Origin of the sequence: Dermacoccus sp. PE3 (assembly GCF_001021715.1) — a bacterium.
In the GTDB taxonomy this organism is placed as follows: Bacteria; Actinomycetota; Actinomycetes; order Actinomycetales; family Dermatophilaceae; genus Dermacoccus; species Dermacoccus abyssi.
Genome location: NZ_LDCM01000004.1, coordinates 339023 through 395456 on the forward strand (window position 1 = coordinate 339023; position 56434 = coordinate 395456).

A 56434-nucleotide genomic window follows, 5' to 3' on the forward strand; every position below is an offset into this window, starting at 1 on the left:
CTCTCGTCGTAGCCGGTGCCGAAGATCTCCTTCATCTCGCCTTCGGTGATGGCGTAGTCACTCATCGGTTCCTCCCTCGTCAGTGCGGTGTCGATGGCCCGCACGAGCCCGTTCAGCTCGTCGAGCCTGGCGATGACCGCCTCCCTGCGTCGGCGAAGCTGCTCGGTGAGCGCATCGTCGTCCGCCAACACGGCGCCGATGTCCGCCAGTGGCATCTCGAGACGCCGCAGCAAAACGACGCGGGCGAGACGTTGCACGTCGCCCGGCGAGTAAAGCCGGTAGTCGGCCCAACTGCGCTCGCTCGGCGTGACGAGGCCGATCGCGTCGTAGTGGTGCAGGGTGCGCACCGTGATGCCGAAGCGTTCGGCCACTTGGCCCACCGTCAACAGGTCGTCGGTCATGTCACCACCCCACCGCCTCACGCAGCGTGAGGGTCAAACACGGGCGCGGAAAGTCACTGCGCGTAGCCGATCTCGGCGTCCTCGGCCTGCTCGTCGAGGCCGTAGACCGACCCCCGGTAGCTGGGAGGCGTCACGCCGGTCGCGGCATCGCGCCGCAGGAGTGGCTTGGCAATGGCGTGAAGAAAGATCGGTGCGAGCACGAAGAACCACAGCATGATGCTGCCGATCGTTCCGATGACACCGAACATGAGGGCCGCGGACCACGCGCCGTCCCGAAGGCCGAGGCGAACCACCGACACGAGCGTCCAGACGACGGGACTCAGCGCGCACCACAGCTGGCACGCCGTGACACGGTCGCCGAGCGACAACCCGGCCGAACGCCGAAGCGCCACCAGCGCCAGGCCCGTTGCGGCGAGGGCATGCACGCCGACGATCCAGGCCGCAGCGATGAAGACCGCGCCGGCGCTCCAGCCGTCACCCGACGGGCCGTCGCCGAACGCCCCCGCTTGCCCCGCCAGGAGGACGACGAGGAGCCACAGCACCCCGACGACGCTGCTCGCCGCCACGGTGCCGACACCGATGGCGGCCGCCTTCGTCAGGTCGGCACTCAGCGGCGCCGTGCGAGCAGTCTGCTGCTCGGTCTTCGTTTCCGTTCCCACGGCGACATTGTTCACCGGCGACGAAGGCCGAACGAGTGCGTTTTCACAACGGTTCGGTGACGAACAGCCGCCGCGGCTCGTTCAGACACGCACGTCGGAGGGGACGCCACCGTCCGCCCCGGGCGCAGCCGAGCCATCCGAACGCCTCGCCGGAAGACGATGCCAACCAGAGCCATTCGACCGGACGCTCAGGGGCCTGCTGTCGCCCCGGTTGTCTGGGGAGATGACGGGTCGGCACCGGGCTCCTCCTGCGTGACGGGGTGACGACGCAGCAATCCCCGGACCACCAACGCGACGACGAGCGGTGCGAGGGTGACGCACCACATCGCCACCCCAGCAGCACTCATTCCGATCCCGAGACCGATCGCCGTGAGGCCTCCTCCGTCTGACGATCCGGTCGCGAGCCACCCGGTGAACACGAGCGCGCAGATGACCGGGCTCGCCGCCGTCCAGAGCACCATCGACAGCACGCGTCCGCCCGCGCTCGCACCGCGGGTGGAGCGGAGCGACACGAATCCGAGAACCCACGCCACCAGTGCGCAAGGCACGGCGACCCACAGCGCCGAGCGGGCGAGTTCACCCCCGGAAAAGCGCCCGTCAGCCTGAGTGCCGAGGCCGAAGTCCGTGTCGAGGGTGAAGCCCACGACCGTCACGGCCACGACGCCCCACCCGACCGCAGCGACGGCAGCCGCTCCGGCGAGCAGAAGATCGGCCCTGCGCGTGGCACCCGCCGTCTCGGTTCGTTCCCCGGTGTCCATGCGCCTCGTTCTGTCACATCCGCCTGTGCGGTGCCCGAATGTGCCACGGTGAACGCATGGCACACGTCCTGCTCCTGCACTCCGCACTCGGCTTGCGCTCGGCCGTCCACGAGTTCGCTGCCGACCTGCGCGACCTCGGGCACACCGTCGAGACCCCCGATTACTACGACGGCCACGTCTTCGACTCCGAACGCGACGGCATTGCCTACCGCGACGAGGTCGGTGTTCCCACGCTGATGAAGCGGGCAAAGGGCTACCTCGACGGGCTGCCTGAGGACGCCGTTCTCGGCGGCTTCTCCCTCGGAGCGTTCTTCGCACAGGCTTTCGCTGCCAAACGGCCCGACGCCCGCGCCGCTCTCCTCCTGCACAGCGTGGCTCCGCCCCAGGGTGAGTGGAACGGTGTGCCCGTGCAGGTGCACCGCTACGCCGAGGACCACTGGATCGACGAACCCGACGTTGCGGCGCTGCGTGACGCGGTGGAGGCCTCGGGGGCGTCCTTCGAAGACATCGTTGTGCCCGGCCGCGGTCACTTGTTCACCGACGCCGGCACCCCGGACGGCGACGCTGACGCCACCCGTACCTCGCTCGAACGCATCGCCGCGCTGCTCAACGGCTGAACCTTCCGTCAGAGCGAACGAAGAGGTCGCCTCCCCGAGCGGGGAGGCGACCTCTTCGTCGTGACGTTCGGTTCAGGCCTTCTTGGCCGTCTTCGACGTGCTCTTGGCGGCCGTCTTCGCCGCGCTCTTGGCGGCCGTCTTCTTCGTGGCCGTCTTCGCCGTCGTCTTCTTGGCGGTCTTCTTGGTTGACTTCTTCGCTGCCTTCTTGCGCGTCGTCGGCCCCTTCGCCCGCTTCTCGGCGAGCAGTTCGAAGGCCCGCTCGGCCGTCAGGGTCTCGACGTCGTCGTCCTTGCGCAGCGTCGCGTTGGTCTCGCCGTCGGTGACGTACTCACCGAAGCGACCGTCCTTGACGACGACCGGCTTGCCCGACGCAGGGTCGGCGCCGAACTCCTTGAGCGGCGGCTTCGCAGCCGCGCGGCCACGCTGCTTCGGCTGGGCGTAGATCGCCTCGGCCTCCTCGAGCGTGATGGAGAACAGTTGCGACTCCGTCTCGAGCGAGCGGCTGTCGGTGCCCTTCTTGAGGTAGGGGCCGTACCGGCCGTTCTGCGCGGTGATCTCGACCTTCTCGGTCTTCTCCGTGCCGTCGTCAGCCGTCTTCTTCTCCTCGACGACGCCGACGACGCGCGGCAGCGAGAGCAGCTTGAGCGCGGTCTCGAGGTCGATCGTCGCGAGGTCCATGTCCTTGAACAGCGACGCCGTGCGCGGCTTCGGCTTGGCAGCCTTCTTCTTCGGCTTCTCGTCGGCGGCGGGGGCCTCGTCGGCCAGCACCTCCGTGACGTACGGGCCGTAACGACCGGCCTTCGCGACGATGTCGCGGCCCGTCTCCGGGTCCTGTCCGAGCACGCGACCGTCATCGTCGGCCGCTTCGAGCAGTTCGCGGATCTTCGCCGGCGTCATCTCGTCCGGCGCGATCTCGTCGGTGATCGACGCGCGGCGCGGCGTCGCCGACGTAGCGGCCTGCGCGTCCGCACCGTCCTTGACCTCGCCCGTGGCCGGGTCGACGCCCTCGGGCACGTCCTGCTCGACGTACGGCCCGTAACGGCCGACGCGCACGACGTAGCCCTCACCGATCGGAATGGTCGAGATGCCGCGGGCGTCGATCTCGCCGAGGTCATCGACGAGCTGACGCAGGCCCTCGGCCGATGCGCCTTCGTCACCGAAGTAGAAGCGCGACAGCCAGCGGGCGCGCTCCTCGTCACCGGCGGCGATGCGGTCGAGGCCCTCCTCCATCGAGGCGGTGAAGTCGTAGTCGACGAGGCTCGGGAAGTGCGTCTCGAGCAAGTTCGTGACGGCGAACGCGAGCCACGTCGGGATGAGCGCACTGCCGCGCGTTCGCACGTAACCGCGGTCCTGGATCGTGCCGACGGTGGCGGCGTACGTCGAGGGGCGGCCGATGCCGCGCTCCTCGAGCGCCTTGACGAGCGTGGCCTCGGTGAAACGAGCCGGCGGCGACGTCTCGTGGCCGAGCGCTTCGGCGCGCAGCACGTCGAGGGAAACGCCCTCGGAGAGCTTCGGCAGGCGACGCTCCGAGTCGTCGTTGGAGTAACGGTCGGCGTCGCGACCCTCCTCGTACGCGGCGAGGAAGCCGCGGAAGGTGATGACGGTGCCGCTGGCCGAGTACTCGGCCTGCTTGGCCACGCCGGAGCTCTCGACCGGCACGGTGAGCTTCACCGAAGCCGTCGAGCCCTTGGCGTCAGCCATCTGCGAGGCGACGGTGCGCTTCCAGATGAGTTCGTAGAGCGCGAACTCGGTGCCGCGCAGCTGGCCGGCCACCTGCGCCGGCGTGCGGAAGCGGTCACCCGCGGGACGGATCGCCTCGTGGGCTTCCTGCGCGTTCTTTGCCTTGCCCGCGTAGCGACGCGGCGCGTCCGGCACGTACTCGGCGCCGTACAGGTCGCGTGCCTGCTGGCGCGCAGCGCTGATGGCCGACTCCGACAGCGTCACCGAGTCGGTACGCATGTAGGTGATGTAGCCGTTCTCGTAGAGGCGCTGCGCGACACGCATCGTGTCCTTCGAGCCGAGGCGCAGCTTGCGGCTCGCCTCCTGCTGCAGCGTCGAGGTGATGAACGGCGCGCTCGGCTTGCGCGAGTACGGCTTCTCGCTGACGGCGGAGACGCTCGCGTGCGACGAACGCGTCGACTCCGCGATCTTCTCGGCGGCAGCGCCGTCGAGGTGGCGCACGCCCTTGCTCTTGAGCACACCGTCGTCACCGAAGTCGCGGCCGGAGGCCACGCGCTCGCCGTCGACGGAGCTGAGCTTGGCGACGAACGACTGGCCGGCCTTGGACTCGAACTCGCCCTCGACGTCCCAGTAGGACGCTGCGCGGAACGCCATGCGCTCGCGCTCACGCTCGACGACCATGCGCGTCGCGACCGACTGCACACGACCGGCCGACAGCCCGCGGCGCACCTTGCGCCACAGCACCGGCGAGACCTCGTAGCCGTAGAGGCGGTCGAGGATGCGGCGCGTCTCCTGCGCGTTGACCATCTGCATGTCGAGGTCGCGCGTGTTGTTCGCGGCGCGCTGGATGGCTTCCTTGGTGATCTCGTGGAACACCATGCGCTTGACGGGCACCTTCGGCTTCAGCGTCTCGTACAGGTGCCACGCGATGGCCTCGCCCTCGCGGTCCTCATCGGTGGCGAGGTAGAGCTCGTCGGCGTCCTTGAGGGCCCGCTTGAGCTCGGCCACCTTCTTCTTCTTGTCCGCGTCGACGACGTAGTACGCGTCGAAGCCGTTGTCGACGTCGACGGCGAACTTGCCGTACGGCCCCTTCTTCATGTCGGCCGGGAGTTCGCTCGGCGTGGGCAGATCGCGAATGTGACCGACGCTGGCGTCGACGACGTACTCGTCCCCCAAGTACGCGGCGATGTTCTTGACCTTGTTCGGCGACTCGACGATGACGAGTTTGCGGCCTGACGACACGTGTTGCTCCTTTGCTGTCGATCGCGCGGGCGCCGGATTCGTCGGCGCCGCCCCAGTGCGATCGCTATGACCGTACCCGACGCCTCCGAGTGCCCGAACAGGCCGACCGCCCGGACGACACGCCGTTCCCTGCCTGAGGGTGGAACAGTTGAACGCTCAACGGTGTTGCACCGTCATGACATCGCCCGTGGCCACGCCGCCCTCGTCCGACTCACGACCGCCCGTTCTCTACCTGAGCCACGGTGCTCCCCCGCTCGCCGACGACGCGACGTGGACTCGCGAACTGGCTTCGTGGTCAGGCGCGTTCACCAAGCCGAAGCAGATCCTCATGGTGTCGGCGCACTGGGAGAACGCCCCCGTCACCGTCTCCTCGACGACCGGTGCACCCCTCGTCTACGACTTCTGGGGCTTTCCGCAGAAGTACTACGAGGTCACCTACGACGCGCCTGCGGCGCCGGAGCTCGCCGAATCCGTGGCGCGCCTCCTCGGCACGCCCGACACCCCGATCTACCAGGACACCTCGCGCGGCCTTGACCACGGCGCCTACGTGCCGCTCGTCGAGATGTTCCCAGACGCCGACGTTCCCGTCCTGCAGATGTCGATGCCGACGCTCGACCCGCGTGAGCTCTTCGAGCTCGGGCGCAAGCTCGCGCCGCTGCGTGACGAGGGCACCCTGGTCGTCGGTTCGGGGTTCACGACGCACAACCTGTCGTGGTTCAACCCCGTGGCGGATTGGCCCGCCCCCTCGCCGTCCGTCGAGTTCGACCACTGGGCTGCGGAGACGATGGCGAGCGGCGACCTCGACGCGTTGTTCGACTTCATCCACAAGGCCCCGGCTGCTCACGAGGCGCACCCGCGCACCGAGCACTGGGCACCGCTCTACGTCGCCCTCGGCGCGGCGAACCCCGACGGAGCCGCGAGCGCCACATCACGCACGAGCATCGACGGCTTCTGGCACGGGCTGAGCAAGCGGAGCTGGCAGCTCGACTGAGGTGCGGCGGGTGGGCGACGAACCTCGAACTTCCGCAAGAACATTGGGTGGCAAACCACACCCGGGGCACCCGAGAGGACGTACTGTTCTTCTCAGATGTCCAGGGGATTCAGAACTTTTTCCGAGGTGCAGGGTGAACGCCTCGAAGAAACATGGAACCGAACGCCTCTGGGCTCCGTCACAAGAGCAGTTGACACCGCCCACAAGGAGGAATCCCATGTCACTCATTCGCAAGGCACTGCCGCTCACCTTCGCTGCTGCAGTCGGCCTTTCCGGCTGCACGATGAACGTCGGTTCCGAGGGCGAGTCGAGCTCCGGCTCGTCCACTCAGTCCCAGTCGTCGAGCGAGTCGCCCAGCTCGTCGGAGCAGTCGTCGGAAGAGTCGTCGGAGAGCCCCAGCTCCACCGAGAGCCCGAGCTCCGAGGAGTCGTCGGAAGAGTCGTCCGAGAGCCCCAGCTCCTCTGACAGCCCGAGCTCTGACGGCTCCTCGTCGTCGAAGCGTCTCTCGTCGAGCGAGCTCGGCAACTACGCCTCGACGAACGCCGTCCGCGCCTGCGCCATCAAGGACATCGCCTACAACGGCACGGCCCGCTTCTGCGGCTCCGACCACGAGGACATCACGGCCGATTACAAGGGTCAGCAGCTGTGGGTCACGTTGGCCACGAAGTACGAGAAGGGCGCCACGTACAGCTACACCGTCTCGAACGGTCAGCAGTCGCAGACGAAGTCGCTCCCGTCGAGCAACCTCAACGACGGAGACAGCGCCACGGTCGCCGTCTACGTCCCGATGCGCGTCTCGGGTGACTACAAGGTCACCTACAAGAAGAACGGCGCCCAGATCGCCGAGAAGTCGGTCAAGGTCTCGGTCGACTGATCACCTCAAGCACGGCCGACGGCCCCGCTCCTCACATCGAGGGGCGGGGCCGTCGCTCGTCCTGCGGGCTCTCGGCGCGGCCGGTCAGCCTTCCACGCGTTCGAGCATCCCGTTGGCGATGAGCCGGCGCAGCAACGGCAGCGTCCCGGCGATGACCTCGTCGTCCGGCACACCGACGAGTGAGGCGATGGCGACGAGCGCGGTGCGGGCGCTCATCGAGCCGTCACAGACCGACAGGAACGCCGCGAGCACGGTGTCGGCCTGGATCGAGAGGCCCAGCCCACCGCCCTGACGGATCATGATGACGCTCGGGTCGTCCGCGCCCGGTTTCGTGTGGCGCTCCTCGGTGACGTCGGGTGCGGCCTGCCACGTGCCGTCGAGGAGGTCGTCGTCGCTCGTCTGGGCGAGCCAGGAGCGGGCTCGCAGCCCGGCGTCGATCGTCGGGCCCATGGCCGATGCCACCGGGCCGCGCTCGTCCATGAGGTCGACGAAGGGATCGCGCTCGGACTCGGGCCGCTGCAGCGTCACGATGCCGAATCCGATGCTCTCGACTCCGCGTGCCGCGAAGTCGTCGAGCCATGCCGCGTACATGGCACCGTACTCGGGTGAGTTGACGCCGGCACCGCCGTCACGGGCCCACAGTTCGGCGTACTCGAACGGATCCTGAACCTCGCGCTGGACGACCCACGCGTCGAGTCCGGTGCCCTCGAGCCATTCGGTCCAGACCTGCTCGAACCCGTGGCCTTCGCGCATCTCCCAGTTACCGAGGAATTGTGCGATACCGCCGGGCTCGAGGTGATCACCCACGGAACGCACGAGGTCGCGGATGACGCCGTCACCCACAGCGCCGCCGTCGCGGTACTCGTAGCCGGGCATGCCCTCGGCGCGTGGCGTGATGACGAAGGGCGGGTTGCTCACGACGAGGTCGAAGCGGCGGCCCGCGACGGGCTCGAGCATCGAGCCGGCGAGCACTTCGAGCGGCAGGCGGTTGAGGGCGGCGTTGAAACGAACGAAGTCGAGGGCGCGCGTCGCGAGGTCGGTGGCGACGATGTGCTGCACGTGCCCCGCGAGGTGAACGGCCTGGACGCCGCAGCCAGTGCCGAGGTCGAGAGCAGCGGCCACCTCTCGGCGCGGGGTCCAACGCGCGAGCGTCGTGGACGCACCGCCGATGCCGAGCACGTGATCGGTGGCGAGGACGCTGCCCGTCGCGAGCTCCGACAGGTCGGAGGCGAGCCACCACGAGGAGTTCTCGTCGCCGTAGGGGCGCAGGTCGACGGCCGAGCGCAGCCCGGAGTCTGCCGGAACCGCGAGACCGAGACGTTCGAGTCCCTTGGCCCGTAGCGACGGGAAGGCCGCGTCGAGAGCGTCGAGGGTGTGAGTCTCGCCGAGGGTGAAGAAGCGGACCATCGTGGCCACCGGGTCGTCGCTGCCTGCGAGGGCACGACGCGCGGGAAGAGGCTGCTCCCGGTGCAACGCGGTGGACGCGCCCGGGCCGAGAAGCTCTGCGACGTGCTCGACGGTGTAATCGGCGACGACGAGGTCGTCTCTCAGCGCTTCGACGAGGTCGGTGGCTTCTGCGTCGGGGACGGGCATCCGGGAAGACATGCCCCCAGTATGGCGTTGCCGTCTCCGGTCGAACGCGGCGCGGCTCAGGCCGAGATGGCGGCGACCGACGAATCGACGTCCGTGTCGATGGCGAAGATGTTGTCGAGGCCGGTGATCTTGAAGTTGCGCAGCACGTGGGGGTTGGTGATGACGACGCGCATCTGTCCCTCGAGCAGGCGGACGGCCTTGAGGCGTCCCACGAGGACGCCGAGGCCGGTGGAGTCGAGGAAGCCCACGTCACGCAGGTCGGCCACGATGTTGTGGTGCCCGGCCGCGAGTACCTTCGAGATCGCGTCACGCACCGTGGGTGCCGTGTACACGTCGACCTCACCGTCGAAGGCAACGACGACCACGTCACCTTCGCGATGCATGTTCACCTTGAGGTCCACGTGCGCGACCCTCCTGTTCGGTCGTGGTCTGGCAGGGGTGCGTCGAGCGTTAGTTTGTCATCTGGCCACCGAAAGTCAACGCCCGGCACCGCTTCTGGGCCCTGGGGAGGGACGCTCGCGATGACGTACGACGCCCGGCGCTCCCCGGATCAGATGCTCGACATCCTCGCCGGGCAGGGCACCGGGGAGTTGCGTCACGTACGTCGACGGCCCGCTCGCGAGGCCGTGACGGCGCCGTGGCCGGACTCTGTTCCGGCTCTCGTGCGGTCGACTTTCGAGGGCACCGGAATCCACGAACTCTGGTCGCATCAGAGTGAGGCCATCGCTCGGGTGATGGCCGGCGAGCACGTCGTCGTCGCGACGGGCACTGCGTCGGGAAAGTCCCTCGCCTACCAGGTGCCGATGCTGTCCGCGGCGACCGGAGCGCTCGACCCGGCTACCCCCTCGATGTTCGCCTCCCTGCGCGGCGCGACGAGTCTCTACCTGTCGCCGACGAAGGCTCTCGCGGCCGATCAGCGCACCCGCCTCGAAGCCTTGGCCGTGCCGGGCGCGCGCCTGGCCACCCTCGACGGTGACACGCCTCCCGACGAACGACGTTGGATCCGCGACCACGCGAACGTCATCCTCACCAACCCCGACCTGCTCCATCACTCGATGCTGCCCGCGCACGAACGGTGGTCGATGTTCTGGCGCTCGTTGCGACTCGTCGTCATCGACGAGTGCCACATCTACCGAGGTGTCTTCGGGGCGCACACGGCCGGCGTGCTGCGACGGCTGCGGCGTATCGCGGCCCGCTACGGGGCGGAGCCGACGTTCGTGCTCGCCTCGGCGACAGCAGCCGACCCTGCCAGGCACGCTCGCGCGCTCACGGGGCTCGACGTCACCGCCGTCACGGACGACGGCTCGCCGCGCCCGGCGCTGACGTTCGGCCTGTGGGAGCCCGGGCCTCCGCCCAGCGCGGAGGCCGAGCACGAGGTCTCGGCAGCACTCGACGGAGCTCGTGGTTCGGATGACCCCGCCGATTCATCAGCCGAGGTCACGGACGATCTCGGGCGGCGAAGCTCCGTGGCAGAGACCGGTGATCTCTTCGGCGCACTCGTCGGTTCCGGTGTGCAAACGCTCGCCTTCGCGCGCTCGCGAGTCGGCGTCGAGGTGGTGGCCGACATGGCCCGTCAGCGGCTGTGGAACGAGGGACTCGACGAATCCCTCGTGGCCGCCTACCGCGGCGGTTACCTGCCCGAGGAGCGCCGCGCCCTCGAGCGCGGACTGCGCACGGGAACGTTGCGGGGCATCGCCGCGACGAGCGCGCTCGAACTCGGCATCGACGTCAGCGGGCTCGACGCCGTGCTCCTCGCCGGCTGGCCGGGCACCGTGGCGTCGTTGCACCAGCAGGCGGGCCGGGCCGGACGGTCGGGGCGCGACGCCCTGGCCCTGTTCGTGGCCGCCGACGACCCGCTCGACACCTACCTCGTCCACCACCCCGACGTGTTCTTCGGCCGACCGGTGGAGGCCACCGTGATGGACCCGACGAACCCGTACGTCCTCGCTCCGCAACTCGCGTGCGCGGCCGCCGAGTTGCCTCTCACCGAGGACGACGAGGCCCTCTTCGGGCCGGGTATGCGGCCGCTCGTCGACTCGCTCGTGGAGCGCGCCGTCCTGCGGCGGCGCCCGACCGGTTGGTACTGGGCCCGCGACGACCGCCCCGGCGACCACGTGTCGCTGCGCGGCGAGGGTGGCGACGACGTGCGCATCGTCGAATCGCGCACCGGCCGAGTGCTCGGAACGGTCGACGGCGAACGGGCGCACTCGAGCGTCTTCAAGGGCGCTGTCTACGTGCACCAGGGCGTCTCGTACGTCTCCACGGAGTTGGACCTTGAGGACGGCAGCGCGCACGTCGTGCGCGGCAACCCCGGTTGGTCGACGGCCGCTCGCTCCGTCAGCGCGTTCGACATCATCAGCTCGAGCGCCAGCCGTGCGTGGGGCGCTGCGACACTGCACTACGGCGACATCCGGGTGACGACGCGCGTCACGTCCTTCCTGCGGCGTCTGCCGTCGGGTGAGGTGATAGGCGAGCACCCGCTCGATCTGCCGGAGCGCACCCTCGTGACGAAGGGCGTGTGGTGGACCCTGCCCGAGGACGAGCTCGCCGATGCAGGCATCACCCCCGACGTGGCCCCGGGGGCCCTTCACGCCGCCGAGCACTGCTCGATCGGCCTCATCTCGCTCGTGGCGCAGGGTGATCGGTGGGATATCGGCGGCGTCTCGACGGCGCTGCATCCGGACACGGACATGCCGACGGTCGTCGTCTACGACGCCCTGCCCGGAGGGTCGGGCTTCGCCGAGCGCGCCTACGCGCGGGCCACGGAGTGGCTGACGGCGACGAAGGAAGCGATCGAGACGTGCGCGTGCGAGTCGGGCTGCCCGGCGTGCATCCAATCGCCGAAGTGCGGCAACGGCAACAGCCCCCTCGACAAGCACGGTGCGATCGCTCTGCTCGACCTGCTGTTGCGCGACGCCTACGACGACCCGGCCAACTGACGCGTGGCTGGCCCCGTGCTCGACGCAGGATGTGAGCTCTGGTCCGATCTGTGAGCGGCGCCGGTCACACACCGGGCCGAAACTCACACCTTGGCGTCGATTCGCTGCGCCCGTCATGGTCCACGCCCCTCGGGGGCGCCGGCGCGGGCGAGACCGCGTGCTTCGCGTCCGAGCGGCGCGGCGCGCGTGACCGCGACCTGCACCGACGTCGAGCGCACGACACACGACGTGACGCGCGCACCGTTGCGCTCGGCCGTCGTGGCGGCCAGGGCGCAGGGCGACGACCCCGGTTGCGCCGACGAGCCGAGCAGCACACTGGCCGCGGCGAGTGCTGCCTGATCGGCCGCGAGGCGGGTGCGCTCGGTGTCGATCGCGGTGCGCGCGTACGTGACGATCACACCGGCGAGCAGGCCGAGCACGACGATGACGCCGAGCATCGTCACCGTGACCGAGCCGCTGTCGTTCCGGGCCTTCGGAGATCCCTGACCTCCCCCGACGTGACCGTCTCGCACCCGGCCGAGTCGGCTCAACCAGCGTTCACGAGCCCGCAGTGGACGCGTGCGACCCCGCGCGGACCACCCGGTCACGGCGAGCCTCCCGAGCTGTTCGCAGCGTCACCCTCGTCCCCGCGTTCTGCGGCAGCCACCGCGCCGGCGGTGATGTCGCCGAGCGCCCACCCGAACCCGCGTGGAGCGGGAACGGAGACGGCCACGCGCACCCATTGCGAGCTCCGCGTGATCGACGTGGCTCCGGAGACACCGCTCTGGCGGACGGCCGCGCGCACGGCATCGTCGCTCTCGGCCCGGGCGGCAACCCTCGCGCCCACGGACGCGGCATGCCACGCCCGATGGTGCAGCAGCAACAACTGGGCAAGACCGACGACGAAGGCGAGCACGAGCGCAACCGCAGGCAAGGCCACGGCGAATTCGGCTGTTGCCATGCCCGATTCGCCGTCACGTTCGTGCGTTCCGTGCCTGCGGCGCGCTCGTGTCATCGTCACGTCAGCGGGTCGAGAGAGCCGACGAGATGATGCCCTCGAGGGCCGAGCGCACGGTCGCGGACTTCACGACGGCGATGAGCACGGCCGCGAAAGCAACCGCGGCGATGGTGCCCACCGCGTACTCGGCCGTGGACATGCCGGCCTCGGCGCGTTCGGCGGCCGCTTGCCAGCGGCGCAGCAGGGCGTTACGGGTACGACGGGTCACAGCGATCATGGCGATCTCCTCAGGGGTTGAGTTCTTTCGAGTGGTGCGCCGGAGGGCGCGCCGCCGGGGTTCCGGCGGGGTTCGGGGGTGGCCGATGCCAGGTGTCAGCCGAGGGGTTCGACGAGACCCATGACGAGGGGGACGACGGTGAGCAGGACGAAGGCGGGCAGGAAACACAAACCGAGCGGCAGGACGATGCGGACTCCGGCCTTCGCTCCGGCGACAGCGATGCGCTCGCTCTCGCCGACGCGCAGGTCATCAGCGGCCCGCCGCAGAAGGGTGGACGGCGGAGCTCCCGCCCGAGCAGCGAGCGCGAAGGCTCCTGCGGCCGGACGCCAGGCCGAGGAGGCGCCGGCCCAGGCACCGTCTCCGTCGACGCCCCAGCGCATCGCGGCAGCCACACGGGCCAGCGGCTCGCGGACGCCCGGCCCGGTTGCCGCGGACACGGCTTCGAGGGCTGCGACGGTGGGGGCTCCACCCGCGAGCGCCAGGGCGAGCAGGTCCATCGCGTGGGCGACGACCATCGGCGACTCCTCGACCGTGTCGCGTTGCTTCGCCCCCCGTCGGGATGCACCGAAGGCACGTTCGGTCAGGGGCCGAGCGGGCCAGACGCCAACGGCGAGAAGAACCAGTGCGAGGGCGATCACGGCGTCACCGCCGGAGGCTTGAGAGCCGAGGCAACCATGCGCTGCGACCAGGTGGCGCCGGCCCACAAGAGGGCCAACCCGGGCCACAGGGTGAGCAGGCCCGATGTGCCGCTGTAGATCTCGAAGACATCCACGCCGAGCATCCACGCGAGCGCCATGCCCAGAACTGGCAGGAGGACGAGGACACCCATCGTGGCCTTGGCGCCCGCGGTCGCTGCCTCCAGGGCTCGATCGTGGCGACGGCGTGCCCGTAGGTCCGCTGCCGCACTCGTCACGGCGTCGGCCAGCGGACACCCGTGTCGATCGGACATCTCCCACGCCGCCGCAATGTCAGCGCACGCCGGCAGCCTCCACATGACGCCCAGTTCGCGCCAGGTGTCCGCGAGATCTCCGCCGGAGCTGGCCGCGTGACGCAACCGCTGCCACCCCTGGCTCGAGTGGGTGCCCCCGTCCGCGTAGGGGGCGACAACGAGCTCGACAGCATTCGACGTAGGAGCACCGGCTCGCAGAACGGCACCGAGCGCATCGAGAACGGCGAGACATTCGGCCTGGGGATCACTACGAGCGAGCAGACCGCAGCGCGACCCGGTTCGCGGGGTGGGCGTCAGCGCGAGCCATCTCGGGGCGGGCCACAGCCCAACGGCGACTGCGAGCGCGAGCGCGCACCACCACAGGGCGGTGTCGGACGGCCACGTCATGACGCCGCTCCGTCCATGAGCGCGCCGAGTTCGTCCCACGCCTCACCACGGCGCCCACCTCTCCAGGCGCTGCGCACCGTGAGGCCGCGGTGATCGCCGTCGAGGACCCCGATGCTCCCCACCCGACGTAGCCCGCCGGATCGCTCGAGGTGCACCACGACCCGGAGCGCGGAGCGCAACTGCGTACGCACGGCCTCGGGGCTCAACCCGGCCAGCGCGCCGAGCGCTTCGAACCGGGCGGGGACGTCACGTGGCGCGTTGGCGTGCACGGTGCCGCATCCACCCTGGTGGCCGGTGTTGAGCGCAGACATGAGTTCGCGCACCTCCGCGCCACGTACCTCGCCGACGACGATGCGATCCGGGCGCATCCGCAACGATTGGCGCACGAGCGTGGTGAGGCTGACCTCTCCCACGCCCTCGACGTTCGGACGACGTGCTTCGAGCCGCACCACGTGAGGGTGAGCAACAGACAGTTCACGGACGTCCTCGACGAGCAGAATGCGCTCCGAGATCGGCACGCGGGCCAACATTGCGCCCAGCAGTGTCGTCTTGCCGGTTCCCGTGCCTCCGCTCACGACGAAGGCCGTTCGGCTCGTCACAAGTCGCGTGAGCAGGCTTTCGACCTCGGGGGAAACGCTCCCGAGCCGCACGAGGTCCTCGAGCAGCGGTCGTTCACTCGCCGGCACACGCAGGCTGAGGTGGGCAGCGCCTTCGACGAGCGGTGGCAGCAGCGCGTGCAGCCGAGCACCGCCGGGCAGCACGGCATCGACGAACGGGCTCGCGTCGTCGAGCCGCCGCCCGGCCACCGCGGCGAGCCGTACCGCGAGACGCCTTACCGCCTCCGCGTCCCCGAGGTCGACCCCGACTTCCTCGAGACCTTCTCCGCGGTCGATCCACACCCCGTCACAACCGTTGACGAGGACGTCGGTGACTCCCTCGATCTCGATGACACCCTGGAGCGGTCCGGCCCCGAGCACGTCAGCTCCGAGGCGCTCACCCAGCACGGAGGTCTGCGCTCGTGAGTACACGGGAGCGTCCGCATCGACGATGGCCTCGAGCGCCGCAGCACTCGGTGCCCGTCCGGCGTAGATCTCCTTCCACATGCCTTCTGCTACGCCCATGCCATGCTCCGACCTCGCGAGCGGACATAGATGACGACATCCTGAACGAGGCGAGTCATCGTCCGCTCGTCCTCGCCCGGCCAGCGACCGGCGAGCACGTCGTCGGCTGCTCGGTGCCCCAGACGCCACCGGGTGGGCCCGGACGTCACGACCTCCAGGTCGAGCGACTCGCCGAGTGCCACACGGGCCCGAGCGTCGGCCTCGAGCGTGACGAGCACCGGCATGAGCTCTCCGTCCAGCTTGTCGACGTACTGCTGGGCGGCTGCCATGGAGCACACGGTTCCGCGCACGAGGAGGACGATGACGTCGCACTCCGTCGGTTCTGCCGGCTCGTGGGGCGCCAACGTGACGACCGACCAGGCCGCTTCGCCCGCGAGCGCCCCGAGTACTGCGCTCCGCACGAGGCGATCGTGAACACGGGGTGCACCTCGTCCGTGCGAGAGCACCCGGACCCCGTCACGTTCCGGCAGTGCGGCGAGGAGCTTCTGCGCGTCGATGTCGGGGCCGGCGCCTCGCAGCGCGTCCCAGCGTGCGCCCGCCTCACGGTCGAGGTCGAGGACGACGTCGAGACCACCTGTGCCCGGTTGTCCGTCGACGAGGACGACCGGGCCGCGGTCCTGCGCCGTTCGATCCGTACCTGGAGACCGTGCGAGATGCCGTGCCACGGCACAGGCGAAGTACGCGGCGTCGGCGGCTGAATCGGGGCAGACCACCCCGATACGGCGCAGTTCGCCGCGCTCGCTGCCCACCTCGTCGGGGGCTGGTGGGCCGAAGAAGTCGGCGTCGAACTCGTCCATGCACGCCAGCGTCGGCCCACAACCTCGACACCGTCCACGACGCGTCGGACGACCTTGTGGACGGGGCCGCCTGAACTACCGAAACGGCGCTCACCGCGTCGCAGATGTGGACGACGGCCCCCGTGCCGGGGGCCACCGCGGCCGCACGGGAGTAGGTGCAGGACATACGACAGCCCCCACCGGGGGGACGGTGGGGGCTGTCTTTACGTGCATACCCTTGGGGGTGCGGTATGCACGTCAGCGCTCGACCCGAAGGGAGCGCACGCCCCTAATGTGCCATGAGTGGCCACACGTTGCAACCGGCCCGCACATACCCGGCCAATACAGTAGCAACGGTTCGATAAATGAGAAACCGACTCGCCGGACGTTTTTTATTTGTTCTTATCGCAGGCGGCCGGCCAAAACGGCGTCCGAAATGGCGCCTCCTTCGGCGGCGCCCCGCTCCAGCGCCCCAGCGCTGAACTGCAGCCACAGGGCCACGCCGTCGCGCGTTCCCGAGGCATAGGCGGCCAGGGCGCCCGCATATCCCGCGCTCGCTTCACGCAGGTAGCCCACCTCGGGCACGGCCACACCCGTCGGGTCGAGCCCACACGACTGGACGAGCGCACGCTCGAAAGCTCTTGCCACCACACCGTTTCCGCGCGCGAACGGACGCATGACGGCGATCTCCGCATGTGCAATGGCCCCGACGACGAGGGCCGGCACCTTCTCGTGGCACGCCACCACCTCGTAGAGCCCGGCCAGACGCCCCGGCAGGTCGAGCGGGTCGCACGCCGGGCCGGCCTCGACGAGTTCCTCGCACGTCTCCCCCGGCGACCGCGGGCGCCCCACCTCGTCGGCGGAGAGCAGTTGCGAACCGGCGGCCACGTGCAGACGCGCCAACGCCTGCGCGGGCGACGACAGGATGATCGAACGAACGTGCTCACTCTCGAGCGTCCCCTGAACACTCGCACGAAGCACTCGCTCGAGCGGGTCGGGCTCGGGCGGCCACTCGGTCATCCCCATGACGAGTTCACGCACGACATCGACGGAGACCTCGGCGCCCTCCAGCGCCGCGCCGGCCCGGGCGCCACGCACGCGCGACTCGGCGGCGGCCTGCGCCGTACGCCGGCGCAACGCGTTGTGCCAGCGCAGTTGGGTGCACGCCTCGCGGGCTCGCGTGAGGCCCGCCTCGACCTCGGGGATCGTCGCGAGCGATTGCAAAGCTTCGAAGGTGCCGGGCATGGGCATCAGCGTACTTGGACGCCGCCGGAAACTACCGGCGAGTATCCACCCCCGCCTTCCCAACCCCACGCGACGATGGGGTAGAAAAGCAGCCAAGTGTTGTGACCTACGCCTCGTTTCGGCGTGGTCGAAGCCGACGGAAGGAAGACAAGACATGTCCGAGACCGCCGAAGAGTACGGCCCCTTCCCTCCGAGCCCGGAGTTCAGCGAGCAGGCCGTCGGGCAGAAGTCGCTCTACGAAGAGGCCGACGCCGACCGCGAGGCGTTCTGGGCCAAGCAGGCGCGCGAGCGCCTCACCTGGGCCAAGGATTTCGACGAGGTGCTCGACTGGAGCGAGGCCCCCGTCGCCAAGTGGTTCGTGGGCGGCGAGCTCAACGTGGCCTACAACTGCGCCGACCGTCACGTCGAGGCCGGCAACGGTGACCGCGTCGCATTGCACTTCGTCGGTGAGCCCGGCGACGAGCGCGACATCACGTACGCCGAACTCACCGAACTCGCGCAGAAGGCTGCCGGCGCGCTCAAGGCGGCGGGCGTCGAGAAGGGCGACCGCGTCGCCCTCTACCTGCCGATGATCCCCGAGGCCGTCATCTCGATGCTGGCCTGCGCCCGTCTCGGCGCCGTGCACTCCGTCGTCTTCGGCGGCTTCTCCTCCGACGCCCTGCGCACGCGCATCGCCGACGGGGAGGCCAAGGTCGTCATCACGGCCGACGGCGGCTTCCGCCGCGGCAAGCCGAGCGCTCTCAAGCCCGCCGTCGACGAGGCGGTCAGCGGCGAGACGACGGTACAGAAGGTCCTCGTCGTCAAGCGCACCGGCGAAGAGACGGAGATGACCGACAAGGACGTCTGGTGGGACGAGGCACTCGAGGCCGCCGCACCCGCGGTCGACTTCGACACCTTCGATTCAGAACACCCGCTCTTCATCCTCTACACCTCCGGCACCACGGGTAAGCCGAAGGGCATCTTCCACACGACCGGTGGCTACCTCACGCAGGCGGCGTACACGAACGCCGTCGTCCACGACGTGCACCCGGGCGAGGACGTCTACTGGTGCACCGCCGACGTGGGCTGGGTCACCGGCCACAGCTACATCGTCTACGGCCCGCTGGCCAACGGCGTCACGCAGGTGCTCTACGAAGGCACGCCGGACAGCCCGCACCAGGGCCGCTGGTGGGAGATCGTGCAGAACAAGAAGGTCTCGATCTTCTACACGGCGCCCACGGCCATCCGCACCTGCATGAAGTGGGGCAAGGAGATCCCCGCCGAGTACGACCTGTCGTCGGTCCGTGTGCTCGGCAGCGTCGGTGAGCCGATCAACCCCGAAGCGTGGATGTGGTTCCGCGACAACATCGGCGCCGGTTCTGCCCCGATCGTCGACACGTGGTGGCAGACGGAGACAGGCGCCATCATGATGTCGGCCCTGCCCGGCGTCACGTCGCTCGTGCCCGGTTCGGCCCAGGCGCCGGTGCCCGGCATCACGGCCGACGTCGTCGACGAGGAGGGCAAGTCCGTCGGCAACGGCGAGACCGGCTACCTCGTCATCCGCGACCCGTGGCCGTCGATGCTGCGCGGCATCTGGGGCGACCTGCAGCGCTACAAGGACACCTACTGGTCGCGCTTCGAGGACATGTACTTCGCCGGTGACGGCGCGAAGCGTGACGAGGACGGCAACATCTGGGTGCTCGGTCGTGTCGACGACGTCATGAACGTCTCGGGCCACCGCCTGTCGACGTCGGAGATCGAGTCGGCGCTCGTCTCGCACGACGCCGTCGCGGAGGCCGCAGTCGTCGGTGCCGCCGACGAGACGACCGGTCAGGCCGTGTGCGCCTTCGTCATCCTGCGCGAGGAGGCTCGCGACCAGGCCGCTGACGACGACAAGCGCGAGGAGCTCGTCCAGGCGATGCGTACGCACGTCGGCAAGCAGATCGGCGCCATCGCGAAGCCGAAGACGATCCTCGTCGTCGACGAGCTGCCGAAGACACGTTCGGGCAAGATCATGCGCCGCCTGCTCAAGGACGTCGCTGAGGGCCGCGAGGCCGGTGACGCGACGACGCTCGCCGACCCGAGCGTCATGGAGAAGATCCAGGCAGGTCTGAAGAAGTAAGCCGCAGAGCGATCCGACGATGCGCGGGTGGGGCAGGCGCCCCGCCCGCGCATCTTTTCGCGAGAACGACGACAGCCGGTAAAATCGCGGGCGGTGTGCCGGGAAGTCTGGTCGGCCGTTCGCGTGAGGCGCGGATGACGACGACCACCCCTGCCCGAGGAGATTCACCATGGCCAAGCGCCACAAGAACAGCCTTCCGCCGATGAAGGACGAACAGCCGAGCTTCGAAGAGTTCAAGGAAGCCGCGCACGTCGCCCCCGTCGCCGTCGCAGGACGGCTGACCCGCCGCCTCTTCACCCGCGGCACGTGGCCCGAGGCCCAGCGCGTCAAGGAACTGCTGCGCACCGAGACCATCGGCGGCCTCATCCTGCTCGCCGCTGCGGTCGCCGCGATCGTCTGGGCGAACTCGCCCTGGCGTGACGGTTATGAGGCCCTGCGGGACGCGCACATCGGCCCCGACTTCCTCGGGCTCAACATGTCGGTGGCGCACTGGGCCGCCGACGGCCTGCTCGCCCTGTTCTTCCTCGTCGTCGGGCTCGAACTCAAGCACGAGTTCGTCGCCGGCGACCTGCGCAACCCGGCAGCCGCCGCAGTGCCCGTCATCGCTGCCGTCTGCGGTGTCGCAATGCCTGCGCTCGTCTACGTCGCGATCAACGCCGCAGCCGGCGGCGAAGGGCTCAAGGGGTGGGCCATCCCGGCCGCCACGGACATCGCGTTCGCCCTCGCGGTGCTCGCCGTCATCGGTTCGCACCTGCCCACGGCGCTACGTTCGTTCCTCCTGACGCTCGCCGTCGTCGACGACCTCATCGCCATCACGATCATCGCGATCTTCTACAGCAAGGGCTTCTCGCTCGGCTGGCTGCTCGCCTCGATCGCGGTCGTCGCAGTCTTCGGCTTCCTCACCCAGCGCGGCATCAAGCACTGGGCGATCCTCGCGCCGCTCGCGATCGTGGCGTGGGTCTTCATGTACAAGTCCGGCGTTCACGCCACGATCGCTGGCGTGCTGCTCGGCCTCGTCGTTCCGGTCAAGGGCAAGCACGCCCTCGCCCACCGCATCGAACACCGTCTGCGCCCCTATTCGGCAGGGTTCGCCGTGCCGGTCTTCGCGTTCTTCTCCGCCGGCGTCACCGTCGTCGGCACGAGCATCACCGAGACGCTTGCGGACGCCGTCACGCTCGGCGTCATCGCCGGCCTCGTGCTCGGCAAGGTCGTCGGCATCTTCGGCAGCACGTTCCTCGTCAGCAAGTTCACGAAGGCCAAGCTCGACGAGAACCTCTCGTGGGCCGACGTGTTCGGCCTCAGCCTCCTCGGTGGCATCGGCTTCACCGTCAGCCTCCTCATCGGCGAGCTCGCGTTCGGCACCGGAAGCGTCAAGGACGACCACGTCAAGGTCGGCGTGCTGCTCGGCAGCCTCCTGTCCGCGCTCCTCGCGAGCATCGTGCTCGGACGCCGCAACCGCATCTACCGCCGCATCGAGGAAGAGGAGACGCGCGACGCCGACCAAGACGGTGTGCCGGACGTCTACCAGCGCCCCGAACCGGCCTGAACCGCACCGAACCGAGGAGCCGGTAGGCGCGAATCGGCCGATATCGGTAGTGTGTCCATCGAATAGAAAACGTGTGATGCGACGGACGGCCGTCACCTCGACGAGGTGACGCCGCCTGCTGAACAGGAGATAACCATGGCCCTCAACACCCCCCGGGGCTCCGAGCGCACGCTCGGTCAGCTCGTTTCGGACGCTTCCGCTGACCTCTCGAACATCGTCAAGGGCGAGATCGACCTGGCGAAGATCGAGATCAAGGCTGACGTGCAGAAGGCCGGCAAGGGTGGCGGCATGCTCGCTGCCGCCGGTGTCGTCGCCCTGTTCTTCGTCGGCTTCCTCCTGACGGCCCTCGCCTGGGCCATCTCGGAGGTTCTCGACTGGCCGAACTGGGCCGGCTTCCTCATCGTCGCGGGCATCCTCGCGCTCGTCGCCGGAATCCTCGCCCTCGTCGGTATCAAGTCGATCAAGAAGGTCAAGGGCAAGCCGGTCAAGACGATCGACAACGCGCAGAAGACCGTCGCGGCCATCAAGCCCGCCAAGTGACGTTCTGACCTGCCGCACGAAGGCGGCTCACCCTCGAGGGTGGGCCGCCTTCGTCATGTTCGCCTTCCTCCTGTTCCCGGCCGGGCTTTCAGCTGAGGAAGCGATCGGGCACCTGACGCTCGTCGTCGCGGTTCCACGAGCGCGCGACGCCCCCGGCGGTCAGGACCGCGTCGAGCACGAACGCCGTGAAGCCCCAGATGTAGAAACCGTCGACCTCGAACCCCGGCCCCTTGAAGCCGCGCGGGTGTGTGACCGTGTGGCGGTTCGCCGGGTCCACGAGATCGCGGACGGAGATGCGCGCGACGCGAGCGACCTCGACAGGGTCGAGCACCGAGATGTCGGACGGTACGTTCCACCAGGCGAGCACGGGGCAGACCTCGTAGTTCGTCACGGGCAACGCGACCGGCTGCAGTTCACCCATGACGTGGACGCCCTCGGGCACGAGCCCGATCTCCTCGTTGGCCTCACGCAGCGCGGTGTCGGTGAACGTGACGTCCTGCGGTTCGACCCCACCACCGGGAAAGGACACCTGCCCCGCGTGCTTGCGCAGGTTGGTGGCTCGCTCGGTGAGCACCACGTCTTCCCCGCCGTCGTCGTTCGGGCCGAAGAGCATGAGGATGGCAGAGGCCTTGGAGCCCTGCTCGGGACGCGGCCACCCCGCGCACAGGTCGCCGCGGCGACCGGCGTCGAGCACCGTGTTCAGCCATGGCGGAGGCGCGGCGTCGCCCACCGGCACGCTCATCGGGCCTCGCCCTGCGCCCCTGCACCGGAGTGACGTGGCACGACCGGCGTTCCTCGATGCCCGGTCGAGAAGGAGGCGTCGGGCACTCCCCCGTCGACGAGCAGCGGCACCGGCGCCTCACCACCCTTCGGGGCCGCGAGTTCGTACTTGAGCAGGGCGCGCGCCTTGTCCGGGTCGGTCTCGCCGTCACCGAAGGACGGGCACCACTGCGCCACCGGGCAAACGCCGCATGCGGGCTTGCGGGCGTGGCAGATACGTCGGCCGTGGAAGACGACGACGTGGCTGAGCATCGTCCAGTCCTTGCGCGGGAACATCTCGCCCACCTCGGCCTCGACAGCGACCGGGTCGGTCGACGTCGTCCAGCCGAAGCGGCGCGCGAGGCGCCCGAAGTGGGTGTCGACCGTGATGCCCGGAACACCGAACGCGTTGCCGAGCACGACGTTGGCCGTCTTGCGTCCGACGCCCGGCAGCGTCACGAGGTCGGCGAGCTTGCCCGGCACCTTGCCGTCGAAACGTTCGACGAGTTCCTGACCGAGCTTGATGACCGAGCGCGTCTTCGCCCGGTAGAACCCGGTGGGACGCAGGATCTCCTCCATCTCGCTCGGCTCCGCCGACGCCAGTGCCGCAGCGTCCGGGTAGCGACGGAAGAGCACCGGCGTGACCTTGTTGACCCCGACGTCTGTGGTCTGCGCCGAGAGGATGGTGGCCACGAGGAGTTCGAGCGGCGACTCGAAGTCGAGTTCGGCTCGCGCGTACGGGTACTGCTCCACGAGTCTGCGGTAGATGCGGCGTGCCTGACGCACCCGCCCCGTGGCGGTCTCGGGCACGCGCGCGGCCCGCTTCGGCGGCGTCACGGTTTCGGAGGTCATGCCCACACCCTAGAACGCCCCACCGACACCACCGAGCACCTCATCTGCTGAACGAACGAGCGCCTTTTTCCGCGCTTTCCTGGGAGTGAACTGTGTGGAGCGTCACCCGAAACGTGGCAGGATGGAGGCGTGGACATTGAAGTAGTGCGTCAAGCTCCCCTTTTCGCCGCGCTGACGGACGAAGACGCCCAGGCTCTTCTGCAGCGCATGTCGCGCGCCCGTATCGAGCGCGGCGACATCCTCTTCGAAGAAGGGGAGGAGGGCGATCGCCTGTACATCATCACCTCCGGCAAGGTGAAGCTCGGCCGCCGCTCCCCCGACGGTCGCGAGAACCTGCTCGCGATCCTCGGCCCCGGTGAGATGTTCGGCGAGCTCAGCCTCTTCGACCCGGGCGCCCGCACGACCACGGCTACGGCCGTCGCCGGCACCGACCTCGTCGCGCTGGGTCACACCGAACTCACCGAGTTCGTCTCGTCGCGCCCCGACGTGGCCGTCAAGATGCTCGGCTCCATCGCTCGCCGCCTGCGTCGCACGAACGAAGCGCTCGGCGATCTCGTCTTCACCGACGTTCCCGGCCGTGTCGCCAAGGCTCTGCTCGACCTCGCGAGCCGCTTCGGCCGTCAGGTCGACGACGGGGTCCTCGTCGCGCACGACCTCACGCAGGAGGAGCTGGCTCAGCTCGTCGGCGCCTCCCGCGAGACCGTGAACAAGGCTCTCGCCGACTTCGCCAGCCGCGGCTGGCTCAAGCTCGAGGCCCGCGCCGTGACGCTGCTCGACGTCGAGCGCCTTCAGCGCCGCGCCCGCTGAGGCCGCACTCACCTCGGTTGACAGCGAAGCGCCCGTCCCTTGCGGGGGACGGGCGCTTCGCTGTGTCGTGGGGCTGTTCTCAGAGGCGGCCGAGATGGGCCAGCTGCGCCTTGACGACGGCCTCCACCGCCGGGCGCAGCTGCGGGCCGATGTCGCTGTAGGCGCCGTCCACGACGGCGCCGACGAGCTCGTCACCCTGCGCCGGCGAGTCGTCATTCTCGGAGTCGACGTCGGCCAGCACGGTCCGCACCTCGTCGAGGCGCTCCTGACGGTGGGCGCGGTAACGCTCGACGACGGGAGCGGCGTCGGCTCCGACAGGTCCGTGCCCCGGCGCCAGGACGACGACTCGCTCCCCCGCCTGCGCGACGAGCGCCATGAGAACGTCGAGCGTGGCGAGGTAGGCCGTGAGATCGCCGTCGGGGTAGGCGACGAAGCTGCTGCCCTCGCCGAGAATCGTGTCGCCGCTGAAGAGGACGTCGACGCCGTCGCGATGGAGGACGAAGGCGGCTGAATCGCGCGTGTGGCCCGGCGCGAGCAGCACCTGGAGGTCGCCGATCATCTCGCCGTCGGCGAAGGCGTCGCCACCCGAGCCGCCACACAACGCGACCGCGAGGCCGTGCCCACGAAGCGCCTCGACGAGCGCACTCGCACCGCCCTCGTGGTCGTCGTGGTGATGGGTGAGCAGCACGACGACACGCGTGGCCTCGGCGCCCCGCACGGCGTCCATGATCGCGTCACGGTGGCCGGCGTCCTCGGGCCCCGGGTCGACGACGGCGACGAGCGAGCCGTCCCCGCCCGAAGCTTCCTCCAGGGCGATGACGTACGTGTTCGTGCCGGTGAGCGTCATCGGGCCGGGGTTGTCGCAGCGCAGGTGTCGCACGCCGCTGGGGAGTCGGTCGAGTTGATCGGTCACAGGTTCACCTCCGCGTGAAGGTAGGGCCCGTCGGGGCCCTTCAGCAGTTCGGGGCGCGTGGGGAGGAAGTGGAAGCCGCGTGCCTGCTCGAGCGCCTCGGTGGCACTCGTCGCCCGGGAGAGGCGCTCGAGCGCCGTGCGCGTCGGGGGCAGGAGGCGGGCTCGCCCAGCCTCGGCTTCTGCCAGCATGGCTTCGGGCCGAACCCACTGACCTCGCTGCGACTCACGCGACACGGCATCGGCAGTGGCACCGTCCGGCAGCAGCGCCGTGAGGAACCAGGTGTCGAAGCGGCGGCTCTCGAACGCGGGCGTGATCCACCGGTCGACGGCCTCGACGAGGTCTCCACGCAGCGTCAGGCCTGCAGCAGCCTCGGTGAACGAGACCTCGTGAGCCTCGACCTGAGTGCGGCGCGCCCTCCACTCGTCGGTGGCGACGTCGACGATCGCGTCGCCGTCCCCCTCGGACGCGAGAAGCACTCCGGCCTCCTCGAACAGCTCGCGCAACGCGCACACGAGCACACTGAGCGCCTCGTCGTGCCCGACGCCGAGCCGATCGGCCCACGCCTGCTCGCCACCCGCGGGGCTGCGCAGGCGGTGCGCCGGAGCGTCGTCGACGCCGAGGTCGGCGGGGTCGACGCGTCCACCCGGGAAGACCCAGGTGGACGGCGCGAAATCCATCGTCGCGGCGCGTTCGATCATGAACACCTCGACGGGCTCACCGCGCACCAACAGGACGGTGGCGGCCTGCGCCGGAACCGTCGGCTCCGGGCGCGGTTGCGTGTCGTCGAACCAGCGCTCGGCTGCCTTGGCGAAGGGGCCGATCGGGAAGTCGCGAGGCTGCCTCGGGATGTCGCTCATCAGTCGGCGACGGCGACCGTGATCTCGACCTCGACCGGAGCGTCGAGCGGGAGCACCGCGACGCCCACAGCCGAACGGGCGTGGACACCGGCGTCACCGAAGGCCGCACCGAGCAGCTCGGAGGCGCCGTTGATGACGCCGGGCTGACCGGTGAAGGCCGGGTCGCTGGCCACGAAGCCGACGACCTTGACGACGCGCGTCACCGTGTCGAGGTCACCGACGACACTCTTGACGGCGGCGATGGCGTTGAGGGCACATGTCCGCGCGAGTTCGGCCGCCTGCTCAGGCGTGACGTCGGCACCGACCTTGCCCGTGGCGGCGAGGTTACCCGCCACCATCGGCAGCTGACCCGAGGTGTAGACGAGGTTGCCCTCACGCAGCGCGGGGACGTAGGCAGCCACCGGCTTGGCAACCTCGGGCACCTCCAGCCCGAGCTTCGCGAGGTTCTGCTCGACCTGAGCCATCGCCGATCAGGCCTTCGGACGCTTGAAGTAGCCGACGAGGCCGTTGCCGTCGGGGCCGGGAACGATCTGAACGAGCTCCCAGCCGTCCTCACCGAAGTTGTTGAGGATCTGCTGCGTCGCGTGAATCATGATCGGCGCGGTGAAGTATTCCCATTTCTGCATGCCCCCACCGTAGCCCGCAGACCCTGTTCGGGGACGACGAAGCCCGCCCCACATCTCGTGTGGAGCGGGCTTCGCTCGTGCCGGTCAGGGCTTGATGTACAGAGTGACCTTCTTGCCCTCGCCAATCTTCTGACCACCTGCGGGATCGGTCTTCCAGACCTGGCCGGAAGAGACCTCGCCCGAGTCCTGCTTGACCACCGTGGTCTGCAGCTTCAGACGCGCGAGTTCGGCCTTCGCATCCGCCTCGCTGCGGCCCTTGAGCTGCGGGACGGTGATCTGATCGCCCTTGATGACGCCCGAGCCCGGCTCGGGGAACGCCTTCTTCGGAAGACCCTTGCTGATGGCGTCCATCGTTTCCTTCCACACCGGCGCGGCGATGTCGCCACCGTAGAGGAAGTTACCGACGTGCTTGGGGCCGATGGTGACGTTCTTGATCGGGTTGGTGTTCTCGCCACCGCGTCCGACCCAGATCGCCGTCGAGTACTGCGGGGTCGAACCGACGAACCAGGTGTGCAACGAGCCGTCGACGGTACCCGTCTTGCCGAAGGCCTGACGCCCCTCGGCAAGAGCAGCCGACTTGGCCGTACCGTCCGGGCCGAGAACCGACTTGAAGATCTTGGCGACTCCGCGCGCCTCTTCGGCCGGCATGGCCTGCTTGCACGGGTTCGGCGCGAGCTTCACCGGGCGACCGTTCGCCTGCTTGATCGAGATGACCGGGCGCGGTGCGCAGTACTTGCCGTCGGCCGCGACAGTGGCGAAGGCGTTCGCCATCATGACCGGGCTCGACGAACCGGAGCCGAGCACGATCGAGGAGGGGTCGGGGTTGATCTCGGACCAGCCGCCGCTCTTGAAGTCGGACGCATAGACGCCGAGACGCTTGTAGGCGTCGCGGACATTGCACGGACCGAGCTGAGCGACGAGCACACCGAACGCCGTGTTCACCGACTCAGCCGTGGCCTTGGACAAGGACATCGGACCGGCGGGCACCTGGTGGTCGTTGCCGACCGACCACACGCCGCGGCCCTGACCGCACTTGCCCGGGAAGTTCTGCGAGGTGAAGTTGTAGACCGGGCGCCCTTCCTTGGTGCTGTTCATGCGAGGAACGTTGACCGTCGAGTCGACCGCGCGGCCCTGGTGCATGGCCTCGACGATGGCGAAGATCTTCGCCGTCGATCCGATCGGGAACCCGGAGCGCGGATAGTTGACCGAGGTGTTGAACGAATCCGTACCCGCGACGGAGTACTTCGTGTTCTGCGCCATGGCCTCGACGTAACCCGTGCCGGGTTCGATGATGACGCCGGCGGCCTGGACGTCGGCGCCGTTCTCGACGGGCACGCGCTTCTTGAGGTTGGAGTCGAGCGCGGCCATCTTCTTCGGGTCGAGCGACGTCTGAATGACGAGGCCGCCGGTACGAAGCTTGCCGAGGCGCTCCTTGCGCGTCTTGCCGAGGGCAGGCTGCTGCGCAATCCACTGCGTCACGTAGTCGCAGTAGTAGGGGTACTTGCTCGTGGCGCAACCACCCGAGGAGTTCTCCTTGAGCTTGAGGTTGAGCGGCGAGTTGATCGCCTTGCGGCCCTGTGCCTCCGTGATGAAGCCCTGGTCGATCATCTTCTGGATACCGATGTTGCGACGCTTGACGGCCGCCTCGGGGTTCTTCACGGGGTTGGTGGCGTCCGGCAGGTTGACGACACCGGCGAGCGTGGCCGCTTCGGCGATCGTCAGGTCCTTGGCCGGGTGCCCGAAGTAGTGGCGCGATGCCGCTTCGACGCCGTACTGGAGCTGACCGAAGTAGACGAGGTTGAGGTAGCTCGTGAGGATCTGGTCCTTGGTGTGCGTCTTCTCGAGGTCGACGGCGTACTTGAGCTGCTTGAGCTTGCGGATGTAAGCCTTCGCACCGCTCTGGGCGACCGCCTCCTTGGCGGCCTCCTTGTCACCACTTTCCAGCGCCTGACGCTGGGCCGCCACCTTGACGTACTGCTGCGTCAGGGTCGAGGCGCCCTGGGTGCTCGAGGAGAACAGGTTCGACGCGATGGCTCGCGCGATACCTCTCTTGTCGAGGGCCCCGTGCTGGTAGAAGCGTTCGTCCTCGATGGCCACCTGGGCGTCTTTCATGACCTTCGGGATGGCACTGCTCGCGACGACGATGCGGTTCTCGTCGTACGGGGTCGCGATGACGCTGCCGTCCTTCGCCAGGATCTTGGACTGCTGGCTCAGAGCGTTCTCGGCGAACTCGGACGGGATGTTGTTGAACATCTTGACGCCGCTCTTGACGCCCGCGCCACCCATGCCGGTGACCGGCAGGAGAACGCCTGCCAGGAGCAGACCGAGGGCCACAGAGGTCGCGACGAAGGCGCCGAGCAGACTGAGGACGTTGCTCGTCGTCGAATTGCTCCGGCGCTTCTTCTTCGCAGCCGGACGGACCGCTGCGGCAGAGGGCTTTCCACGCATACCGGCCAGAGTATCGGGGTCACCTGAGAATCTCGGCGAGGCAGGTGCGGCGTGCCCGACCCGATCCCAGGGGGCCCGTCACGGATGTACTACTTCGATTTAGCACACCGAGAATATGGAAACTCGTCAGTAACTTTGCCTAGTCTGCGTATAGCTCAACAACGACGTGGTCTACGCCACAGCGTCATCCGCACCAACAGGGGAGGCACAGATGACGATCATGACCGAGGAAACCCAGACGCCCGTCTGGGACGAGAACTGGGCGGCTCGCGCCCAGTGCGCGGCCACCGCGCCGGACGATCTCTTCGCCAAGGGGGCTGCTCAGCAGACGGCGAAGGTGATCTGCCAGCGTTGCCCGGTCGTCGCGGAATGCCTCGCGGACGCGCTCGACAACCGCACCGAGTACGGCGTCTGGGGCGGCATGACGGAACGTGAGCGTCGCGCGTTGCTGCGCCGTCGCCCTGACGTGAAGTCGTGGACCACGCTCTTCAAGATGGCTCGCGCCGACGAGGTCGCTGCCGGCATCAACCGCAGCGCCTGACCGGCCGAAACCACGAAGGCCCCGCACCGATCGGTGCGGGGCCTTCGCGCGTATCCAGGAGCGTGCGTCAGGCAAGAGCCTTCTTGACGGCGGCAGCGACGCGACCACCCTCGGCCTGGTCGCCGATCTTGGGCTTCACGACGCCCATGACCTTGCCCATGTCCTTCATGCCGGACGCTCCGGTGGCGGCGACGGCCTCGGCCACGACGGCGTCGATCTCCTCGTCGGACAGCTGCTTGGGCAGGTAGCCCTCGAGGCAGGCGAGCTCGGCCTGCTCCTTCTCGGCGAGCTCGGTGCGCCCGGCGCCGATGAACGCGTCGGCGGCCTCGCGGCGCTTCTTCGCCTCCTTGACGACGACGGCCATGACCTCGTCGTCGGTGAGGTCGCGGTGCTCCTTGCCAGCCACCTCCGCGTTCGAGACGGCCGTGAGGACCATCCGCAGGGTGGAGCTGCGCACGCCGTCCCGCTCACGGATCGCGTCGGTGAGGTCGCTCTGCAGTCGGGCCTTGAAGGATTCGCTCATGGGGCCATTCTTTCACCCCGGTGAGAGAATCCCGGCATGAGTTTTCACCGCCCCTCGACCTCGAACGCCGCCCTCCGCACCGCCGCAGGCGCGGTGGCCGCAGGCGTCGGGGCACTCGCGTGGGGCACGCTCGTCGAGCGCAACTGGTACGCGTTGCGCCGGTTCGAGATGCCGGTGCTCGCGCCCGGCAGTGCTCCGCTACGGGTGCTGCACGTGAGCGACCTTCACATCGTGCCGCGTCAGGAGCGACGTATTCAGTGGGTGCGCGAGCTGGCCCGTCTGGAGCCCGACTTCGTCATCAACACCGGTGACAACCTCAGTGACGAGGACGCCATCCCATCGGCGCTGCGCGCGATGGAACCGCTCATGGCGTTCCCCGGCGCGTTCGTCTTCGGCTCGAACGACTACTTCTACCCGAAGCTGAAGAACCCGCTGCGCTACTTCGACGACTCGCACGCGAAGGGCGAGGAGATGGGCGTGGGCAGGTTCGATGTCGAGCCGCTGCGTTCCGGGTTCACCGGGGGCGGATGGCTCGACCTCACCCATCGACGCGAGCGAGTCGAGGTGGCGGGGGTTCCGCTCGAACTCGTCGGCGTCGACGATCCGCATCTTGAGTACGACGAGTACGACACGGTGTCCGCCGAGGCCGCGTCGCGCCGAGGTGAGGTGGCCGCGACGATCGGCGTCGTCCACGCGCCGTACACGCGCGTGCTCGACGCGATGACGGCCGACGGCGCGGACGCCGTCATCGCCGGTCACACGCACGGCGGGCAGCTGTGCGTGCCGTTCCACGGCGCGCTCGTGACGAACTGCGACCTCGACACCTCGCGCGTCAAGGGCGTCTCGCGCTGGTGGCCCGGCGCGTCCGGCGTCGACTCGACGCTGGCCGTGCCGATCGGGCCGGGTGCGCTCGCACCGGGCGGCTCGCCCCTCGGCTCCGCCGCCGAGATCGGCGAGCGCTTCGACGTCCTCGACGCCCACCGCGTGCACAACGACTCGGTCTCGCGCTCGGAGGCTACGGCGCGCGAACGGCGCCGCACCGCGCTGCCGTCGTCCGCCGCGCCCGACGACGCGGCGTGGCTGCACGTCTCCGCCGGGCTCGGACACAACAAGTACACGCCCGTGCGCTTCGCCTGCCGTCCCGAGGCGACACTCATCACGCTGACGGCGAAGGCGCACTGACGAGCCCTGCGCGGCGCGTCAGCGCAGCACGTAGCCGATGCCGGGTTCGGTGACGATCCAGCGCGGGCGGGACGGTTCGGGTTCGAGCTTGCGACGCAGCTGCCCGCAGTAGACGCGCAGGTAGTTCGACTCGCGCCCGTACTGCGGCCCCCACACGGCGCGCAGCAGTTGCTCGTGCGGCACGACGCGCCCGCGGTGGCGCGCGAGTTCGGCGAGCAGGCGCCATTCCGTCGGCGTGAGGTGGACGGCCCCCGTCGGCCCGCTCGCCTCGTACGTCGTGAAGTCGAGCGAGAAGTCCGCGGTGACGACGGGCGCCGGGCCGGACGGTTCGGCGCCGCCTCGCCGCAGCGCGGCCCGCACGCGCGCGATGAGCTCCTCGATGCCGAACGGTTTCGTCACGTAGTCGTCGGCACCCTCGTCGAGCGCCTCGACCTTGTCATCGGCTTCCTGACGAGCCGACAGCACGATGACAGGCACGCTCGAGCTCTGACGCAGTCGGCGCAGCACCTCGACGCCGTCGAGGTCGGGCAGGCCGAGGTCGAGGACGACGAGGTCGGGCATCGCGTCTGCGCACGTGCTGAGCGCATCGAGGCCGCACCCGACGGTCTCGACGTCCAAGCCGCGCGCCTTGAGGTTGATGCGCAGCGTCCGCGCGATCGTCGGGTCGTCGTCGACGACGAGCACTCGTTCATTCATGAGTCACCGCGCGTGGTTGCGTCTGCGAACCGGGTATCGACCGGCTGGTCGGCCTCAGCGTCCTGGGGCCGGGCCTCGGGCGCCGACTCGGGTTCCGATTCAGCGCCGGGCTCGGCCTCGCTCGTCGCACCCGCTGCGTTCGCCACGGCCGGCAGGACGATGACCATCGTGACACCTCCACCGGGAGTGGTCTCCGCCTCCAGCATGCCGCCCATTGCCTCCGTCAGGCCGCGCGCGACGGCGAGACCGAGCCCGATGCCGTCACCCGCGGGTGCGTCGCCGTAGCGCTGGAAAGGCCGGAATATCTCTTCGCGCGCCTCGTCGGGGATGCCGGGGCCGTGGTCGGCGACGCGTAGTTCGACGCGCGGGCCGAGCGCACTCGTCGTCACGACGACGCCGTCGCTGCCGCCGTGACGCAGGGCGTTCTCGAGGACGTTCGCGAGGACGCGGTCGAGCAGGCCGGGGTCGGCGACGACGTGGCGCGCGGCGTCGTCGAGGTGCCAGGTGACGCGATCGGGTGTCTCGAGGGCGCGCACCGCGGGTGTGACGACCTCGGCGAGGTCGATCTCGCGCGGGTTCGCGACGAGCGCGCCGGTCTGCAGCCGTGAGGCGTCGAGCAGGTTGCCGATGAGCGCATCGAGGCGATCGGCCGACGTCTCGACGGCTTCGAGCAGTTCCGCCTGGTCCTCCGGCGAGAACGTCACCTCGCCGCTGCGCAGGCTGCCGACGGCGGCCTTGATGCCGGCCAGGGGCGTGCGCAAATCGTGGGAGACGGCGGACAGCAGCGCGGTGCGCGCCTTGTTGTCGCGCGCGAGGGTGTCGGCCGACTCGGCGAGGTCGAGCAGCGCTCGACGGTGCAGCACGGCCGCCGCGTGCATCGCGTACGCCCCCAGCAGCCGCTGCCGCTCGGCGGGGACGGGGCGCCCCACGAGGACGAGGTCGTGCTCGTCGTCGATGCGCTCGACCGTCGTCTTCTCGCGCGGTAGCGCCTGCGCGGCGACGTCGCTGTAGCCGTCCGTCGAGGCGATGACGCTGCGACCCGGCCCGCGGGTGCGCACTACGGCCGCCGCGTCCTGGTCGAACATCTCGAGCGAGCGCGTGAGCAGCAGCGCGAACTGGTCGGCGGAGGACAGCATCGTGTGGCTGAGTTCGGCGAGCGCCGTCGCCTCCTGGTGCGAGGCGCTGACGTCGGCGGCCCGGCGGGCGCTCGCGTGGACGACGAGCGAGACGGCGGCGCCGATGACGACGAAGAGCACGAGCGCGACGACGTTCTGCGGGTCGGAGATCGTCAGCGTGCCGATGGGTGGGGTGAAGAACCAGTTGATGAGCAGGGACGACAGCACGCCGGCCGTGATCGCGGGCGCCATCCCGCCGATGAGCGCGACGACGACGGTGAGCAGCAGGTACAGCTGCACGATGAGCGGCAACCCGACGCCGGAGCGCAGCGGCACGAGCAGGGCGCTCAACAGCGCAGGGGCGGTCACCGAGGTGAGGAAGCCGAGCCGGACGCGGCGCGTCGACAACCCCTCACGTTCGGTCGGCGACGAGCCCACGTGCGCGAGCTCGTGCGTGACGACGTGGACGTCGATGTCCTCGCCCGAGCCGGCGATGATGCGCTCACCCGTGCCGGGTCGCAGCATCGCCTGGGCCCGCGAGCGCCGGCTGAGGCCGACGACGATCTGGTCGGCGTTGACGCCGCGCGCGTAGTGCAGGACGGCCTCGGCCGCGTCCGGCCCGCTGACGGTGTGGAACGTCCCGCCGAGTTCCTCGGTGAGGCGTCGCAGACCGCTGACGACGTCGGCCTCGGCGGTGCGCAGGCCGTCGTCGCGCACGACGAAGACGGCGTGCATCTCGCCGCCGCTGCCGCGCGCGGCCATGCGGGCGGCGCGGCGCAGCAGCGTCGCGCCCTCGCGCCCACCGGAGAGGGCGACGACGACGCGGTGACGTGTCGGCCACGTACCGACGATGTCGTGGTCGCTGCGGTAGGCCGTCAGGCTCTCCTCGACGCGGTCGGCGAGCCACAGCAGGGCCAGTTCACGCAGCGCCGTCAGGTTGCCCTGGCGGAAGTAGTTGGCGAGCGCCGCGTCGACCTTCTCCGGCTTGTAGACGTTGCCGTGCGCCATCCGTCGTCGCAGCGCCTCGGGCGCCATGTCGATGAGTTCGACCTGCTCGGCGCGCCGGACGACGACGTCCGGCACCGTCTCGCGCTGCAGCACGCCGGTGATGGCGAACGCCGCGTCGTTGAGCGATTCGAGGTGCTGGATGTTGACGGTGGAGACGACGTCGATGCCCGCCGCGAGCAGGTCCTCGACGTCCTGCCACCGCTTCTCGTGGCGCCCGCCCGGCACGTTGGTGTGCGCGAGTTCGTCGACGAGCGCGACCTGCGGCGCGCGCCGGAGCACGGCGTCGAGGTCCATCTCCTCGAGCATCGCGCCCCGGTATTCGCGCCGCAGTCGCGGCATGACCTCGAGGCCCTCGAGCGCGGCGGCCGTCGCGGTGCGCCCGTGGTTCTCGCAGAAACCGACGACGACGTCCGTCCCCCGCTCGGCCCGGCGTCGGCCCTCGGCGAGCATCGCCATGGTCTTGCCGACGCCGGGGGCCGCGCCGAGGTAGATGCGCATCGTGCCTCGTGTCATGCGTCCATCTTCTTCTGCCGTCGCGGTTTCCGCCCGCTCAGCGAGCGGCGCGTTGCGCGAGTGCGACGTTCAGGTCGAGCACGTTCACCCGTTTGCCGCCGAGGTAGCCCAGGGCCGGCTTCTCGATGTGGGCGTCGATGATCTTCTCGACGTCGGCGACGCTCATCCCGCGGGCCTCGGCGATCCGTGGTGCCTGCCAGCGGGCGTAGACGACGCTGATGTCCGGGTCGACGCCGCTGCCGCTCGCGGTCAGCGCGTCGTCCGGGATCGGACCCTTCGCGTTCGGGTTGGCCTTCGTCAGCGCCGTGCGACGCTCGGCGATCGCCTTCTTCTGCTCGTCGGCGTTCTGGCCGAGGTTCGAGCCGCCGCTCTCGGCGCCGGGGGCGTCGACGGCGGACGGGCGCGCCGCGAACCACTTCGCGTCGCTCGTGGGCTGGCCGATGAGGCTGGAACCCACCTCGCGGCCCTCGGTGCGGACGATCGAGCCGTCCGCCCGGGCCGGCATCGCCCGCGCCGCGCCCGTGACGAGCAGCGGGTAGGCGATGCCGAGGACGACGGTGAGGACGAGGAGCGCACGCAGCGCGGCCCAACTCTGACGGAGAACGAACATGTCACTTCACTCCCGGGATGACGGACAGGACGAGGTCGATGAGCTTGATGCCGACGAAGGGCGCGATGACGCCGCCGACGCCGTAGACGAGCAGGTTGCGGCGCAGCATCGCGGCGGCACCGAGCGATCGGTACGCCACGCCCTTGAGCGAGAGCGGGATGAGCGCGACGATGACGAGGGCGTTGAAGATGACCGCCGACAGCATCGCCGACTCGGGGCTGTGCAGGTGCATGATGTTGAGCTTGCTCAGGCCCGGGAAGATGACGACGAACATCGCGGGGATGATCGCGAAGTACTTCGCGACGTCGTTGGCGATCGAGAACGTCGTCAGCGCTCCGCGGGTGATGAGCAGTTGCTTGCCGATGGCGACGACGTCGATGAGCTTCGTCGGGTCGGAGTCGAGGTCGACCATGTTGCCGGCCTCCTTCGCCGCCGATGTGCCCGTGTTCATCGCGACGCCGACGTCGGCCTGCGCGAGGGCGGGCGCGTCGTTCGTGCCGTCGCCGGTCATCGCGACGAGACGCCCGCCTTCCTGCTCGGCCTTGATGAGGCGCATCTTGTCCTCGGGCGTCGCCTCGGCGAGGAAGTCGTCGACCCCCGCCTCCTTCGCGATCGCGGCGGCCGTCAGCGGGTTGTCGCCCGTGATCATGACGGTGCGGATGCCCATCTCGCGCATCTGCGCGAAACGCTCGGCCATGCCGGGCTTGACGACGTCCTTGAGGTGGATGACGCCGAGCATGCGGGCGGTGCCGTCGGCGTCACGCTCGGCGACGACGAGCGGCGTGCCGCCGGCCTGGCTGATCGCCTCCACGCGTGCGTCGATGTCGTGCGCCATGTGGCCGCCCAGCTCGTGCACCCACGCGGCGACGGCCGAGCCGGCGCCCTTGCGGATGGCGCTGCCGTCGGGCAGGTCGATACCGGACATGCGGGTCTGCGCGGTGAACGGAACGGTGACGACGTCGGGGATCTCGGTCGCCGTGAACCCTTCTGCCGCAGCGTATTCGACGATCGAGCGACCCTCGGGCGTCTCGTCGGCGAGCGACGACAGGCACGCGGCGCGCACGAGGTCCTCGCGCGAGACACCCTCGACGGGGACGACGTCACCGGCGCGGCGGTTGCCGTAGGTGATCGTGCCGGTCTTGTCGAGCAGCAGCGTCGAGACGTCACCGGCGGCCTCGACGGCGCGTCCCGACATCGCGAGCACGTTGTGCTGCACGAGACGGTCCATGCCGGCGATGCCGATGGCGGACAGCAGGGCCCCGATCGTCGTCGGGATGAGGCAGACGAGCAGCGCGACGAGGACGACGAGCGACATGTCGTGGCCCGAGTAGCTCGCCATCGGCCAGATCGCCATGACGGCGAGGACGAAGATGATCGTCAGCGTCGTCAGCAGGATGCCGAGGGCGATCTCGTTCGGCGTCTTCTGCCGCTCGGCGCCCTCGACGAGCGCGATCATCCGGTCGATGAACGTCTCACCGGGCTTGCTCGTGATCTCGACGACAATGCGGTCCGACAGCACCGTCGTGCCACCGGTGACGGCGCAGCGATCGCCACCCGATTCGCGGATGACGGGCGCCGACTCACCGGTGATGGCCGACTCGTCGACCGTCGCGACGCCGTCGACGACGTCGCCGTCACCGGGGATGACCTCGCCGGCCTCGACGACGACACGGTCACCGACGCGCAGTTCGGTGCCGGGTACGCGCTCCTCGCCGCCGTGCGGCATGAGGCGGCGGGCGATCGAGTCGACGCGGGTCTGACGCAGCGTGTCGGCCTGTGCCTTGCCGCGCCCTTCGGCGATGGCCTCGGCGAGGTTGGCGAACAGGATCGTCAGCCACAGCCAGATCGTGACGGAGATCGAGAACACCGACGGGTGCATGATCGACAGCACCGTCGTGAGCACCGAGCCCACCCAGACGACGAAGATGACGGGGGTGCGCACGAGGTGGCGCGGGTCGAGCTTGCGCAGGGCGTCCGGCGCCGATTCGAGAGCCGTACGGGCGAGTGATGCGTTCACGAGAGGGCCTCCGCGATCGGGCCGAGAGCGAGTGAGGGGAAGAAGGTCAGCCCGGCGACGATGACGATGATGCCGACGAGCAGACTGGTGAAGACGGGCCCGTGGGTCGGCATCGTGCCGGCCGTGGCGGGGCGTCGCTGCTGCGAGACGAGCGCGCCGGCGACGGCGAGCACGAGCACGATCGGCAGGAAGCGTCCGAGGAACATGCACGCCGCGAGCGTGAGGTTGAGGTAAGGCTGGTCGGCCGACAGGCCCGCGAAGGCGGAACCGTTGTTGTTCGACGCCGACGTGTAGGCGTACATCATCTCGCTGAGGCCGTGCGGGCCGTGGTTGAGCAGGGCGTCCTTCGCGACGGGCAACACGACGCCGGCGGCGGTGAACACCAGCACGAGCGCGGGCATGACGACGACGGCGAGCGCCGCGTACGTGATCTCGCGGCGGCCGATGGCCTTGCCGAGCAGTTCGGGCGTGCGCCCGACCATGAGGCCGGCGATGAAGACGGTGAGCAGCGCGAAGATGATGATGTTGTACAGGCCGGTGCCGACGCCGCCGGGCGAGACCTCGCCGAGCATCATGTTGAGCATCATGAGGCCGCCGCCGAGGGGGCTCATCGAGTCGTGCATCATGTTGACGGCGCCGGTCGAGGTGCCCGTCGTCGCGGTGCCGAACAGTACCGATCCGACGATGCCGAAGCGTTGCTCCTTGCCTTCCATCGAGCCGAGCGCACCGCTCGTCTCGGCCCAGATGCCGAGGCCGGCGCTCAGGGTGAACAGGGCGCCCATGGCCGTCGTGAACACGGCGCCCTGACGCCGGTCGCCGACCATGAGGCCGTACATCCACGGCAGGGAGAAGGGGATCGCGAGCACGAGGAGGATCTCGAACAGGTTCGTCCACCCGTTCGGGTTCTCGAGCGGGTGCGCCGAGTTCGCGTTGAAGAATCCGCCGCCGTTCGTGCCGAGCAGCTTGATGACCTCCTGGGAGGCGACGGGGCCGCCCTGGATCGTCTGGCTGCCGCCGACGAGCGTCGTCACGTTGTGCGGGCTGCTGAGGTTCTGGATGACGCCGCCCGCGACGAGCACGAGCGCGCCGACGAACGCGATGGGCAGCAGGATGCGGGTGCAGCTGCGCACGAGGTCGACCCAGAAGTTGCCGATCGTCGCGGCGTTGCTGCGCGCGATCGCGCGGCACAGGGCGACGGCGACGGCGATGCCCGTCGCGGCGGAGACGAAGTTCTGCACGGTCAGGCCGGCCATCTGGACGGTGTACCCGGCGCCCGACTCACCGCCGTAGCTCTGCCAGTTCGTGTTCGTCGTGAACGACACGGCCGTGTTGAAGGCCGTGTGCCAGTCCTGGCTGCGCCCCAGGCCCCAGGGCAGGACGCCCTGCGCCATGATGAGCGCGAACAGCAGCACGACGGACGCGACGCCGAACATGACGCTGGCGATCGCGTACGTGCGCCAGCCCTGCTCGACGCGCGGGTCGACGCCGACGGCGCGGTAGATGAGGCGCTCCGGCGCCCAGTCACGCTCGTCCGTGAAGCAGCGGTACATCCAGGTGCCGAGCGGCACGTGGATGAACGCCAGCAGCAGCGCGATGGTGGCGATCATGCAGATCGCCTGAAGAGTGACGTTCATGTGCGCGGCCCTCAGAACTTCTCGGGCCGGATGAGGGCGTACAGCAGGTACCCCAGCAGTGCGAGGGCGATGATGCCCGCGATGACGATTTCGATCATGGACCGAGCGTGCAACCGCGCAGATGGCGCACCGCTCGTCTTGAGGTCGCCTTGTCGCGTCTTGACGCGTTCTTTACGTGAGGCCCTTCCCTGCTTCGTCGCCCCGGCGTTCAGGGGCGTGGTGCGAAACCTGGCTGGACCTGTGCCAGCCAGTCGAACGAGCGCGGGATCTTTCGGGTCCACACCGACAGGCGGTGGCCGCCGCCTGCGCGATGCGCGCCGTGCCGTCGGTGGGCCGCTTCACCACGGTGAGGATCTCCTTGACGGAGGGGTAGCTCACCTTGTTCGCGTCGGAGGCGAACAGCCGCAGCGACACGGGCACCGGGTTGGTCTTCTCGAGGGCGATGAGGTCGTAGCTGCGCGCCTGCGGCGCGTTTGGCTGAAACGGCAGGTGGCCGTCGAAATGCGGGCGGAAGTAGCCCTGGTAGGCGACGGCGGCGCCGAACGTCGCGGGGTGCTTCATCGTCAGCTTCGAGGCGCACCACCCGCCGAGGGAGTACCCCACGTCGCCCACGACCCGCGCCCGGGCGCGACGGCGAAGGTTTGTCTCACCCACGTCGGCAGCGTCGAGGCGAGCCACGTCTCGGTCTGCAGGCCGTGCGGGTCGTCGATGCACTCCTGTCGTTGTCGGGGGTGCGGTTGAGTTGCGGCACGACGACGATGGGCGCGGCGATGCGGCGGTCGCTGACAGCCTTGTCGAGGCGCGTGTAGAAGTGGTCGAGCTTGTTGTAGGACTCGGGGCTGCCCGGCAACCCGCGCATCGCGACGATGACGGGGTGACGCGGTGTGTCCTCGGGCGGGTCGCCTAGCAGGTCACCCCAACTCGTGTAGAACGCGTACTCGTTGTTGAACAGGGCACCGACGAGCGCGAGCACGAGCGTGGTGAACAGAGCCGTCGGGCCGAGGCGCGACAGCGCTGCATCCACGACTTGCGCCCCCCCACGAGCCTCCCCGGACGATGACGACGAGAACGAGCGCCGCGGCGCAGCCGAGCACGATCGGAAGCCACGTCCCGTTCAGCCCCATGGAGGAAGGGCGAGGACTCACCCGGGGAAATGCCCGTGAGCCCCGCTGGGAGAACGCTCCGAATCGTGGTGTGCGTCACCTCGAGGGTGTTGACGTCCGATCGGGTGGGACGTCGGCAAGGCCCTCGGAGGCGGTGAGGGTCGCGTCGGCGCTGCCCTCGGACGTGGTGGGTGCCGCGGTGATCCACCATGGCGTCGTCGTGCCGGGGCCGTCGCCGTACTGGGCGTCGAGTTCGGCGTCGGCGCGGAGGGCGCTCGCGCGATCGGCTCGCATCCATTCGATGAAGACGGCTGCGAGCAGGGGCAGCCCGACACTCTCGGCGACGGCGAGCAGCGCTCCCCCGGCGAACTTCTGATCGAGCGAGGCGGACATGTCGCCGCGGTAGGTGGAGGCGGACGCGGCAAAGCCGGGGAAGTGCGGCATGAGCAGATCGTGGTGCGTCATGACGAGGATGCCGGGGATCGCGTCGAACAGGCCGTCGACGCAGGCGAGCAGGACGCGCACGCCGGGCCCGGCCCACGCGGGCAGCAGATCGCCGGCGAGCAGGGGCAGCACGACGGTGCCGCCGACGACGAGAAGGTGCACGGTGAGCACGATGCGCATCGGCGTGGAGTCGAGCGCGGCCTGCCCGTAGGGCGTGAAGAAGACGACGATGACGCTCACCATCGCGAGGATCGAGCTGACGAACGGGTACATGAGCGCCCGTCCGAGGTGCCCGCCGAGCACTCGGCGCAGCGCCGTCGACCCCGTCGCGCCCTCGATGACGTCGACGGGGCGCGCGAGCGCCAAGCCAGTCGGGATGACGGCGACGAGCAGCGCGACCTGCAGCGCGAACACCCACATGAGGCGCGTCGACCACACCTCGACAGGCCCGCACAGCGTGTAGGCGAGGGCGCCGGCTCCGAACGTCAGGAACCACGCGAGCCACGAGACGTCAGCTCGTCCGCGACGGCGTGCGCGGATCCAGGGGGCGACGTAGCCGATCGTCACGACTGCGACGAGGAGGGTGCCCCATGAGCCCGGTCGCCAGTCGGTCAGCCATGACGAGGCATGCAGTTCGTTCACAGCGGGCATTGTGCGCGCGTCGGCTGGGAGGGCGGTGAACTCGCCTCGGCGGCGGTTTCGAACGCGCTCGCGTCGCCGCGGGATCGGGCAACTGCGCACTGCGGCCACGACGCACACGGCTGGGCCCGCATTCGGACGGGTACGGCGAAGGCCCCCATCGGCGAACCGATGAGGGCCTTGCTGACGCTGGTCGGGGTGACAGGATTTGAACCTGCGACCTCGTCGTCCCGAACGACGCGCGCTACCAAGCTGCGCCACACCCCGCGACTCTCGTCATGCGCCACCGATGCGATCGGCAGCGACACCAAACCTTACATGCCGCGGGGCGTCGGCGCTAATCGTCGGGGCACCGTCGTCGCCGACGCCCTGGCGGCCCGTTCGTGAGCTACGTCATCGTGGCCGCGTCGCCACGTCCATCGGGGCGGTCAGGTCATACCATCAAAGGTCAGGGAGGAACGAACGCCAGGGGGAACAACCGTGGGCACGGACCACGACGGGCCACGCACGCCTCGCGGTCGCGGCACGGCTCGTCGCGACGGCGCCGAGACTGCAGGCCGGAGCGGGAGCGCGGCAGGCAGTCGCGACCGCAACGCAAGTCATGGCGGCGTGCCCTCATCGAGCGATGACCTGCCCGACTGGCTGTTCAGCGCCGACCCGCTGACGTCCCCGCCGCGATCAGCGAACGCTCTCGCAACGTCCTCTCCCGCATCTCGGGAGGCGTCCCCGAGCGCGCGTGTCAAGAACGACGCGGACACGTTGCGCGTCGAGCCGTCGAGGAACGTCGTCGAGACGCCGGCGCCGGCGGCGGCCTCGCGCACGACCGTCGGGAAGTCGGTCGACCGCACGAACCGAGCGGCCCGCGAGGCGAGCTCTCGACCTCGGAGACGCCCCACGGACATGCTCGCGACACCCCCGCGTCAGGCACCTCACCACGTGGAACGGCCGGCCCCGTCTGCTCGCGAATCCGCGGCGATCAACGCGACGTCAGTGGACACCGACGCGATGGACGCCACGGCAGACCCCACCACGTCGACCGACACGAGCGCCCCGTCCTCGGACGCCGCTCGCACTGACGCCACGACAGGCCCCACCACGCCGGCCGACACGAGCGCCCCGTCGTCCTCCGACGCCGTGCAACCAGCCTCCGACGCCGCGCGGGCGACCGTCGCGACTCCGCGGCGCGGCAGGCTGCCCGCGCTCGACGGCGTGCGCGCGCTCGCGGTGCTGGCCGTCATGGCGTTCCACTTCCGGGTGCCCGGGTTCAGCGGCGGGTTTCTGGGCGTCGACATCTTCTTCGTCCTGTCGGGCTACCTCATCACGAGCCAGTTGTGGTCGCGCTGGCCGCTGCGCGGCATCGATCTGAAGGCGTTCTGGGCCGCTCGCGTGCGACGCCTCGCGCCCGCCGCACTGCTCCTGCTCGCCGTGACGACGCTCGTCACGGCGTGTTTCCATCCGTCCGGCCTCGCGCAGCAACTGCGCGATTCCGCGGCGGCGCTGACGTACACGTCGAACTGGTGGTACGTGTACGGCGGGCGGCAGTACGGCGACTTCGGTTCGTGGTGGTTCCTCGAACACCTGTGGTCGCTCGCGATCGAGGAACAGTCCTACCTGCTGTGGCCGCTCCTCGTAGCGGGGGTGTTCTTCGCCGTCCGCGCCACACGAACGCGGCGTCGCGTCCTGCTGGCCGTGACGATCGGCGGGGCGCTCGCCTCGAGCGTCGCGATGAGTTCGGGAGCGTTCGCCTCGACCGGCCGCTGGGCCGACGACCCCACGCGCGTCTACTTCGGCACGGACACACACGTCATGGGCCTGCTCGTCGGCGCCGCCCTCGCACTGCTGCTCGACGGGCGGGGGTTCCGCTCGCGCCTCACGTTCACGCCGGCGACGACCCGCATGACGGCCGCTGGCGTCGCCGCGCTCGTCGCCGTCATCGTCGTGATGACGCAGCTCGACTTCCTCTCGATGGGTTTCTACCGCTGGGGCGGTTTCCTCGCCTTCTCACTCGTCGTGGCGGCGCTCGTGTGGGTCGTCGTCCATGACGGGCCGCTCGCCCGCGCGTTGTCGTGGCGCCCGCTGCGCTACGTCGGCGACCGCTCGTACGGGCTGTACCTGTGGCACTGGCCGCTCGTGACGCTGCCGTTCGTCACCGACGCGATGGAGTCGTCGTGGCTGCTGCCCGCGATCGGGTTGAGCGTCGCGACGTTCGTGCTCGCCGAACTGAGCTACCGCTACGTCGAGATGCCCGTGCGTCGCGCCGGGGTGCGCGCCTGCCTGCGTCGCGCGCGGGGTGCTGTCGTCGACCGCCGTGTCGGCGCCATGGTCGCGAGTCTCGCACTCGCGGCGGCGCTCGTCGTCACGGCGACACAGCTCGTCGCGCACCGTCAGGGGTCGACGGAGACGACCGCACCCGCGCCACGAAGCAGATGAGCATCAGTGTCTGGGGCGACTCCGTCCCCGCGTCCGTCGCGCTCAACCAGCTCCCGCACGCCTACCGCACGGTCGACAACCACGCCGCGAAGAGCCAGCAGGCGAACGCGGTGCTCGAGCAGGTCATGGCGGCTGCGAAGGCGGGGACGATCAGGAGCGACGTCGTCCTGCTCCACACCGGCGACAACGGTGTCGTGCCGCAGGAGATGCTTGCCAAGACCCTCGACGCGTTGAAGGACGAACGCGTCGTGCTCGTGGTGCCGAAGACCACGCTGGGCACCCAGAAGCAGGCGCTGCATGCGATCCGCGAGGCGGCGAAGGGCCGGCCGTGGGTGCACCTCGTCGACTGGTACGGCGCCTCCGAGGACCACCCCGAGTACTTCATCGACGGCGTCCACCCCACCCTCGCAGCGATGCCCGTCTACATCAGCCTCGTGCAAAAGGCTTCGAAGGGCTGACCGCGACGCGACTCGTCAGGCATACCTCCGCCGCGTGAAGCGCGCCAGATCCTGCGCGAGCCGTTCGAGCGCGTCAGCGGCGTGATGGCGACGATCCCACGCGGCGTGGAGGCGGATGCCGAGAGCGTCGCCGTCAGCGTCGCGGATCGTGAGGGGCACGAGGCCGAAGCGGGGGTCGTCGGTGAGGACGCAGACGCCGCGCCCGCTGGCCGCGACGGCCTGGGCGACGACGGGTGAGGCGAACTCCGCGCGGGGTTCGACGCCGAGCTGCTCTGCGTCGAGGGCTGCGTCGAGCACGCGGCGCGCCGAGAAGCTGCGTTCGAGCAGAAGCAGGTCAGCACCCGCGAGCTCGTCGAGATCGACGGCATCGCGCTGCGCCCACGGATGGGTCGGCGCGACGCACGCCCACAGCGGCAGGCGCGCGACGACGCGGCTGCCCAACGCCGGGGGTGGTGCGAGCGGCGCCACGGCGAGGTCGGCTCCGCGACGCAACGTGTCGTAGACGTCGTCGACGGACGCTTCGGCGATGCTCGGCAGCGGCGCGTCGGCGGACCACGTCGCGAGCCAGGGGGCGAGGACGTCGTCGCGGGTCGTGCCGGGGCTGACGAGACGGACCCGCTGCAGACGGCCGGCTGCGACGCCGCGGGCCGCGTCACTCACGGCGTCGGCCTGGCGCAGCAGTCGACGCGCGACGGGCAGCACGTCGATGCCGGCGGAGGTGAGGCGCAGCCGCCCGTCCTCACGATCGAACAGGCGGATGCGCAGCTGCCGCTCCAACTGCTGGATCTGACGCGTGGCGGCGGGTTGCCCCACGCCGAGTCGAGCTGCGCCGGCCGTCACCGTCCCGGCGTCGGCCACGGCGACGAAGCACTCGACCGCCCTCAACTCCATGCCGTCCCCTTCTGCGATCTACGGTCACTTTCACCGCCCTCGGCGGCCGGCCAGCCCATCAGCGGCCTATTCCCAACATGCATACCAATCATCGAAAAGTGATATTGGACAGCATAGGCGCCAGGCCTCAGAGTGAGGGAGAACACTGATCGAGCCTGGTCACTCGCACCTCGGGTCGATCCCGCACGACGAAAGGACACGGCCATGACGTCCGTCCCTCAGGAGCGCAAGCTCGTCACCGCCATCCCCGGCCCGAAGAGCCAGGAACTGCACCAGCGGACGAAGGGCGCGGTCTCCGCGGGCGTCGGCATCGGCCTGCCTGTCTACGTCGAGCGTGCGGGCGGCGGCATCCTCGTCGACGTCGACGGCAACCAGCTCATCGACTTCGGCTCCGGCATCGCCGTGACGAGCGTCGGCAACTCGGCGCCGAAGGTCGTCGAGAAGGCCAAGAACCAGCTCGACGACTTCACGCACACCTGCTTCATGGTGACGCCGTACGAGGAGTACACGGCCGTCTGCGAGAAGCTCAACGAGCTGACACCCGGTGACCACGAGAAGCGTTCGGCGCTGTTCAACTCAGGCGCCGAGGCCGTCGAGAACGCTGTCAAGATCGCGCGCGTCCACACGGGCCGCCAGGCCGTCGTCGCGTTCGACCACGCCTACCACGGCCGCACGAACCTGACGATGGCGCTCACGGCGAAGAACATGCCGTACAAGCAGGGCTTCGGTCCGTTCGCGGGCGACGTCTACCGCATGCCGATGGCGTACCCGTACCGCTGGGTCGGCAACCCCGACACGATCACTGACGACGCCTTCGAGGCGTTCACGAGCGCCGTGCACGCGCAGATCGGCGAGCAGAACGTCGCGGCCGTCATCATCGAGCCCATCCAGGGTGAGGGCGGGTTCATCGTGCCGCCCGCCGGCTGGCTGAAGAAGGTCGCCGACTGGTGCAGCGAGAACGGCATCGTCTTCATCGCCGACGAGGTGCAGAGCGGTTTCTGCCGCACCGGCGACTGGTTCGCGTGCGACGCCGAGGGCGTCGTGCCCGACCTCATCACGACCGCCAAGGGCATCGCGGGCGGCCTGCCGCTCGCGGCCGTGACGGGCCGCGCCGAGATCATGGACGCCGTCCACGCAGGCGGCCTCGGCGGCACCTACGGCGGCAACCCCGTCGCCTGCGCGGGCGCCCTCGGCGCCATCGAGACGATGGAGTCGGAGAACCTGCCCGCGCGCGCCAAGGAGATCGAGGCGATCTTCCGCGAGCGCCTCGGCCAGATCGCCGACACGCACGACGTCGTCGGCGACATCCGCGGACGCGGCGGCATGATGGCCGTCGAGATCGTCAAGGCCGGCACGAAGGAGCCCGACGCCGACCTGACGAAGAAGATCGCGGCCGCCGCGAACGCCCAGGGCGTCGTCACGCTGACGGCCGGCACGTACGGCAACGTCCTGCGCTTCCTGCCGCCGCTCGTCATCGGTGACGACCTGCTGCGCGAGGGCCTCGACATCATCGCCGAAGCGTTCGACTCCGCGACTGCCTGAGCGCCTGAGCGAGCACGACCATCCACAGGCTGTGTCGGATCGCCCCGCCCCGGGCGATCCGGCACAGCCGTTTCCACAGCTGCACCCGCCGTACCCGCCGGTACACCACGAATCTGGGATAGGAAAGACACATGGACACGAAGGCTCTGATCAACGACGTGCCGAAGCAGCTGTTCGTCGACGGCGCATGGCGCGACGCCGAGGGCGGCAAGACGCTCGAGGTGACGAACCCCGCGACCGGCGAGGTCCTCGCGCGCGTCGCCGACGCCTCCCCCGCCGACGGCGACGCAGCCCTCGCCGCCGCGCACGCCGCGCAGGCGAGCTGGGCGGCCACGACGCCGCGTGAGCGTTCCGAACTGCTGCGCAAGGCGTTCGAGCTGCTCATCGAGCGCACCGACGACTTCGCGGCTCTCATGACCCTCGAGATGGGCAAGCCCTTCGCCGAGGCCAAGGGAGAAGTCGCCTATGGCGCCGAGTACTTCCGCTGGTTCGCGGAGGAGGCCGTGCGCATCAGCGGCTCGTACCTGCCCGCTCCCGCGGGCGGATCACGCCTGCTGACGATGAAGCAGCCCGTCGGCCCGTGCCTCATGATCACGCCGTGGAACTTCCCGCTCGCCATGGGTACGCGCAAGATCGGCCCGGCCCTCGCGGCCGGCTGCACCATGGTCATCAAGCCCGCTTCGGAGACGCCCCTGACGATGCTCGCGCTCGCTGCGCTGCTCGAGGAGGTCGGTGTGCCGAAGGGCGTCGTCAACGTCATCACGACCACCGACTCCGGTGGCGTCATGGAGCCGCTCATCCGTGACCCGCGTGCCCGCAAGCTGACGTTCACCGGCTCCACCGGTGTCGGCCGCAAGCTCGTCGAGCAGAGCGCCGAGCAGCTGCTGCGCGTTTCGATGGAGCTGGGTGGCAACGCGCCGTTCATCGTCTTCGACGACGCCGACCTCGACGCCGCCGTCGAAGGCGCCATGGCCGCCAAGATGCGCAACATCGGTGAGGCCTGCACCGCGGCCAACCGCATCTACGTGCACGCCGATGTGGCCGAGGAGTTCGGCGACAAGTTCTCCGCCAAGATGAAGGCGATGACGGTCGGCAACGGCATGGACGAGGGCGTCACCGTCGGTCCGCTCATCACCGAGAAGGCCGTCAAGAACGTCAAGCGCCTCATCGAGTCGGCCGTCGGCGACGGCGCGACGAAGGTGTGCGGCGACGACGAGGTGCCCGCCGGCGGTCACTTCGTCGCCCCGACGGTGCTCACGGACGTCTCGCCGACGTCGGACATCGTGCGTGAGGAGATTTTCGGCCCGGTGGCCGCGATCCAGACGTTCACCGACGAGGACGACGTCATCAAGCGCGCCAACGACACCGAGTACGGCCTCGCGGCGTACTTCTTCACCACCGACTTCTCTCGCGCCATGCGCGTGTCCGAGAAGCTCGAGTACGGCTTGGTCGGCGTCAACGCGGGCGTCATCTCCAACGCGGCCGCACCGTTCGGTGGCGTCAAGGCATCCGGCTTCGGTCGCGAGGGTGGCTTCGACGGCATCGACGAGTACCTCGAGACGAAGTACGTGGGAATGACGATCTGATGTCGGACGCCATCTACAAGGTCACGAACCCGCTGACGGGTGAGGTCGAGGAGACCTTCCCGACGGCGAGTGACGAGCAGGTCAAGGCCGCGCTCGAGGCTGCGTACGAGGCGCGTGCGTCCTGGCGTGCCACCCCGCTCGAGGAGAAGGTCGCGGTGATGAACCGCGTCGCGGACCTCTACGACGCACGCCAGGACGAGCTGGCCCGCATCATCGGCGTCGAGATGGGCAAGCCCTCCTCGCACGCGACGGGTGAGGTGTGGCTGGCCGGTGACATCCACCGGTTCAACGCGAAGCACGCTGCCGAGGCCCTGGCCGACGTCGAGCTCGACCTGGGCGAGCGTGACGGGCGCGCGTTCATGCGCAAGGAGCCGATCGGCGTCATCGTCGGCGTCATGCCGTGGAACTACCCGTACTACCAGGTCGCTCGCTTCGCGGCGCCGAACCTGTTGTTGGGCAACACGATTCTGCTCAAGCACGCGCCGCAGTGCCCCCGCTCGGCGGCCGTCATCGAGGAGATCTACCGCGAGGCCGGCGTGCCGGAGGGTGTCTACACCAACCTGTACGCGACGAACGAGCAGATCGCCTCGCTCATCGAGGACCCGCGCGTGCAGGGCGTTTCGCTCACCGGTTCCGAGCGGGCCGGTTCGGCCGTCGGCGAGAACGCCGGGCGCAACCTGAAGAAGGCTGTGCTCGAACTCGGCGGCTCCGACCCGTTCATCGTGCTGCCGGACGCCGACCTGGAGAAGGCCGTCGCCGACGGCGTTTCCGGACGCTTCGAGAACTCGGGGCAGGCGTGCAACGCGGCGAAGCGGTTCATCGTCATCGGCGACGAGGCGTACGACTCGTTCGTGTCGCGTTTCTCGGAGGCCGTCGAGGCGCTCGTCATGGGCGACCCGGCGGACGAGAAGACCGACGTGGGCCCGCTCGTCAACGAGGACGCGGCCCAGGGCATCCAGTCGCAGATCGACGACGCCGTGCAGGCGGGCGCTCGTGTCATCACCGGTGGCACGCGGCCCGACCATGCGGGTTCGTTCGTCACGCCGACGGTGCTCACGGACGTCACGCCCGAGATGCGCGCGTGGTCGGAGGAGATCTTCGGCCCGGTCGCCGTCGTCTACAAGGCGAAGGACGAGGCCGACGCTGTACGCATCGCGAACGACACGCTCTTCGGGTTGGGGGCCTCGGTGCACTCGGGGTCGGTCGACGCCGCGATGCGCGTGGCCAACCAGCTCGAGTCGGGCATGGTGTCGATCAACGAGCCGCCCGGCTCGTCGTCCGAGCTGCCCTTCGGCGGAGTGAAGCGCTCCGGCTTCGGGCGTGAGCTCGGCACGTACGGGTTCGAGGAGTTCAGCAACCACCGGATGATCCGCATCGCCGGCGACAAGGCGGCTGCCTCGTCCGAGTGACGCCGGTTTCCCCGCTTGCGCGAGATGTCGCGCGATGGGGGAAAGTCGACAACGAAGCGTCCCCACGTGTGCGACTTCTCGCGCACGTGGGGACGTTTCGTTTCGGTGGGGCGGTCCCCGTCGCAGTGCCAGCAACCGTTGGGCAGAGTTTCCTGCGGTTGGGCCGAGGCAACCACTACCCAACCGCAGGGAAGTCTGCCCAGCGACGACGAGCGACTGCTGTCAGCGGGCGCCAGCCGTCGCCAGCTCGGCCGGCTCGTCGGCCGTCACACTCGGCTGGGCCGAGGCGGCCCCTACCCAATCGCAGGAAAGCCTGCCCAGCGCCAAACGTCCGCACCAACGACGAACCGCCCGCCGCCCGCTGATCAGCGAGGCGACGGGCGGCACGACCCGAGACGGATCGTCAGCTCATGGCAAACATCTCGAGGTGCGTCTTGACGACGATGACGCGCGGGCCGGTGACCGACGCCTCGAACGTCGCACGCAGAGCGTCGGTGAGCTCCGAGTAACCCGCGTCGTCACCGACCGAGACCTCCTGCGCCTCGACGCCGAACGCCTTGGCAAGCGTGATGAAGTCCGGGCGGGCGAGCTCGGTGTGGGTGGCCTGCCCGAAGGTGGCCACCATGTACTCGCGCAGGATGCCGTAGCCGCCGTCGTCGACGATGAGCCACGTCACCGGGATGCCGTGCTGCACCGCGGTGGCCAGCTCCGAGATCGAGTACATCGCCGAACCGTCACCCGCGACGGCGACGACGCGCTCGCTGCCGCCGACCGAGAACTCCGCGTCGACGTCGGAAAGCTTCAGCCCGCGCTTCTCCGCGAGCGCCACGGCGCCGCCGAGGGCTGCGGGGAACGCGAAGCCGAGGCCGCCGGCGCCCTGGCCGGAGTGGAAGCCGCCGGTGCGGCCGTCCCAGCAGTTCCAGCCCCAGTAGGCGGCGATCGTCATGTCCCAGAACGTCGGCACATTGTCGGGGATGCCGGCACGGATGGCGTCCATGAACGCGCGCTCGTGCGCGAGGTCCTGCCCGTCGAGACGCTCGACGATGGCTTTGCGCGCACCTGCGGCCCGCTCGGCGCCGGACTGGCGGCCTTCCGTGGACTCCGAGGGGTAGGCCGAGACGAACGCCTCGAGCGCGGCCTTCGCGTCACACGCGATACCGAGTGCGGGGTGGTTCGACTCGAGCACGCGCGGCTCGGCGTCGACGTGGATGAGCTTGCCGGACGGCTCGAGCGTGAAGTAGTTCGACGTCACCTCACCGAGCGACGTGCCGACGGCGAGCAGGACGTCGGCGTCGGCGAGCAGGTCGGTGACCGCACGGTCCTCGACCCATGACCCCATCGACAGCGGGTGCTCGACGGGGAAGCCCGAGTTGCCGCCCGGCGAGCAGACGACGGGGGCGTCGAGCTTCTCGGCGAGGGTGAGCAGCGCCTTCTCCGCACCGGCGCGGCGCACACCACCACCGGAGACGATGGCGGGACGCTTCGCCGAAGCGAGCAACTGCACTGCGGCCCACACGAGTTCGGGGCGCGGCCCCTCGGGCGTCGGGGAGGCGTTGGCCGTGCGGATCGGCGGGATCTCCGTCTTGGCGAGCAGGACGTCCTGCGGCACCTCGACCCAGACCGGCCCACGCGGGTGGGTCATCGCTTCCAGCCACGCCGACTCGATGGCCGTCGGGATGGCGGCGTGGTGCGTCACCGTGCGCTGAGACTTCGTGACGTCGATGGCGGCGCGACGCTGCTCGTCGAGCTGGTGAAGCATGCCGCGACGCGCACCGCCGAGGCCGGAGACCGGCACCTGCGACGCGACGACGACCATCGGAACCGAGGTGGCGTACGCCTCCTGCAGACCCGGAAGCGCCGTCAACGCGCCGGGGCCGGTGGAGAGGAAGAGCGCCGCCGGCTTGCCCGAGACGCGCGAGTACCCGTCGGCCGCGAAAGCAGCGTTGTTCTCGACGCGGCTGCTCATGAAGTGCAGCCCCGAACGGCGCAGCGCGTCGAACAGGCCCAGCGCGTGCTGGCCCGGGATTCCGAACACGGTCGTCGTGCCGAGCGCCTCGAGCGTCTCGACGACGAGGTCGCCACCGTTGCGGATCTTCGGAGCGGCTTCCCCTGCCGCCGTCGAACGGATCTGTTCGCTCACTTGCTCTCCCCGTAGGTCGTGTTGGACTCGCCGTAGGCCGGGCCGCCCGCGGGGGCGTCCTTGCCGAGTGCGAGCAGCGACATGTACTCGTACACGACGTTCGCCGCGGCGAGACCCGTGAGCTCGGCGTGGTCGTACGGCGGGGCGACCTCGACAACGTCGGCGCCGATGAGGTTCGTGCCGCGCAGGCCGCGCAGAATCTCGAGCAGCTCGCGCGACGTCAGACCGCCCGGCTCGGGCGTTCCGGTGCCGGGCGCGTGGGCCGGGTCGAGAACATCGATGTCGAGCGAGACGTACAGCGGACGGTCGCCCACGCGCTCACGCAGGAAGCCGACGACCTCGTCGACACCCATGCGCATGACGTCGTTGCTCGTCACGACACCGAAGCCGAAGCGCGCGTCGTCCTCGAGGTCCTGCGTGCCGTAGAGCGGGCCGCGGGTGCCGACGTGGCAGACGCCCGAGGAGTCGATGATGCCTTCCTCGAACGCGCGACGGAACGGCGTGCCGTGCGTGTACTCGGCGCCGAAGTAGGTGTCCCACGTGTCGAGGTGGGCGTCGAAGTGCAGCAGCGCGACGGGGCCGTGCTTCTTGGCGTGCGCGCGCAGCAGCGGCAGGGCGAGGGTGTGATCGCCGCCGATCGTGATGAGAGAGGTGCCGTCGCTGACGAACTGCGCCGCGGCCTCCTCGGCCGTCTTGAGCGCCTCGTCGATGTTGAACGGGTTGAGTGCCACGTCACCGGCGTCGGCGACCTGCAGCTTTGCGAACGGCGAGACCGACTGCGCGGGGTTGAACGGACGCAGGAGGCGCGAGCTCTCACGCACGTGCGTCGCACCGAAGCGCGCACCGGGGCGGTAGGAGACGCCCGAGTCCCAGGGCATGCCGACGACGGCGACGTCCGCCTTGGACACGTCCTCGATGCGCGGCAGGCGCGCGAAGGTGCCCAGGCCCGCGTAGCGCGGGGTGAGGGCGGCGTTGACCGGGCCGATGCGGCCGTTCGTCTCGACGCGGGGGTGGTCCATGTCGTGAGCTCCTTGGGTCGGCCCGGGTTGTCGTGCGACGCCCCAGGTCACGTGCGTTCGATCACAATCAGGTTAACGGACGTGTTTACCCAGGGGAATCCGTTGTTTGTTAGGAGTCGATCTCTTACATTGGTCGAACCCCCACTCCATGTGACGCAGACGACACACCGTGCCATGCCACCTATCCAGCGAAGGAGGCCCTTTCCGTGGACCTCAACCTCGCGATCGTCGTCCTGTACCTCGTCGCCATGCTGGCGTTCGGGTTCTGGGGTCGCTCGCGCACCAAGAACAGTTCGGACTACCTCGTCGCCGGGCGTCGCCTCGGTTACTTCCTCTACACCGGAACGATGGCGGCCGTCGTGCTCGGTGGCGCCTCCACCGTCGGCGGTGTCGGCCTGGGTTACAAGATGGGCCTGTCAGGCATGTGGCTCGTCGTCGCCATCGGCGTCGGTGTTCTGCTGCTCTCGCTCCTGTTCGCCGGCACGATCCAGAAGCTGCGCGTCTACTCCGTCAGCGAGATGCTCGACCTGCGCTACGGCCACAAGGCCACCGGCGCGTCCAGCATCGTCATGCTGGCCTACACGATCTTCCTCTCGGTGACGTCGACGGGCGCCTACGCAACCGTCCTCCACGTTCTCCTGGGCTGGGACCGCTGGCTGTGCATCGTCGTCGGCGGTGGCGTCGTGCTCGTCTACTCCGTCATCGGCGGCATGTGGTCGATCACGCTGGCCGACCAGGTGCAGTTCATCATCAAGACGATCGGCATCTTCGCGCTCATGCTGCCGTTCACGCTGAGCAAGGCCGGCGGCTTCGACGGCATCCGCGAGCGCATGGGTGACCAGGCGTTCAACCTCATCGGCGACAAGAACTTCGGCGCCGACCCGCAGACGATCCTCACCTGGTTCGTCGTCTTCACCCTCGGCCTCCTCATCGGCCAGGACATCTGGCAGCGCGTGTTCACGGCCCGCTCCCCCGAGGTCGCTCGCTGGGGTGGCGCTGCCGCCGGCATCTACTGCATCTTCTACGGTGCGGCCGGTGCCGTCATCGGCATGGCGGCCCACGCCTCGCTAGGCGACAAGATCAAGGTGAAGGACGACGTCTACGCCGAGGTGGCCGACAAGATCCTGCCCGTCGGCATCGGCGGTCTCGTGCTCGCCGCCGCCGTCGCCGCCATGATGTCGACCGCGTCCGGCGCGCTCATCGCCGCCGCCACCGTGGCCCGCAACGACGTCGTGCCGATGATCACCGGCAAGGCCAAGGCCACCGGTGAGTCGGCCGAGGACCCGCACAGCGACAAGAACATCCGCGAGAACCGCACCTGGGTGCTCGGCCTGGGCATCGTCATCATCGCCATTGCGGCGTGGATGAGCTCCCTCAAGGCCGGCGGGGACATCGTCGTCGCATCCCTGACGATCGCGTACGACATCCTCGTAGGTGGTCTGCTCATCGCGATCCTCGGTGGCTTCGTGTGGAAGCGTGGCAACGGCCAGGGCGCTGCGGCGTCGATGATCGTCGGCACCGTGGTCACGCTCGGCACGATGGCCGTTCTCGCTGTTCAGCTGGGCGACCCGCTGCTCGGCATCCTCGACAACAAGCCGATCTACTTCGGCCTGCTCGCCTCCCTCGTCACGTTCGTCGCGGTCTCGCTCGCGACGAAGCCCGTGCGCCCCGAGGTGCGCGAGGAGTGGGACGCTCGCGTCAGCGGTCGCATCGAGACGGAAGGTGTTCGCACCTCCTGATCGAGGCGAACGCGTCGAACGGCGCCCGACGGTGACTTGCATCTCACCGCCGGGCGCCGTTTGCTTGATGCATGACCCAGAATCCGAACCCTTATGGCGACCCGCAGCAGGGTCAGAACCCTCAGCAGTACGGCGGGCAGACCGGCGCCTACGGTGCGCAGAACCTCCAGCAGCCTGGCGGGTACGGCCAGCAGGGCTACGGCGCGCCGCAGCAGCCTCCGTACGGCGGCTACCAGCAGCCGCAGCAGTTCGGCCAGCAGTACGGCCAGCAGCCGTACGGCCAGATGGCGCCGAAGCGCAGTGGCGTCGCGACGACGTTCGGCATCATCCTCGCCATCGTCGCCGGCATCATCGCACTGGGTGCGTTGGGCTCGACGGCCCAGAACCCGCCCTACGGAAGCGGCGCGGCCTACACGATCGGCTGGTTCATCGGCATGGCCATCTTCGTCGGCGTCCCGGCCCTCGGTGCCTACCTGTTGCTGACGTCGCACAAGCGCAAGGCCAAGCGCCAGAACTGGTAGTCGACGCCAAGAAGGCACCATGAGTGCGACATGTCGCGCCCATGGGGCCTTCTCGTCCGTAGATTTCCCCACAAGCGCGGCATGCCGCGCATGTGGGGACGATCAGCGGCTGTCGGGCACGAGCGTCATGAGGACGAGCGTCTCCTCGTCGTGGAGGTTGCGCCACGTGTGCGGCTCGCGGCCGGGGAAGGTGAGCGTGTCGCCCTCGCCCACTTCGAAGGTCTCGTCGTGCATACGCACCTCGAGCCGGCCAGTGACGACGTGCCACACCTCGACGTCGCAGTCGATGGCGTAGAGCTCGTTCTCTCCCGCGCCTCCCGGCGCGATGACCGCGCGCAGCACCTGCACGGCACGTTCCTCGCGGCTCGTCACGAGGCGCTCGTCGATGCCGTTTCCGCCCAGGTCGACGGGAGAGGCCTCCTCGAGCCGCACCAGCGACGTGCGCGGCGCCGTGAACAGCGAGCCGACGTCGATCTGCAGCACCTGACACAGCGTGACGAGTGACGCCACGGACGGCGACGTCAGGTCGCGCTCCACCCGGGAGAGGAAACCCTTCGTCATGCCGGCGAGCTGAGCCGTCTGCTCCAGCGTGTAGCGGCGGGCCAGGCGGGCGTTACGCAGGCGCGCGCCGACGGCCACGCTCTCGCGCAGGCCTTGAACCGGTAGCGACTTCATGCGCGCCTCTCGTCCCGAGTTGAGTTGCGCGAAACCCTACCCGTTCGCTGTTCCACCGAGGGAGACCGTCCGAATTCGGTTTCAGTCCAGGCTGATCGGGCCGTACTCGCCGAGCAGTTCGCCCGGTCCGGGGTTTTCCGGGCTGCACTCGCCGCCGAGATGCTTCATGACACCCCAGACGGCGTTGAGGCCCGTCTGCACGGCGCCCTCGGCCCAGCCGGCCGTCCACGAGATGTCGTCGCCCGCGAGGAAGATGCCGCGCTGGTGCTCGGGCAGGTCGTTCTTCGCGAAGTGCGTGAACAGCCGCTGCTGGTAGCGGTAGTGCCCCGGCAGGTTCGCCTTGAAGGCGCCCATGAAGTTCGGGTCCGACTCCCACGACACCGTGATCGGCTGCCCGACGACGTGGCTCGCGATGTCGACGTCCGGGTAGATCTGCGCGAGCGAGTGCAGCATGAGCTCCATGCGCTGCGTCGCGTCGAGCGACAGCCACTTCATCGCGTCGTCGTTCCACGTGTACGACAGCAGGATGACGCCGGGCTTGTCCGGGCCGTCGTCGAGCAGGTACGTGGCGCGGTTGAGGCGGTCGGTCAGCGTCATCGACATGACGTCCTGGCCGGTCTTCGGATCCTTGTCCTTCCAGAAGGGCCGGTCGACCATGACGAACGTCTTCGAGCTCTGCATGTAGTGCGAGCGTTCGAGCGCCATCCACATCTCCGGGGAGAACAGGGCCTCCTCGGTGTCGATGCGCGTCGACAGCAGCCACGACTGGCAGCTCGTGATGGCCGCCTTGTACGTCGCCTTGCGGCCCCAGCGTTCGGAGATCTCGAGGTCGCCGTTCTCCGCGCGGCGGATGCGGCGCACCTCCCCCGCGGGAGCTCCGTTGTGCAGCGACCGCAGCGACGTGCCGACCGGCCAGTGCTTCATCTCGGCCGGCTCGTACGCCCACAGCCCCTCCGGCAGACGCTGGGCGCCACCGAGGATGCGGCGGTGACGGTCGTCGGCGTCGGTGTAGACGACCCGCAGGATCTCGAGGATGGAGTTGGGGAAGTCGGTGTCCCAACCGCCAGTGCCGAACCCGACCTGGCCGAACGCCTCGCGCGCCGC

The 56434-nt window shown here is 69.4% G+C and carries 54 protein-coding genes and 1 tRNA gene (2 of these 55 cut by a window edge); 17 read left to right on the forward strand and 38 right to left on the reverse strand.

Annotated elements, in window-relative coordinates:
- The 3 genes from AA983_RS12020 to AA983_RS12030 all read right to left on the reverse strand — a co-directional run.
- Window positions 1–401, reverse strand: partial view of a MerR family transcriptional regulator gene (locus AA983_RS12020; protein WP_047312478.1) — the 5' portion only. It extends 391 nt beyond the left edge of the window; only the first 401 of its 792 coding nucleotides appear in the window; its start codon is at window positions 399–401; its stop codon lies off the left edge, out of view.
- Between the two features lie 53 nt (window positions 402–454).
- Complete coding sequence (locus AA983_RS12025) at window positions 455–1060, reverse strand: hypothetical protein (RefSeq protein WP_047312479.1); 606 nt, start codon at window positions 1058–1060, stop codon at window positions 455–457.
- 188 nt (window positions 1061–1248) lie between these two features.
- On the reverse strand, window positions 1249–1818 hold the full coding sequence (locus tag AA983_RS12030) for a hypothetical protein (RefSeq protein WP_047312480.1): 570 nt from the start codon (window positions 1816–1818) through the stop codon (window positions 1249–1251).
- 56 nt (window positions 1819–1874) lie between these two features.
- Here AA983_RS12030 and AA983_RS12035 point away from each other — a divergent pair, with 56 nt between their 5' ends.
- On the forward strand, window positions 1875–2435 hold the full coding sequence (locus AA983_RS12035) for a dienelactone hydrolase family protein (RefSeq protein ID WP_047312481.1): 561 nt from the start codon (window positions 1875–1877) through the stop codon (window positions 2433–2435).
- A 72-nt stretch (window positions 2436–2507) separates the two neighbouring features.
- Here the strand turns inward: AA983_RS12035 and topA are convergent, their stop codons facing one another.
- The gene (gene topA, locus AA983_RS12040; protein ID WP_047312482.1) at window positions 2508–5357 is read right to left on the reverse strand and encodes a type I DNA topoisomerase; all 2850 of its coding nucleotides are present in this window, start codon (window positions 5355–5357) and stop codon (window positions 2508–2510) included.
- Window positions 5358–5532: 175 nt separating this feature from the next.
- Here topA and AA983_RS12045 point away from each other — a divergent pair, with 175 nt between their 5' ends.
- Together AA983_RS12045 and AA983_RS14965 are read left to right on the forward strand one after the other, a co-directional pair.
- Window positions 5533–6348, forward strand: coding sequence for a dioxygenase (locus AA983_RS12045; RefSeq protein ID WP_047312483.1), 816 nt, complete (start codon window positions 5533–5535; stop codon window positions 6346–6348).
- A 217-nt stretch (window positions 6349–6565) separates the two neighbouring features.
- Entirely contained in the window at window positions 6566–7222 is a 657-nt protein-coding gene (locus AA983_RS14965) for a hypothetical protein (RefSeq protein WP_052947101.1), read from the forward strand.
- 84 nt (window positions 7223–7306) lie between these two features.
- On the opposite strand, the gene AA983_RS12055 is transcribed toward AA983_RS14965, so the two are convergent.
- Window positions 7307–8827, reverse strand: coding sequence for a methyltransferase (locus AA983_RS12055; RefSeq protein ID WP_047312484.1), 1521 nt, complete (start codon window positions 8825–8827; stop codon window positions 7307–7309).
- Window positions 8828–8871: 44 nt separating this feature from the next.
- Window positions 8872–9216 carry an STAS domain-containing protein gene (locus AA983_RS12060; protein WP_047312485.1) on the reverse strand — a complete coding sequence of 115 codons (345 nt, stop codon included), beginning with the start codon at window positions 9214–9216 and terminating at the stop codon, window positions 8872–8874.
- Window positions 9217–9336: 120 nt separating this feature from the next.
- On the opposite strand from AA983_RS12060, the gene AA983_RS12065 reads away from it, so the two are divergent.
- Window positions 9337–11754, forward strand: coding sequence for a DEAD/DEAH box helicase (locus tag AA983_RS12065; protein WP_047312486.1), 2418 nt, complete (start codon window positions 9337–9339; stop codon window positions 11752–11754).
- Window positions 11755–11867: 113 nt separating this feature from the next.
- Here AA983_RS12065 and AA983_RS12070 read toward each other — a convergent pair whose 3' ends face one another.
- The 8 genes from AA983_RS12070 to AA983_RS12105 form a co-directional block, all read right to left on the reverse strand.
- On the reverse strand, window positions 11868–12266 hold the full coding sequence (locus AA983_RS12070) for an Rv3654c family TadE-like protein (RefSeq protein WP_052947102.1): 399 nt from the start codon (window positions 12264–12266) through the stop codon (window positions 11868–11870).
- Window positions 12267–12337: 71 nt separating this feature from the next.
- Window positions 12338–12694, reverse strand: coding sequence for a TadE family type IV pilus minor pilin (locus AA983_RS14970; protein ID WP_156170382.1), 357 nt, complete (start codon window positions 12692–12694; stop codon window positions 12338–12340).
- Between the two features lie 61 nt (window positions 12695–12755).
- A complete protein-coding gene (locus AA983_RS12080; protein ID WP_052947104.1) occupies window positions 12756–12968 on the reverse strand; it encodes a DUF4244 domain-containing protein in 213 nt (70 codons plus the stop codon).
- Window positions 12969–13063: 95 nt separating this feature from the next.
- Complete coding sequence (locus AA983_RS12085) at window positions 13064–13483, reverse strand: type II secretion system F family protein (RefSeq protein WP_129664893.1); 420 nt, start codon at window positions 13481–13483, stop codon at window positions 13064–13066.
- Between the two features lie 119 nt (window positions 13484–13602).
- Entirely contained in the window at window positions 13603–14304 is a 702-nt protein-coding gene (locus AA983_RS14975; protein ID WP_052947106.1) for a type II secretion system F family protein, read from the reverse strand.
- Window positions 14301–15425 carry a TadA family conjugal transfer-associated ATPase gene (locus AA983_RS12095; protein ID WP_231579604.1) on the reverse strand — a complete coding sequence of 375 codons (1125 nt, stop codon included), beginning with the start codon at window positions 15423–15425 and terminating at the stop codon, window positions 14301–14303. The genes AA983_RS14975 and AA983_RS12095 overlap by 4 nt, the downstream gene beginning before the upstream one ends.
- Complete coding sequence (locus tag AA983_RS14980; RefSeq protein ID WP_052947107.1) at window positions 15416–16222, reverse strand: hypothetical protein; 807 nt, start codon at window positions 16220–16222, stop codon at window positions 15416–15418. The genes AA983_RS12095 and AA983_RS14980 overlap by 10 nt, the downstream gene beginning before the upstream one ends.
- 381 nt (window positions 16223–16603) lie before the next feature.
- The gene (locus tag AA983_RS12105; RefSeq protein WP_047312488.1) at window positions 16604–17446 is read right to left on the reverse strand and encodes a Fic family protein; all 843 of its coding nucleotides are present in this window, start codon (window positions 17444–17446) and stop codon (window positions 16604–16606) included.
- A gap of 154 nt (window positions 17447–17600) precedes the next feature.
- Here AA983_RS12105 and acs point away from each other — a divergent pair, with 154 nt between their 5' ends.
- From acs to AA983_RS12120, 3 genes are all read left to right on the forward strand, one after another.
- Window positions 17601–19547, forward strand: a complete 1947-nt coding sequence (gene acs, locus AA983_RS12110; RefSeq protein WP_047312489.1) for an acetate--CoA ligase — start codon at window positions 17601–17603, stop codon at window positions 19545–19547.
- 169 nt (window positions 19548–19716) lie between these two features.
- Window positions 19717–21093 (forward strand): Na+/H+ antiporter NhaA, encoded by a 1377-nt coding sequence (gene nhaA / locus AA983_RS12115; protein WP_129664883.1) that lies wholly within the window; start codon window positions 19717–19719, stop codon window positions 21091–21093.
- Between the two features lie 135 nt (window positions 21094–21228).
- Window positions 21229–21633, forward strand: coding sequence for a phage holin family protein (locus AA983_RS12120; protein ID WP_047312490.1), 405 nt, complete (start codon window positions 21229–21231; stop codon window positions 21631–21633).
- A gap of 88 nt (window positions 21634–21721) precedes the next feature.
- Here the strand turns inward: AA983_RS12120 and AA983_RS12125 are convergent, their stop codons facing one another.
- Window positions 21722–22375: a CoA pyrophosphatase gene (locus tag AA983_RS12125; protein ID WP_052947108.1), complete on the reverse strand. Its 654-nt coding sequence runs from the start codon at window positions 22373–22375 to the stop codon at window positions 21722–21724.
- The gene (nth, locus tag AA983_RS12130; RefSeq protein ID WP_047312641.1) at window positions 22372–23244 is read right to left on the reverse strand and encodes an endonuclease III; all 873 of its coding nucleotides are present in this window, start codon (window positions 23242–23244) and stop codon (window positions 22372–22374) included. The genes AA983_RS12125 and nth overlap by 4 nt, the downstream gene beginning before the upstream one ends.
- Window positions 23245–23373: 129 nt before the next feature.
- Between nth and AA983_RS12135 the strand changes: the two genes are divergently transcribed.
- Window positions 23374–24051 (forward strand): Crp/Fnr family transcriptional regulator, encoded by a 678-nt coding sequence (locus tag AA983_RS12135; protein WP_047312491.1) that lies wholly within the window; start codon window positions 23374–23376, stop codon window positions 24049–24051.
- A 79-nt stretch (window positions 24052–24130) separates the two neighbouring features.
- Here the strand turns inward: AA983_RS12135 and AA983_RS12140 are convergent, their stop codons facing one another.
- From AA983_RS12140 to AA983_RS12155, 5 genes are all read right to left on the reverse strand, one after another.
- Window positions 24131–24964: an MBL fold metallo-hydrolase gene (locus AA983_RS12140; protein WP_047312492.1), complete on the reverse strand. Its 834-nt coding sequence runs from the start codon at window positions 24962–24964 to the stop codon at window positions 24131–24133.
- Window positions 24961–25821, reverse strand: coding sequence for an NUDIX hydrolase (locus tag AA983_RS12145; RefSeq protein ID WP_052947109.1), 861 nt, complete (start codon window positions 25819–25821; stop codon window positions 24961–24963). Before AA983_RS12145 ends, AA983_RS12140 begins: the two co-directional genes overlap by 4 nt.
- A complete protein-coding gene (locus tag AA983_RS12150; RefSeq protein WP_047312493.1) occupies window positions 25821–26285 on the reverse strand; it encodes a RidA family protein in 465 nt (154 codons plus the stop codon). The genes AA983_RS12145 and AA983_RS12150 overlap by 1 nt, the downstream gene beginning before the upstream one ends.
- A 6-nt stretch (window positions 26286–26291) precedes the next feature.
- Window positions 26292–26447 carry a DUF4177 domain-containing protein gene (locus tag AA983_RS15525; protein ID WP_118914533.1) on the reverse strand — a complete coding sequence of 52 codons (156 nt, stop codon included), beginning with the start codon at window positions 26445–26447 and terminating at the stop codon, window positions 26292–26294.
- 84 nt (window positions 26448–26531) lie between these two features.
- Entirely contained in the window at window positions 26532–28895 is a 2364-nt protein-coding gene (locus tag AA983_RS12155; protein WP_052947110.1) for a transglycosylase domain-containing protein, read from the reverse strand.
- Window positions 28896–29106: 211 nt separating this feature from the next.
- Here AA983_RS12155 and AA983_RS12160 point away from each other — a divergent pair, with 211 nt between their 5' ends.
- Complete coding sequence (locus tag AA983_RS12160; RefSeq protein WP_047312494.1) at window positions 29107–29436, forward strand: WhiB family transcriptional regulator; 330 nt, start codon at window positions 29107–29109, stop codon at window positions 29434–29436.
- Window positions 29437–29503: 67 nt separating this feature from the next.
- On the opposite strand, the gene AA983_RS12165 is transcribed toward AA983_RS12160, so the two are convergent.
- Window positions 29504–29959, reverse strand: coding sequence for a GatB/YqeY domain-containing protein (locus tag AA983_RS12165; protein WP_047312495.1), 456 nt, complete (start codon window positions 29957–29959; stop codon window positions 29504–29506).
- 36 nt (window positions 29960–29995) lie between these two features.
- Here AA983_RS12165 and AA983_RS12170 point away from each other — a divergent pair, with 36 nt between their 5' ends.
- The gene (locus tag AA983_RS12170) at window positions 29996–31141 is read left to right on the forward strand and encodes a metallophosphoesterase (protein ID WP_047312496.1); all 1146 of its coding nucleotides are present in this window, start codon (window positions 29996–29998) and stop codon (window positions 31139–31141) included.
- Between the two features lie 18 nt (window positions 31142–31159).
- Here AA983_RS12170 and AA983_RS12175 read toward each other — a convergent pair whose 3' ends face one another.
- The 11 genes from AA983_RS12175 to AA983_RS15670 all read right to left on the reverse strand — a co-directional run bounded on the left by AA983_RS12175 (window position 31160) and on the right by AA983_RS15670 (window position 41768).
- Window positions 31160–31837 carry a response regulator gene (locus AA983_RS12175; protein ID WP_047312497.1) on the reverse strand — a complete coding sequence of 226 codons (678 nt, stop codon included), beginning with the start codon at window positions 31835–31837 and terminating at the stop codon, window positions 31160–31162.
- The gene (locus AA983_RS12180) at window positions 31834–34473 is read right to left on the reverse strand and encodes an ATP-binding protein (RefSeq protein ID WP_047312498.1); all 2640 of its coding nucleotides are present in this window, start codon (window positions 34471–34473) and stop codon (window positions 31834–31836) included. The genes AA983_RS12175 and AA983_RS12180 overlap by 4 nt, the downstream gene beginning before the upstream one ends.
- 37 nt (window positions 34474–34510) lie before the next feature.
- Window positions 34511–35083: a potassium-transporting ATPase subunit KdpC gene (gene kdpC, locus AA983_RS12185; protein WP_047312499.1), complete on the reverse strand. Its 573-nt coding sequence runs from the start codon at window positions 35081–35083 to the stop codon at window positions 34511–34513.
- Between the two features lies 1 nt (window position 35084).
- Window positions 35085–37100, reverse strand: a complete 2016-nt coding sequence (gene kdpB, locus AA983_RS12190) for a potassium-transporting ATPase subunit KdpB (protein ID WP_038569586.1) — start codon at window positions 37098–37100, stop codon at window positions 35085–35087.
- Window positions 37097–38734, reverse strand: coding sequence for a potassium-transporting ATPase subunit KdpA (kdpA, locus tag AA983_RS12195; protein WP_047312500.1), 1638 nt, complete (start codon window positions 38732–38734; stop codon window positions 37097–37099). Before kdpA ends, kdpB begins: the two co-directional genes overlap by 4 nt.
- An 11-nt stretch (window positions 38735–38745) precedes the next feature.
- Window positions 38746–38847 (reverse strand): K(+)-transporting ATPase subunit F, encoded by a 102-nt coding sequence (gene kdpF / locus AA983_RS12200; RefSeq protein ID WP_197079011.1) that lies wholly within the window; start codon window positions 38845–38847, stop codon window positions 38746–38748.
- 58 nt (window positions 38848–38905) lie between these two features.
- Window positions 38906–39388 carry a hypothetical protein gene (locus AA983_RS12205; protein ID WP_156170384.1) on the reverse strand — a complete coding sequence of 161 codons (483 nt, stop codon included), beginning with the start codon at window positions 39386–39388 and terminating at the stop codon, window positions 38906–38908.
- Window positions 39381–39758, reverse strand: a complete 378-nt coding sequence (locus tag AA983_RS12210) for a hypothetical protein (RefSeq protein ID WP_047312502.1) — start codon at window positions 39756–39758, stop codon at window positions 39381–39383. Before AA983_RS12210 ends, AA983_RS12205 begins: the two co-directional genes overlap by 8 nt.
- Window positions 39759–39933: 175 nt before the next feature.
- The gene (locus AA983_RS12215; protein ID WP_167539859.1) at window positions 39934–40923 is read right to left on the reverse strand and encodes a cytochrome c oxidase assembly protein; all 990 of its coding nucleotides are present in this window, start codon (window positions 40921–40923) and stop codon (window positions 39934–39936) included.
- A gap of 187 nt (window positions 40924–41110) precedes the next feature.
- A tRNA-Pro gene (locus AA983_RS12220) sits at window positions 41111–41187 on the reverse strand.
- 332 nt (window positions 41188–41519) lie between these two features.
- Window positions 41520–41768 (reverse strand): hypothetical protein, encoded by a 249-nt coding sequence (locus AA983_RS15670; RefSeq protein ID WP_197079012.1) that lies wholly within the window; start codon window positions 41766–41768, stop codon window positions 41520–41522.
- 88 nt (window positions 41769–41856) lie between these two features.
- On the opposite strand from AA983_RS15670, the gene AA983_RS12230 reads away from it, so the two are divergent.
- Window positions 41857–43350, forward strand: a complete 1494-nt coding sequence (locus tag AA983_RS12230) for an acyltransferase family protein (RefSeq protein WP_197079013.1) — start codon at window positions 41857–41859, stop codon at window positions 43348–43350.
- Window positions 43347–43808 (forward strand): hypothetical protein, encoded by a 462-nt coding sequence (locus AA983_RS12235; protein WP_047312505.1) that lies wholly within the window; start codon window positions 43347–43349, stop codon window positions 43806–43808. Before AA983_RS12230 ends, AA983_RS12235 begins: the two co-directional genes overlap by 4 nt.
- A gap of 15 nt (window positions 43809–43823) precedes the next feature.
- Here the strand turns inward: AA983_RS12235 and AA983_RS12240 are convergent, their stop codons facing one another.
- Window positions 43824–44699 (reverse strand): LysR family transcriptional regulator, encoded by an 876-nt coding sequence (locus AA983_RS12240; protein ID WP_047312506.1) that lies wholly within the window; start codon window positions 44697–44699, stop codon window positions 43824–43826.
- A gap of 204 nt (window positions 44700–44903) precedes the next feature.
- Between AA983_RS12240 and gabT the strand changes: the two genes are divergently transcribed.
- From gabT to AA983_RS12255, 3 genes are all read left to right on the forward strand, one after another.
- Window positions 44904–46241 (forward strand): 4-aminobutyrate--2-oxoglutarate transaminase, encoded by a 1338-nt coding sequence (gene gabT / locus AA983_RS12245; protein ID WP_047312507.1) that lies wholly within the window; start codon window positions 44904–44906, stop codon window positions 46239–46241.
- Window positions 46242–46372: 131 nt separating this feature from the next.
- A complete protein-coding gene (locus tag AA983_RS12250) occupies window positions 46373–47827 on the forward strand; it encodes an NAD-dependent succinate-semialdehyde dehydrogenase (protein WP_047312508.1) in 1455 nt (484 codons plus the stop codon).
- A complete protein-coding gene (locus AA983_RS12255) occupies window positions 47827–49236 on the forward strand; it encodes an NAD-dependent succinate-semialdehyde dehydrogenase (protein WP_047312509.1) in 1410 nt (469 codons plus the stop codon). Before AA983_RS12250 ends, AA983_RS12255 begins: the two co-directional genes overlap by 1 nt.
- Window positions 49237–49639: 403 nt before the next feature.
- Here AA983_RS12255 and AA983_RS12260 read toward each other — a convergent pair whose 3' ends face one another.
- Window positions 49640–51376: a thiamine pyrophosphate-binding protein gene (locus tag AA983_RS12260; RefSeq protein ID WP_047312510.1), complete on the reverse strand. Its 1737-nt coding sequence runs from the start codon at window positions 51374–51376 to the stop codon at window positions 49640–49642.
- Window positions 51373–52395, reverse strand: coding sequence for an agmatinase (gene speB, locus AA983_RS12265; protein ID WP_047312511.1), 1023 nt, complete (start codon window positions 52393–52395; stop codon window positions 51373–51375). The genes AA983_RS12260 and speB overlap by 4 nt, the downstream gene beginning before the upstream one ends.
- Before the next feature lie 248 nt (window positions 52396–52643).
- On the opposite strand from speB, the gene AA983_RS12270 reads away from it, so the two are divergent.
- A complete protein-coding gene (locus AA983_RS12270; RefSeq protein WP_082128914.1) occupies window positions 52644–54134 on the forward strand; it encodes a sodium:solute symporter in 1491 nt (496 codons plus the stop codon).
- Window positions 54135–54205: 71 nt separating this feature from the next.
- Window positions 54206–54655, forward strand: a complete 450-nt coding sequence (locus AA983_RS12275; RefSeq protein WP_052947111.1) for a hypothetical protein — start codon at window positions 54206–54208, stop codon at window positions 54653–54655.
- 102 nt (window positions 54656–54757) lie between these two features.
- Here AA983_RS12275 and AA983_RS12280 read toward each other — a convergent pair whose 3' ends face one another.
- A complete protein-coding gene (locus AA983_RS12280) occupies window positions 54758–55330 on the reverse strand; it encodes a helix-turn-helix domain-containing protein (protein ID WP_047312513.1) in 573 nt (190 codons plus the stop codon).
- Between the two features lie 81 nt (window positions 55331–55411).
- Window positions 55412–56434, reverse strand: the 3' portion of a protein-coding gene (locus AA983_RS12285) for an NAD(P)/FAD-dependent oxidoreductase (protein WP_047312514.1). It continues 666 nt past the right edge of the window; only the last 1023 of its 1689 coding nucleotides appear in the window; its start codon lies off the right edge, out of view; its stop codon occupies window positions 55412–55414.

Coding starts and splice junctions, on each gene's coding strand:
- AA983_RS12030 (WP_047312480.1), bottom strand. CDS start 1,818: ATGGACACCGGGGAACGAACCGAGACGGCGGGTGCCACGCGCAGGGCC.
- AA983_RS12035 (WP_047312481.1), top strand. CDS start 1,875: ATGGCACACGTCCTGCTCCTGCACTCCGCACTCGGCTTGCGCTCGGCC.
- AA983_RS12045 (WP_047312483.1), top strand. CDS start 5,533: ATGACATCGCCCGTGGCCACGCCGCCCTCGTCCGACTCACGACCGCCC.
- AA983_RS14965 (WP_052947101.1), top strand. CDS start 6,566: ATGTCACTCATTCGCAAGGCACTGCCGCTCACCTTCGCTGCTGCAGTC.
- AA983_RS12055 (WP_047312484.1), bottom strand. CDS start 8,827: ATGTCTTCCCGGATGCCCGTCCCCGACGCAGAAGCCACCGACCTCGTC.
- AA983_RS12065 (WP_047312486.1), top strand. CDS start 9,337: ATGACGTACGACGCCCGGCGCTCCCCGGATCAGATGCTCGACATCCTC.
- AA983_RS14970 (WP_156170382.1), bottom strand. CDS start 12,694: ATGGCAACAGCCGAATTCGCCGTGGCCTTGCCTGCGGTTGCGCTCGTG.
- AA983_RS12080 (WP_052947104.1), bottom strand. CDS start 12,968: ATGATCGCTGTGACCCGTCGTACCCGTAACGCCCTGCTGCGCCGCTGG.
- AA983_RS12085 (WP_129664893.1), bottom strand. CDS start 13,483: ATGGTCGTCGCCCACGCGATGGACCTGCTCGCCCTGGCGCTCGCGGGT.
- AA983_RS14975 (WP_052947106.1), bottom strand. CDS start 14,304: ATGACGTGGCCGTCCGACACCGCCCTGTGGTGGTGCGCGCTCGCGCTC.
- AA983_RS12095 (WP_231579604.1), bottom strand. CDS start 15,425: ATGGGCGTAGCAGAAGGCATGTGGAAGGAGATCTACGCCGGACGGGCA.
- AA983_RS14980 (WP_052947107.1), bottom strand. CDS start 16,222: ATGGACGAGTTCGACGCCGACTTCTTCGGCCCACCAGCCCCCGACGAG.
- AA983_RS12105 (WP_047312488.1), bottom strand. CDS start 17,446: ATGCCCGGCACCTTCGAAGCTTTGCAATCGCTCGCGACGATCCCCGAG.
- acs (WP_047312489.1), top strand. CDS start 17,601: ATGTCCGAGACCGCCGAAGAGTACGGCCCCTTCCCTCCGAGCCCGGAG.
- nhaA (WP_129664883.1), top strand. CDS start 19,717: ATGGCCAAGCGCCACAAGAACAGCCTTCCGCCGATGAAGGACGAACAG.
- AA983_RS12120 (WP_047312490.1), top strand. CDS start 21,229: ATGGCCCTCAACACCCCCCGGGGCTCCGAGCGCACGCTCGGTCAGCTC.
- AA983_RS12125 (WP_052947108.1), bottom strand. CDS start 22,375: ATGAGCGTGCCGGTGGGCGACGCCGCGCCTCCGCCATGGCTGAACACG.
- nth (WP_047312641.1), bottom strand. CDS start 23,244: ATGACCTCCGAAACCGTGACGCCGCCGAAGCGGGCCGCGCGCGTGCCC.
- AA983_RS12145 (WP_052947109.1), bottom strand. CDS start 25,821: ATGAGCGACATCCCGAGGCAGCCTCGCGACTTCCCGATCGGCCCCTTC.
- AA983_RS12150 (WP_047312493.1), bottom strand. CDS start 26,285: ATGGCTCAGGTCGAGCAGAACCTCGCGAAGCTCGGGCTGGAGGTGCCC.
- AA983_RS15525 (WP_118914533.1), bottom strand. CDS start 26,447: ATGCAGAAATGGGAATACTTCACCGCGCCGATCATGATTCACGCGACG.
- AA983_RS12155 (WP_052947110.1), bottom strand. CDS start 28,895: ATGCGTGGAAAGCCCTCTGCCGCAGCGGTCCGTCCGGCTGCGAAGAAG.
- AA983_RS12160 (WP_047312494.1), top strand. CDS start 29,107: ATGACGATCATGACCGAGGAAACCCAGACGCCCGTCTGGGACGAGAAC.
- AA983_RS12165 (WP_047312495.1), bottom strand. CDS start 29,959: ATGAGCGAATCCTTCAAGGCCCGACTGCAGAGCGACCTCACCGACGCG.
- AA983_RS12170 (WP_047312496.1), top strand. CDS start 29,996: ATGAGTTTTCACCGCCCCTCGACCTCGAACGCCGCCCTCCGCACCGCC.
- AA983_RS12175 (WP_047312497.1), bottom strand. CDS start 31,837: ATGAATGAACGAGTGCTCGTCGTCGACGACGACCCGACGATCGCGCGG.
- AA983_RS12180 (WP_047312498.1), bottom strand. CDS start 34,473: ATGACACGAGGCACGATGCGCATCTACCTCGGCGCGGCCCCCGGCGTC.
- kdpC (WP_047312499.1), bottom strand. CDS start 35,083: ATGTTCGTTCTCCGTCAGAGTTGGGCCGCGCTGCGTGCGCTCCTCGTC.
- kdpA (WP_047312500.1), bottom strand. CDS start 38,734: ATGAACGTCACTCTTCAGGCGATCTGCATGATCGCCACCATCGCGCTG.
- AA983_RS12235 (WP_047312505.1), top strand. CDS start 43,347: ATGAGCATCAGTGTCTGGGGCGACTCCGTCCCCGCGTCCGTCGCGCTC.
- AA983_RS12240 (WP_047312506.1), bottom strand. CDS start 44,699: ATGGAGTTGAGGGCGGTCGAGTGCTTCGTCGCCGTGGCCGACGCCGGG.
- gabT (WP_047312507.1), top strand. CDS start 44,904: ATGACGTCCGTCCCTCAGGAGCGCAAGCTCGTCACCGCCATCCCCGGC.
- AA983_RS12250 (WP_047312508.1), top strand. CDS start 46,373: ATGGACACGAAGGCTCTGATCAACGACGTGCCGAAGCAGCTGTTCGTC.
- AA983_RS12255 (WP_047312509.1), top strand. CDS start 47,827: ATGTCGGACGCCATCTACAAGGTCACGAACCCGCTGACGGGTGAGGTC.
- speB (WP_047312511.1), bottom strand. CDS start 52,395: ATGGACCACCCCCGCGTCGAGACGAACGGCCGCATCGGCCCGGTCAAC.
- AA983_RS12270 (WP_082128914.1), top strand. CDS start 52,644: ATGCTGGCGTTCGGGTTCTGGGGTCGCTCGCGCACCAAGAACAGTTCG.
- AA983_RS12275 (WP_052947111.1), top strand. CDS start 54,206: ATGACCCAGAATCCGAACCCTTATGGCGACCCGCAGCAGGGTCAGAAC.
- AA983_RS12280 (WP_047312513.1), bottom strand. CDS start 55,330: ATGAAGTCGCTACCGGTTCAAGGCCTGCGCGAGAGCGTGGCCGTCGGC.